Origin of the sequence: Chryseobacterium sp. MP_3.2 (assembly GCF_035984805.1) — a bacterium.
Taxonomy (GTDB): domain Bacteria; phylum Bacteroidota; class Bacteroidia; order Flavobacteriales; family Weeksellaceae; genus Kaistella.
The window spans coordinates 807,402-855,076 of record NZ_JAXCHW010000001.1; the positions used below are offsets into that span (position 1 = coordinate 807,402).

General features: G+C 36.1%; 45 protein-coding genes (1 of these 45 only partly in view). 28 read left to right on the plus strand and 17 right to left on the minus strand.

Annotation, left to right across the window (positions count from 1 at the left end):
• The 8 genes from RCH13_RS03940 to RCH13_RS03975 all read left to right on the plus strand — a co-directional run.
• Positions 1-105, plus strand: the 3' end of a protein-coding gene (locus RCH13_RS03940) for a TolC family protein (RefSeq protein ID WP_326985906.1). It extends 1,143 nt beyond the left edge of the window; 105 of the gene's 1,248 nt are visible here — the last part of the coding sequence; its start codon lies off the left edge, out of view; its stop codon occupies positions 103-105.
• 84 nt (positions 106-189) lie between these two features.
• The gene (locus RCH13_RS03945) at positions 190-1,161 is read left to right on the plus strand and encodes an HlyD family secretion protein (RefSeq protein ID WP_326985907.1); all 972 of its coding nucleotides are present in this window, start codon (positions 190-192) and stop codon (positions 1,159-1,161) included.
• Between the two features lie 171 nt (positions 1,162-1,332).
• The gene (locus RCH13_RS03950) at positions 1,333-2,256 is read left to right on the plus strand and encodes an ABC transporter ATP-binding protein (RefSeq protein ID WP_326985908.1); all 924 of its coding nucleotides are present in this window, start codon (positions 1,333-1,335) and stop codon (positions 2,254-2,256) included.
• 2 nt (positions 2,257-2,258) lie between these two features.
• Positions 2,259-3,011 (plus strand): ABC transporter ATP-binding protein, encoded by a 753-nt coding sequence (locus RCH13_RS03955; RefSeq protein WP_326985909.1) that lies wholly within the window; start codon positions 2,259-2,261, stop codon positions 3,009-3,011.
• Between the two features lie 188 nt (positions 3,012-3,199).
• Positions 3,200-4,300 carry an ABC transporter permease gene (locus RCH13_RS03960; RefSeq protein ID WP_326985910.1) on the plus strand — a complete coding sequence of 367 codons (1,101 nt, stop codon included), beginning with the start codon at positions 3,200-3,202 and terminating at the stop codon, positions 4,298-4,300.
• A 274-nt stretch (positions 4,301-4,574) separates the two neighbouring features.
• Complete coding sequence (locus RCH13_RS03965; RefSeq protein ID WP_326985911.1) at positions 4,575-5,699, plus strand: ABC transporter permease; 1,125 nt, start codon at positions 4,575-4,577, stop codon at positions 5,697-5,699.
• A gap of 176 nt (positions 5,700-5,875) precedes the next feature.
• Complete coding sequence (locus RCH13_RS03970) at positions 5,876-6,247, plus strand: hypothetical protein (protein WP_326985912.1); 372 nt, start codon at positions 5,876-5,878, stop codon at positions 6,245-6,247.
• The gene (locus RCH13_RS03975) at positions 6,244-6,735 is read left to right on the plus strand and encodes a hypothetical protein (RefSeq protein WP_326985913.1); all 492 of its coding nucleotides are present in this window, start codon (positions 6,244-6,246) and stop codon (positions 6,733-6,735) included. Before RCH13_RS03970 ends, RCH13_RS03975 begins: the two co-directional genes overlap by 4 nt.
• Before the next feature lie 36 nt (positions 6,736-6,771).
• Here the strand turns inward: RCH13_RS03975 and mazG are convergent, their stop codons facing one another.
• The 4 genes from mazG to ruvX form a co-directional block, all read right to left on the minus strand.
• Positions 6,772-7,539: a nucleoside triphosphate pyrophosphohydrolase gene (gene mazG, locus RCH13_RS03980; protein WP_326985914.1), complete on the minus strand. Its 768-nt coding sequence runs from the start codon at positions 7,537-7,539 to the stop codon at positions 6,772-6,774.
• 182 nt (positions 7,540-7,721) lie between these two features.
• Positions 7,722-8,282, minus strand: coding sequence for a DUF5606 family protein (locus tag RCH13_RS03985; protein ID WP_326985915.1), 561 nt, complete (start codon positions 8,280-8,282; stop codon positions 7,722-7,724).
• 74 nt (positions 8,283-8,356) lie between these two features.
• Positions 8,357-8,929, minus strand: a complete 573-nt coding sequence (gene def / locus RCH13_RS03990; RefSeq protein ID WP_326985916.1) for a peptide deformylase — start codon at positions 8,927-8,929, stop codon at positions 8,357-8,359.
• Entirely contained in the window at positions 8,926-9,342 is a 417-nt protein-coding gene (ruvX, locus tag RCH13_RS03995) for a Holliday junction resolvase RuvX (protein WP_326985917.1), read from the minus strand. Before ruvX ends, def begins: the two co-directional genes overlap by 4 nt.
• A gap of 110 nt (positions 9,343-9,452) precedes the next feature.
• Here ruvX and RCH13_RS04000 point away from each other — a divergent pair, with 110 nt between their 5' ends.
• Positions 9,453-9,929, plus strand: coding sequence for a SixA phosphatase family protein (locus tag RCH13_RS04000; protein WP_326985918.1), 477 nt, complete (start codon positions 9,453-9,455; stop codon positions 9,927-9,929).
• Positions 9,930-9,982: 53 nt separating this feature from the next.
• Here the strand turns inward: RCH13_RS04000 and RCH13_RS04005 are convergent, their stop codons facing one another.
• Positions 9,983-11,533 (minus strand): serine hydrolase, encoded by a 1,551-nt coding sequence (locus tag RCH13_RS04005; RefSeq protein WP_326985919.1) that lies wholly within the window; start codon positions 11,531-11,533, stop codon positions 9,983-9,985.
• A gap of 177 nt (positions 11,534-11,710) precedes the next feature.
• Between RCH13_RS04005 and RCH13_RS04010 the strand changes: the two genes are divergently transcribed.
• The 13 genes from RCH13_RS04010 to RCH13_RS04070 all read left to right on the plus strand — a co-directional run bounded on the left by RCH13_RS04010 (position 11,711) and on the right by RCH13_RS04070 (position 24,927).
• A complete protein-coding gene (locus RCH13_RS04010) occupies positions 11,711-12,064 on the plus strand; it encodes a VOC family protein (protein ID WP_326985920.1) in 354 nt (117 codons plus the stop codon).
• Positions 12,065-12,198: 134 nt separating this feature from the next.
• Positions 12,199-13,329 carry a hybrid sensor histidine kinase/response regulator gene (locus RCH13_RS04015; RefSeq protein ID WP_326985921.1) on the plus strand — a complete coding sequence of 377 codons (1,131 nt, stop codon included), beginning with the start codon at positions 12,199-12,201 and terminating at the stop codon, positions 13,327-13,329.
• A gap of 115 nt (positions 13,330-13,444) precedes the next feature.
• The gene (locus tag RCH13_RS04020; RefSeq protein ID WP_326985922.1) at positions 13,445-16,912 is read left to right on the plus strand and encodes a response regulator; all 3,468 of its coding nucleotides are present in this window, start codon (positions 13,445-13,447) and stop codon (positions 16,910-16,912) included.
• Positions 16,913-16,916: 4 nt separating this feature from the next.
• Positions 16,917-17,291 carry a response regulator gene (locus RCH13_RS04025; protein WP_326985923.1) on the plus strand — a complete coding sequence of 125 codons (375 nt, stop codon included), beginning with the start codon at positions 16,917-16,919 and terminating at the stop codon, positions 17,289-17,291.
• Between the two features lie 3 nt (positions 17,292-17,294).
• On the plus strand, positions 17,295-18,116 hold the full coding sequence (locus tag RCH13_RS04030) for a CheR family methyltransferase (RefSeq protein WP_326985924.1): 822 nt from the start codon (positions 17,295-17,297) through the stop codon (positions 18,114-18,116).
• Positions 18,117-18,683 carry a chemotaxis protein CheB gene (locus RCH13_RS04035; protein ID WP_326985925.1) on the plus strand — a complete coding sequence of 189 codons (567 nt, stop codon included), beginning with the start codon at positions 18,117-18,119 and terminating at the stop codon, positions 18,681-18,683.
• A complete protein-coding gene (locus RCH13_RS04040; protein ID WP_326985926.1) occupies positions 18,680-19,066 on the plus strand; it encodes a response regulator in 387 nt (128 codons plus the stop codon). The genes RCH13_RS04035 and RCH13_RS04040 overlap by 4 nt, the downstream gene beginning before the upstream one ends.
• Before the next feature lie 9 nt (positions 19,067-19,075).
• On the plus strand, positions 19,076-19,528 hold the full coding sequence (locus RCH13_RS04045; RefSeq protein WP_326985927.1) for a DoxX family protein: 453 nt from the start codon (positions 19,076-19,078) through the stop codon (positions 19,526-19,528).
• Entirely contained in the window at positions 19,512-20,765 is a 1,254-nt protein-coding gene (locus RCH13_RS04050; protein ID WP_326985928.1) for an APC family permease, read from the plus strand. The genes RCH13_RS04045 and RCH13_RS04050 overlap by 17 nt, the downstream gene beginning before the upstream one ends.
• 306 nt (positions 20,766-21,071) lie before the next feature.
• Positions 21,072-22,430, plus strand: coding sequence for an orotidine-5'-phosphate decarboxylase (gene pyrF, locus RCH13_RS04055; RefSeq protein ID WP_326985929.1), 1,359 nt, complete (start codon positions 21,072-21,074; stop codon positions 22,428-22,430).
• 152 nt (positions 22,431-22,582) lie between these two features.
• Complete coding sequence (locus tag RCH13_RS04060; RefSeq protein ID WP_326985930.1) at positions 22,583-23,509, plus strand: AEC family transporter; 927 nt, start codon at positions 22,583-22,585, stop codon at positions 23,507-23,509.
• 96 nt (positions 23,510-23,605) lie between these two features.
• Positions 23,606-24,310, plus strand: a complete 705-nt coding sequence (locus tag RCH13_RS04065; RefSeq protein WP_326985931.1) for a DsbA family oxidoreductase — start codon at positions 23,606-23,608, stop codon at positions 24,308-24,310.
• 116 nt (positions 24,311-24,426) lie between these two features.
• A complete protein-coding gene (locus tag RCH13_RS04070) occupies positions 24,427-24,927 on the plus strand; it encodes a GreA/GreB family elongation factor (protein WP_326985932.1) in 501 nt (166 codons plus the stop codon).
• Between the two features lie 100 nt (positions 24,928-25,027).
• Here the strand turns inward: RCH13_RS04070 and RCH13_RS04075 are convergent, their stop codons facing one another.
• From RCH13_RS04075 to RCH13_RS04090, 4 genes are all read right to left on the minus strand, one after another.
• Entirely contained in the window at positions 25,028-25,195 is a 168-nt protein-coding gene (locus RCH13_RS04075; RefSeq protein WP_326985933.1) for a hypothetical protein, read from the minus strand.
• Positions 25,192-25,422, minus strand: coding sequence for a hypothetical protein (locus RCH13_RS04080; RefSeq protein WP_326985934.1), 231 nt, complete (start codon positions 25,420-25,422; stop codon positions 25,192-25,194). Before RCH13_RS04080 ends, RCH13_RS04075 begins: the two co-directional genes overlap by 4 nt.
• Positions 25,423-25,550: 128 nt before the next feature.
• Positions 25,551-26,189: an MFS transporter gene (locus tag RCH13_RS04085; protein WP_326985935.1), complete on the minus strand. Its 639-nt coding sequence runs from the start codon at positions 26,187-26,189 to the stop codon at positions 25,551-25,553.
• A 109-nt stretch (positions 26,190-26,298) separates the two neighbouring features.
• Positions 26,299-27,171, minus strand: coding sequence for a DUF4846 domain-containing protein (locus RCH13_RS04090; RefSeq protein WP_326985936.1), 873 nt, complete (start codon positions 27,169-27,171; stop codon positions 26,299-26,301).
• 75 nt (positions 27,172-27,246) lie between these two features.
• Here RCH13_RS04090 and RCH13_RS04095 point away from each other — a divergent pair, with 75 nt between their 5' ends.
• Positions 27,247-30,066: an aminopeptidase gene (locus RCH13_RS04095; protein WP_326985937.1), complete on the plus strand. Its 2,820-nt coding sequence runs from the start codon at positions 27,247-27,249 to the stop codon at positions 30,064-30,066.
• A 185-nt stretch (positions 30,067-30,251) separates the two neighbouring features.
• On the opposite strand, the gene RCH13_RS04100 is transcribed toward RCH13_RS04095, so the two are convergent.
• Both RCH13_RS04100 and RCH13_RS04105 read right to left on the minus strand, forming a co-directional pair.
• Positions 30,252-31,097 (minus strand): lamin tail domain-containing protein, encoded by an 846-nt coding sequence (locus RCH13_RS04100; protein WP_326985938.1) that lies wholly within the window; start codon positions 31,095-31,097, stop codon positions 30,252-30,254.
• A gap of 88 nt (positions 31,098-31,185) precedes the next feature.
• The gene (locus RCH13_RS04105) at positions 31,186-32,130 is read right to left on the minus strand and encodes a T9SS type A sorting domain-containing protein (RefSeq protein ID WP_326985939.1); all 945 of its coding nucleotides are present in this window, start codon (positions 32,128-32,130) and stop codon (positions 31,186-31,188) included.
• Positions 32,131-32,286: 156 nt separating this feature from the next.
• On the opposite strand from RCH13_RS04105, the gene RCH13_RS04110 reads away from it, so the two are divergent.
• The 3 genes from RCH13_RS04110 to RCH13_RS04120 are packed head-to-tail and all read left to right on the plus strand — an operon-like array spanning position 32,287 to position 37,655.
• Positions 32,287-35,517 (plus strand): hypothetical protein, encoded by a 3,231-nt coding sequence (locus tag RCH13_RS04110; protein WP_442784616.1) that lies wholly within the window; start codon positions 32,287-32,289, stop codon positions 35,515-35,517.
• Between the two features lie 60 nt (positions 35,518-35,577).
• Positions 35,578-36,609 carry a T9SS type A sorting domain-containing protein gene (locus RCH13_RS04115; protein WP_326985941.1) on the plus strand — a complete coding sequence of 344 codons (1,032 nt, stop codon included), beginning with the start codon at positions 35,578-35,580 and terminating at the stop codon, positions 36,607-36,609.
• Positions 36,610-36,620: 11 nt separating this feature from the next.
• On the plus strand, positions 36,621-37,655 hold the full coding sequence (locus tag RCH13_RS04120) for a T9SS type A sorting domain-containing protein (RefSeq protein ID WP_326985942.1): 1,035 nt from the start codon (positions 36,621-36,623) through the stop codon (positions 37,653-37,655).
• A gap of 80 nt (positions 37,656-37,735) precedes the next feature.
• Here the strand turns inward: RCH13_RS04120 and RCH13_RS04125 are convergent, their stop codons facing one another.
• Entirely contained in the window at positions 37,736-38,932 is a 1,197-nt protein-coding gene (locus RCH13_RS04125; RefSeq protein WP_326985943.1) for an exo-beta-N-acetylmuramidase NamZ family protein, read from the minus strand.
• A gap of 4 nt (positions 38,933-38,936) precedes the next feature.
• On the opposite strand from RCH13_RS04125, the gene RCH13_RS04130 reads away from it, so the two are divergent.
• Entirely contained in the window at positions 38,937-40,166 is a 1,230-nt protein-coding gene (locus RCH13_RS04130) for an ABC transporter permease (RefSeq protein ID WP_326985944.1), read from the plus strand.
• 116 nt (positions 40,167-40,282) lie between these two features.
• Positions 40,283-41,263, plus strand: coding sequence for a PLP-dependent cysteine synthase family protein (locus tag RCH13_RS04135; RefSeq protein ID WP_326985945.1), 981 nt, complete (start codon positions 40,283-40,285; stop codon positions 41,261-41,263).
• Positions 41,264-41,433: 170 nt separating this feature from the next.
• Here the strand turns inward: RCH13_RS04135 and RCH13_RS04140 are convergent, their stop codons facing one another.
• The 5 genes from RCH13_RS04140 to RCH13_RS04160 form a co-directional block, all read right to left on the minus strand.
• Positions 41,434-42,726: a glycosyl transferase family 1 gene (locus RCH13_RS04140; protein WP_326985972.1), complete on the minus strand. Its 1,293-nt coding sequence runs from the start codon at positions 42,724-42,726 to the stop codon at positions 41,434-41,436.
• 324 nt (positions 42,727-43,050) lie between these two features.
• Entirely contained in the window at positions 43,051-45,618 is a 2,568-nt protein-coding gene (locus RCH13_RS04145) for a YfhO family protein (RefSeq protein ID WP_326985946.1), read from the minus strand.
• A 57-nt stretch (positions 45,619-45,675) separates the two neighbouring features.
• Positions 45,676-45,903 carry a hypothetical protein gene (locus tag RCH13_RS04150; RefSeq protein WP_326985947.1) on the minus strand — a complete coding sequence of 76 codons (228 nt, stop codon included), beginning with the start codon at positions 45,901-45,903 and terminating at the stop codon, positions 45,676-45,678.
• Positions 45,904-45,980: 77 nt separating this feature from the next.
• Positions 45,981-47,048, minus strand: coding sequence for a DUF6263 family protein (locus RCH13_RS04155; protein ID WP_326985948.1), 1,068 nt, complete (start codon positions 47,046-47,048; stop codon positions 45,981-45,983).
• A 176-nt stretch (positions 47,049-47,224) separates the two neighbouring features.
• A complete protein-coding gene (locus RCH13_RS04160; protein WP_326985949.1) occupies positions 47,225-47,425 on the minus strand; it encodes a hypothetical protein in 201 nt (66 codons plus the stop codon).
• Positions 47,426-47,675: the final 250 nt, after the last annotated feature.

Sequence of the window (47,675 nt, forward strand, 5' to 3'; positions counted from 1 at the left end):
TTAAGAGAAGTGAATGAACTGGATCGTGCAAAAAACCAGAAAATCACCCACGAAATTCAATATTTGTTGACGCAGTATAATCTGAAGGCGCAACTCAATCAATGAAAGATAAGTAATGAGTATTGAATAATGAATAATGAATAATGAATAGTGAATAATGAATTTTAGAAAAATAAAAAATCCCATCCGATGAAAAAATATATCCTGTTTGCAACTGCACTTCTCCTTTTTTCCTGCAATAATTCGGGAGATTCTTACGATGCTTCCGGAACTTTCGAAGCCGATGAAATCTTAGTAACGGCGAAAGCAAATGGAACGATTCTGCAACTCAATGTGGAAGAAGGTCAAGAATTGAAGCTGAATGAAAAAGTTGGCGAAATAGATCCGAAAAATGTAGAATTACAAAAAGAACAGGTCATTGCAAGTATGGATGCAATCGACCAAAAAACCAATTCTGCACTTCCGCAAATTCAGGTTTTACAAACCCAAATTTCAGGTCAATCTGCGAATGTTTCCATTCTACAGGAACAACTACAAAACGCAGTTCGCGAAAGAAACCGAACTGCAAATTTAGTCGCAAAAGATGCCGCGACAAAAAAACAACTCGATGATGCAAACGGACAAATAAAAGTCATTCAGAAACAAATTTCTGCGGCTCAAAGTCAGTTAAGTGTTCTGCAACAACAGATTTCCACCACCAAAGAAAATGTCTCCATTCAAAATCGGGCGATTTTAAGTGAAAGAAAACCAACCCAGAAAAAAGTAGAACAAATCGAGGAACAGTTGAAAAATAACACGATCGAAAGTCCGATTTCCGGGATGGTTCTTACAAAATATTTGAATCAGGGAGAATTTGCTTTGGTGGGAAAACCAATATTCAAAATGGCAAATTTAGATTTGATGACTTTAAAAACATTCATCACCGGAGATCAATTGCCTTTAATAAAAAACGGACAAAAAGTAAAAGTTCTCCTCGATGCAGGTGAGGGAAAAACAAAAGAACTTCCCGGAACTATTTACTGGATCAGTTCAAAAGCTGAATTTACTCCAAAAACCATTCAAACCAAAAACGAAAGAGCAAATCTTGTATATGCCGTGAAAATTCATGTAAAAAATGATGGCTACCTAAAAATCGGAATGTACGGCGACGTAAAATTTTAATTCTTCAACCACAAAAGTCACAAAAGGTTTATGTAAAAAACTATAATAAAAGTTCACAAAAAAAATACGTTAAAACTAATCGGTCATCATTTATGCTCTTCTGATTGACTAAATTATACAGTCAACTTTTGTGACTTCTGTGGTAAAAAAACTTTTAAGTAAAACAAAAAAATGAAATCAATCATCGTTCAAAATCTCACCAAAACTTACGGCAAGAAAGAAGAAAAAGTTCTTGCGGTAGATCACGTGAGTTTTGAAGTGAATCATGGCGAAATTTTTGGCTTGATTGGTCCAGATGGAGCTGGAAAAACTTCTATTTTTAGAATGTTAACCACGGTTTTGCTCCCCGATTCTGGTTCTGCGTCCATCGAAGATTTGGATATGGTGAAAGATTATAAAAAAATTCGCACGATTTTAGGTTACATGCCTGGAAGATTTTCCCTCTATCAAGACTTAACGATTGAAGAAAATTTAGAATTTTTTGCCAGCGTTTTTAATACCACCATTGCAGAAAATTATGATCTGATCAAAGATATATATATTCAGATCGAACCTTTTAAAGATCGTCGAGCTGGGAAATTATCGGGCGGAATGAAACAGAAACTCGCGTTGTGTTGCGCTTTAATCCACAAACCGAAAGTTTTATTTCTGGATGAACCAACAACCGGAGTTGATCCCGTTTCCCGAAAAGAATTCTGGGAAATGCTGCAAAGATTAAAAAAACAAGGAATCACAATGGTAGTCGCAACTCCGTATATGGACGAAGCCGCTTTGTGCGACCGGATCGCTTTAATGCAAGAAGGAAAAATCCTTTCCATTGATACGCCAGAAAACATCAGCAATTCTTATCCAGATTTCCTTTTCGAGGTAAAAGCTGGAAAAACGTCAGCGGTTTTACGTGCTTTAGAAAATTTTGAACAAAAGAAAAATGTGTATGCCTACGGCGAATATGTGCATTTAACTATCGATAAAAATGAAAATTTTTCAGAATTAAAAGTGGTAGAATATTTAGAAAAAGAAGGTTTTGAAAATGTTGAGATCAATCCTATAAAAGCCAATATTGAAGACAGTTTCATCCGTTTATTATCTCATTAAAAATGAATATTAAAAATCAAAATATCGCCATCAAAGCAGAAAATATCACCAAAGTTTTTGGAGATTTCACCGCGGTTGATCACATCAGTTTTGAGGTGAAAAAAGGAGAAATTTTTGGTTTTCTCGGTGCAAATGGCGCCGGAAAAACTACAGCGATGCGAATGTTCAGTGGACTTTCAATTCCAAGTTCGGGAACTGCGACTGTTGCTGGTTTTGATGTATATAAGGAAACCGAAAAGATCAAGAAAAACATCGGTTATATGAGTCAGAAATTTTCTTTGTACAATAATTTAACGGTGAAAGAAAACCTCAATTTCTTCGGTGGCATTTACGGAATCCCAAGAAAAAACTTAAAAATAAAACGCGACGACCTTCTGAAAAAACTAGGATTAGAAGAGGAAAAAAACAAACTGGTTTCCCAACTTCCTTTGGGTTGGAAACAGAAATTGGCATTTTCAGTCGCTATTTTTCACGAACCTGAAATTGTTTTTCTTGATGAGCCAACCGGTGGAGTTGATCCTGTCACGCGCCGACAATTTTGGAATATGATCTATGAAGCTTCGGATCGTGGAATTACGATTTTCGTAACCACGCATTATATGGATGAAGCCGAATATTGTGACCGCGTTTCCATAATGGTCGATGGAAAAATTGCCGCTTTAGACACGCCAACAAATTTGAAAAAATATTTCAATGCCCAAAATATGGACGATGTTTTTTATGAATTGGCGAGAGGCGCGAAAAGAAGTGAATGAGTAGTTGAGAATTTGAGAATTTGAGACATTGAGAATTTGAGAATTTGAGAATTTGAGAATTTGAGACATTGAGACTTTGAGACTTTGAGACTTTGAGACTTTGAGAATTTAAATATTGAAAATCATAATAAATCTATAAACGGCAATTATAAATCAATGATAATTTATCATTCATCAGTAATAATTATATGAAACAGTTGATCACTTTTGTAAAAAAAGAATTCTGGCACGTTTTGCGTGACAAAAGAACGCTTTTCGTGCTTTTCGGAATGCCAATCGTGCAGGTTCTGCTTTTCGGTTTTGCTTTGAGTACAGAAGTGAAAAATACAAAAATCGGTGTTTTGGATCAGGATCAATCTCAAAATTCCATCGAACTTATTTCAAAAATTAGTGCTAATCAGTATTTTGATATTGATCAAAATTTAAAATCCATTGATGAAGCAGAAAACGCTTTCAAAGGCGGAAAAATAAAAATGATTGTGGTCATTCCCGCACAATTTGCTCAAAACTTAAACAGCGGCAAAATAGCCCAACTACAATTAATTACCGACGGAACAGATCTTAACATGGCAAACCAGATCTATAATTTCATGTCGAATATCATCCAGGATTTTTATGGTCAAAAAACCTTTCAACAAACTTTTGGCGTTCAACCAGAAATCAGAATGTTGTACAATCCACAACTAAAAGGCGCGCCAAATTTCGTTCCCGGCGTCATGGCATTTATTCTTTTAATTATTTGTGTTTTGATGACGGCCATCGCAATTGTTCGGGAAAAAGAAACCGGAACCATGGAAATATTACTCGTTTCGCCCATGAAACCCTATATTATTATTTTAGCAAAAGCAATTCCCTACTTCATTTTGTCCATGATCATTTTGGTTTCCATCTTAATTTTAAGTGTCACCGTTCTCGATTTACCCATCAAAGGAAGTCTCTTTTTACTTTTTGGAATCAGCATCATTTTCATCATTACCAATCTTTTAATTGGAATTGTAATTTCCATCGTCACCGCTTCCCAACAAACCGCCATGCTCATCGCGCTCGTTGGAACCATGCTTCCAACCCTTATGTTGAGCGGTTTTATGTTTCCTGTAGAAAATATGCCGCTTCCTTTACAAATGGTCGGAAATCTCATTCCCGCCAAATGGTATTACGAAATTGTAAAAAATATTATGATCAAAGGAACCGGTTTAGCGGTTATTTGGAAACACGTTTTAGTCCTTTTCGGAATGATGATTTTCCTCTTCGTGATCGCCGTGAAAAAATTTAAAATAAGGTTAGAATAAAAAAGAGATTGAAGACCGCTTCGCTGATAGATAAAAGATAATAGACAAAATTAGTAAATGTAAAATAAAAATTAGATTGATTTTTTGGGCAGATCTTGTCCTTAAAGACGAGACCTTCCACTCCCTCCCGATTTTACATCGGGATCCGTTCAAGTCGGGCTGCAGATTTTAGATAAAATAAAAAGTTAGATTAAAATAAAACCTCACTCTATGGACTTTTTTACGACACAATAAAATAAATGCTTTGTGACTTTGTGGTTAAATAAATAAAAAAATGTTTAGAACATTACTCATATTAATTAAAAAAGAATTCCTGCAAATATTCCGGAACAAATCCATTCTGGCCATTATTTTCGTGATGCCCGTTATTCAGTTGGTCATTCTTCCTTTGGCAGCAAACTATGAAATAAAAGACATCAAAATAGCCGTTGTAGATCACGAAAAATCTACGGAATCCCGTGAACTCATTAGGAAAATCACCGCTTCAGGATATTTTAAGATCATTGAATATGGCGAAAATTACAACACCGCTTATGAAGAAATTGAAAAAGACAAAGTCGATTTGATCCTGGAAATCCCCAATAATTTCGAAAAAGATTTAGTTCGGGAAAACAAAGAAAAAGTTTTACTCGCCATCAATGCCATCAACGGAACAAAAGCCGGACTTTCTGCAAGTTATCTCGCCCAGATTTTGCAGGATTACAACCAACAGGTTCAATTAAAAATGACGCCCGAATTAGAAAGCGCGAAGAAAATTTCCGGTGTGGAAATCGTGCCCAAATTTTGGTTTAATGAAAATTACAATTACCGACTTTCCTTAGTTCCCGGAATTTTGGCCTTCTTAGTAACCTTAATTGGAGGCTATTTAACCGCCTTAAATATCGTAGAAGAAAAAGAAATCGGAACCATCGAACAGATCAACGTTTCTCCGATAAAGAAAAGAGATTTCATTTTGGGAAAACTCATTCCTTTTTGGATCTTGTCAATGGTCGCTTTCAGCATCGGACTTTTGGTGACGATTTTCGTCTATGGAATCCAAATGCAGGGAAGTTTTTTGCTGCTCTATGGATTTATTTCTGTCTATTTAGTGGCCATTTTAGGAATGGGACTTTTGGCTTCAGTTTATAGTGAAACCCAACAACAATCAATGTTTATGGTTTTTTTCTTCATGATGATCTTCATTTTGATGAGCGGCCTTTTTACCCCAACAGAAAGCATGACCGACTGGGCAAAATATGTGGCTTATGTGAATCCCGTAACTTACGGAGTTGACGGTGTTCGTTTAATTATGTTGAAAAACAGCGGATTCATGGATTTATTACCGCACTTTGGATTTATCACAGGATTGGCAATTGTGGTGATTTCATGGGCTGTTTTGCGGTATCATAAAACGAGTTAGAAATCTTAAAAATTAGCCATTAAGATTAATGAAGGAATTAAGAAAATTAAGATTGAACAAAGATGAATTTAGCACGCACAAAAAATATCTCAAGATGTTTTTCTTAATGCGCTTAATCACTTAATAGAAACTTAATGGTAAGGAAATTAATTTATTAAATATAAATATCTATAATTATGAAAAAAATAATACTTCTAATTTTCCTCGTCCTCTTCGGAGCAGTTACGCTTTTTATGAGCAGTTCCGTCCTCTTCGATTGGTTTGGAATAAGGGCAAAAGAAGGCAATTACGTTCCGCTCGTTGTATGGGCAAACCTGATTTGTGGAATCCACTATTTGGTTGCTGCTTATGGAATTTTAAAAAATCAAACTTGGGCAAAAGTGCCTTTAGTTATCTCTTTAATTATTTTAGTTCTCGCCTATATGGGATTATTTATTAACATCAATAACGGTGGATTGTATGAAACAAAAACCATTGGAGCCATGGCTTTCCGAATCTTAGTAACTGGAATATTTCTTTTTACAACCATAAAAATTTTAAAAAAATGAAAAAAGCAATTTTATCAGCCCTTTTGGGTTTAGCGATCGTAATTTCTTGCGAAAAAAAACAGGAAGAAAACCTTACCAATGAAAGCACGAAAACCGAACAAAATACTTCGGAAGAAAAAGCTTCAGAAGCGCAGGAAAAATCAGATGAGCATAAAGAAGGTGCAAAACTGGAGTTAAATAATGGTGCAAAATGGACCATGAATGTAGAAATGAAACCCTTCCTGAACGATATGGAAACTCAGCTAAATGCCTACAATGCGCAAAGTGGAGATTACAATAAGTTAGGAAACAACCTAAGTGCGACCAATGATAATTTAATAAAAAGCTGCACCATCAAAGGAACGCCACATGATGTTTTGCACTCTTGGTTAGCGCCTCACATGAAAGAAATTGAAAAATTGAAAAAAGCAGATAACAGAGAAAAAGCGAATAAAATCGTGGACGAGCTCAAAGAATCGATGGTGAAATATCACGAATATTTCAACTAATCATTTTAAAATAAACCTTCGGAAAATTCTGGAGGTTTATTCGTTTTTCTTGGCTTCTTCCCAAAGTTCATCCATTTTTTCTAATGATAAATCTGCCAAATTTAGATTTTTATCCAAAGCCAAATTTTCCATTTTTTGAAATCTGGTAATAAATTTATTATTCGTTCTTTCTAAAGCTGAATCAGGATTGATGCCGATAATTCGCGCATAATTAACCAGCGAAAAGAAAACATCGCCCAACTCCTGCTCTTTTTTATCCAGGTCGGTTTCGGCGTGAAATTCTGCCAATTCTTCATCTACTTTTTTCCAGGCATCTTCTGCGTTCGCAAATTCAAAACCGATTCCCTTCACTTTGTCCTGGATTCTGTACGCTTTGATCAAACTTGGCGTTCCTTTCGTAACGCCAGAAAGTACAGATTTGTTGCCTTCTTTCAGTTTCAGTTTTTCCCAGTTCTGCTTAACCTCATCCTCGTCCATTACGGTAACATCGCCATAAATATGTGGATGACGGAAAATCAATTTTTCATTTAAAGAATTGATGACATCTGCAATATCAAAACTTTTTTTCTCTGATCCTATTTTTGCGTAAAAAACTAAATGCAATAAAACATCACCTAATTCTTTTTTAATTTCCGGCAAATCTTCCTTGAGCAACGCATCAGAAAGTTCATAAACTTCTTCCAAAGTCAAATGCCGCAAAGTTTGCAAAGTCTGCTTTTGATCCCAGGGACATTTTTCCCGCAGATCATCCATAATATCGAGTAATCTCCCGAAAGCTTCGAGTTGTTCTTGTCTGGAATTCATAATTTTTGGAGATTTTATTTAAAGAAAAAAGATAATAGAGATGATAGACTTACAAACTTCCTCTAATAATGGGAAATAATATTTCCTTTTTTAGAATTGCGTGCAATGATTTGGTTGCTTTAAACAAAAAACTTTGTCAAAGGTCTAAACTTTGACAAAGTAATAATTATAAAAAGGGGAATTTATCCCATTTTCCGATGTGTACTTTTCGGCGCAGATTTTGCGGAAGAAGTGGCAGCTTTCACTTTCGAAGTGGCTACTTTTTCTTTTTTCGGCGCTGCTTTTTTCGTTTCAATTTTGTCTGTGATCACATCTGTTTCTGCAGAAGTTTCTGCCTCTGTTTCAGTTTTTACAAAACTTTCTGGAGTGATGTAACCTGCTTTGTGCAAGACATTATACCATTGCGCCAATTTTTTAATATCCGAAACATAAACTCTGTCATGATCGTAATCTGCTAAAGACTGCGTCATAAATTCTCTCAGTTCTGCATCCGTTGATTTATGGGAAATGGTCTCTTTGTACTCATTGTTTTTCGCTACTTTTTCAAAAACGTCGAATAAAGGAACTTCTTTATCAAACGTAAACATGGCGATATTATCCAACAAACTTACCTGTGAAGTATTACCAATACTCACTTTCTTTTTTGTTAAAACATCTTCGATAATGAATCCATTCTTCAACTGTGAAATTAATTTAAAAAGTCCCGGTTTTCCGGAAATCGAAATTATTTTTTCTAACTGCATCTGCTTATTTTTTATTTAATTTTAATACTAAAGTTCTATTTTTTGGGAATTTTAACCCGCACAAAGATGAGAAATTACTTTGGAAACCTCATCTTATAATTTACGCCGACTTCTCCCTGAGAAATCTTAATCAATTTGCCTTTCACTAGTTTTTTCTTCAGTGAGCTTAAATGATCCGTAAACAATATTCCTTCTATGTGATCATATTCATGCTGCACCACTCGCGCGCGCATATCTGACAAGGTTTCTGTATGTTTTACAAAGTTTTCATCCAGGTATTCTATCACGATGGTTTCCTTTCTTTTTACATCTTCTCGAACATCTGGGATAGAGAGACAACCTTCATTAAACTTCCACTCTTCGCCAGATTCTTCTAAAATTTGGGCATTGATGAATACTTTTCGGAAATCTATCAATTCTGCTGCAATATCTTCATAATCCTCATCTTCTGCAAGCGGAGAAAGATCAACAATAAACAACCGAATATCCAAACCAATTTGTGGCGCTGCCAAACCAATACCGTTCGCAGAGTTCATGGTATCAAACATATTGTCTATCAGAATTTTTAAATCTGGATAGTCTGATTTAATTTCATGGCAATGTTTTCTTAACACAGCATCTCCAAATGCTCTTATGGGTAATATCATTTCTGTTTCTGTTCTAAAAAATTCTGCAATATAATGGTGGCACTTATTTTATCAATCAGTCCTTTCTCTTCCCTTTTCTTTTTGCTTTTACCACTTTGAGAAATCGCAAAGGAGGCCATTTTGGAAGTAAAGCGCTCATCAAACCGATGAACAGAAATCTCTGGAAACTGAAGTCGAAACTTTTCTATAAATTTTAAAATATGGATTTCTATTTCATTAAGATTTCCTTTTAAATCTGTAGGAAGCCCAACCACCATGGATTCTACTTCATTTTCTGTAAAATATTTAGATAAAAAATCAAAAATATTTTTAGTTTCTACCGTTTGCAAACCGCTTGCAATAATTTGAAAGTCATCTGTTACTGCAAGTCCGCAACGTGCCTTTCCGTAATCAACTGCAAGAATTTGTGCCATATTCTGCAAATTTAAGAAATTTAAAACAACTGATTTTTATCATCAACCTCTTTTTACACATTTATTGAAAAATAATTTCTAATTTTATGTTCAGAAAAAAAACTTGAGCCATGAAAAAACTAATTCTAGTCCGACACGCGAAGAGTGATTGGCCCGAAGATACCGAAGATTTTGACCGTCCACTTGGCGAAAAGGGCTATCGAGATGCAGAAAAAATGTCTAAATTCTTAATTTCCCAGAACATTGAAATTGACCATTTTCTATCCAGTCCGGCATTACGGGCTTTAACGACTTGCAAAATTTTTAATGAGGAGTATTACGTAGAAATACAAAAAGTTGATAAATTATACAACGCGTCCGAAAGTTTTTTTGAGACTTTGGTTTTGACTATAGACAATCAATTTACTGATGTAGCAGTATTTTCTCATAATAATGGAATTTCCAATTTCGCAAATGGCATGTCTGAAGATGTTTTCATGTTGCCTACCTGCGGTGTTGCAGGCTTTGAAATTGACTGCGATTCTTGGGCAGATTTTCATGATGCGAAGAAGAAGCTTATCTTTTTCTATGAACCAAAAACAATTTAAATAAAAAAACTCCGAAAAAAAACCTCATCCAATACGGTGAGGTTTCTCTGTTTCTAATTTTTTCGCTGTAAATCCAAATCTTCAAAATCAAAACTGAAATCGGTAATATCCGAAATAGGTTTCATTTTAATGCTTTGCGCTTTCCCATTTTCATCTAAATTAAAATTCACGAAAGCATCTGCATCATAACTTCGGTCGTCCCATTTTGCAATCATCACATTAGTGGTATAAGGCAATAACTCCCCTTGTAATCGCGGTGAATTTTTACAGAAAATCCGGAAATTTTTTCCCTCCTTAGAAATCATCACCTCGCCAAACCACGGATCAATATAAGTTCCAACAATTTGCTCGCTCTTAATTTGACTACTTTTCTCTTTTTTAAATTCCTCGGATGTGGCAAAAATTTCCTTCTTATCTTTCGCATAATCTGCGTTTACTTTGGCCATTCTATCCCCATACGTTTTCAACCAATCTTTTTGAGGCATTCCCAAATAAGAATCTTTTACCGTATTGGTGATGGCGCTAAAAGCAGCGCCACTTTGCTGATTGGTTAAGACAATAATACCCAGTTTCATATCTGGAATTAAGGTAAACTGCGTTACAGTTCCGATTAAACCACCGGTATGATAAACTTGTTTGTGACCTTTAACATCCGTCAAAAACCACCCTAATCCATAGCCGCCGAAGTTAGAATCGTAGGCATTTTTTAAGGGAACTGGAGTAGAAATCTGCAAATTCCACAGTTGCTGAATTTGTTTATCAGACACTAATTTTTTGCCATCTTTCGTGGTGAAACCGTTTATCAGAAATTCTGCCCAAATCGACATATCCTTAATATTACTGATTATACCGCCGGCCGCATTGGCAGTTTCATTCCAGTCATGCGGAACTTGTACGGCTTTTCCGTCCACGGGTGCGTGAGCATCGATAATATTAGAAACATTGGCGGCTTTTGCGCGGCTATAACTTCCATAGCTCGAGTTCATTCCCACGGGTTTTAGAATTTTCTGTTCTATAAATTCTGCCCAAGTCAATTTCGAAACACGGTGAATAACTTCTCCTGCAACAATAAACATAATGTTATTGTAATCTAAAGTAGTTCTGAACGGATTTTCTGGCTTCAGATATCTAACATTATGAATGATGTCATTCACGGATAAATTTCCTCCTTCTGGAAAAAACATGAGATCACCTTGTCCCAAACCTAAACCTGCTCTATGTGTAATTAAATCTTTAATAGTAATTTCTTGCGTCACATACGCATCATGCATTTTGAATTCTGGAATGTATTTGGAAACTTTATCATCAAAATTTAATTTCCCTTCATCTGCTAAAATTGCAAGTGCAGTTCCGGTGAAACCTTTTGAATTAGAGGCGATCCCAACCAAAGTCTCATCGGTCATTTTTTGTTTGGTACTTAAAGAACTTACCCCAAAACCTTTAGAATAAATCACTTTTCCGTCTTTAACTATTCCCACGGATATTCCTGGAACATCAAAAGTTTTTAAAGTACTTTGGATGAGTTCATCCAGTTTTTTTTCTTCTACTTGGGAAAAACCAAAAACGAAAACGAGGATAAAGAGGAATGATAATTTTAATTTCATGGGAATTATTTTAGGTGGTGATGCGAAATATTTATTCTAAAGTTTCAACGTGGGTTCCAAAGATAAAAATTTTTTATAAGTATTCTAAGTTCTCAGCGCAGCTAGGCAGAAATCAAATTTTGTAGACAGAAATAAGTATATTTATGTTTAAAACTTTCCAAAAAAAAACATCTTGCAATGCTTACCTCAATTCATCCCAAATTACCGATGCGGAACAAACAGGTAACTCACGATTATTTTGTAAATGTTCTGAAAATTAAAGTGGTTTCGGATTACATAGATTATTTACTCCTTGAAAAAGACAAGGTAGAAATTCATTTTTTTCTCTTCGAAGACCTTAAGCCTGAAGATAATTACGTTATGATTTACATCAGAACAAATGCGATTGAAGAGTTGTATAAAAGTTTTTTGGATAACAATGTTACAATACATCCGAATGGACCTTTAGAAATAAAATCTTGGGGGCAGAAAGAATTTTCCCTGCTTGATCCGGACTTTAATTTATTAACCTTTGGGAAAAGCAAATTTTAGAAACTATCATCAAGTTGTAAAAACTGACCTATTTCTACAAAGTTGTTTCTCTTACTTCGAAGCGATCAATTTTAAAGTTTTCAAAAATAGTATATTTGCTATCTTTTCACCGTACTTAAATCTAGTTTTAAATAATGATTCTAATTGTAGATGACTCTCCCCAAAATATAATATCCTTGAAAAAGGTTTTGGAGAAAAATGATTTCGTAGTTGATACGGCATCTTCTGGGGAAGAAGCTTTGAAGAAAATACTTAAGAGATCTTACGTCCTTATTATTCTGGATGTTCAAATGCCGGGAATGGATGGTTTTGAAGTGGCAGAAACAATTTCTGGCTTTAGTAAAGCCAAAGAAACTGCCATCATCTTTTTATCTGCCGCAAGTGCTAATTTAAATCTTATCACTAGAGGATATTCTTCAGGAGGTTTAGATTATATCAGCAAACCCGTTGATATGAATATTCTTTTGCTGAAAGTGAAAACATTTTACCGTATTTACGAACAAAGTCGTGCGCTCACAGAAATGCAGGTAAAACTGCGTGCAGAAATTGAATTCCGAAAAGAAGCCGAAAGAAAAAAGGACGAATTTATCAGTATTGCAAGTCACGAACTGAAAACGCCCATGACGAGCATTAAAGGGTACATTCAATTATTAGAAAGAAGTCTGGACAAAAATGACATTATAACAGTAAAAAAACGTCTTCACAAGGTCCAGAACCAAATCGAAAAATTAAATTTGCTCATCGCAGATTTATTAGATATTTCTAAAATAGAAAGTGGCAAACTTAAGCTCAATAAAAAATATTTCTCCTTAGAAGTTTTGGTGGATCACATTGTAGAAGTGATGCATAACTCCACACCGCACGTGAAAATATTGAAGAAAAACTTTACAGATTTTGAAGTCTTAGGTGATGAAATACGTATTGAACAAGTCATTGTAAATTTTATCACCAATGCCTTGAAATACGCTCCAGATCAAGAAGAGATTCATCTCACATCTGAATTAAGGGGAGATCAACTTTATTTCTCCGTGCGCGATTTTGGAATTGGTATGTCGAAGGAGCATCAACAAAAAGTATTCGAGAAATTTTACAGAATAGAAGAAACTTCGGAACGTTTCCAAGGTTTAGGAATTGGTCTTTATATTTGTCAAGAAATCATTGATCGGCACAATGGAACCATTGGCGCAACCAGCAGTCCTGACGAAGGTTCCGAATTTTATTTCCAAATCCCTTTACTACCAGAAGTGCCCGCAACCAATAATTAATAACATGACTTTTAAAAAAAATCTACTTTTCGGACTGGGAATATCGCTTATCATATTGTTCATAAGTTCGCTGGCTTCTTACATTAGTATTAATAACCTTATTAATTCATCGCAGATGGTAAGATCCAGCAACACGACCATCAGAGATTTCGATAATTTACTGTCTTACGTGAAAGATGCAGAAACGGATCAGAGAGGATTTTTGCTTACGGGAAATAAAGAGTTTTTAGACCCTTATTTAGATGCAAAGCAGAACATTAAAAGGGAAACTGAAGATTTATATTTAAGAATGACCGGAACAGCGGTTCAGAATAAAAATTTCGAAAAATTAAAATCCAATATAGAAAATCGTTTAAGGATTTTGGATCAAAATCTCGTTCAGAAACAATCGAATATTGAGGTTACTACGGAACAATTACTCTTAGGAAAAAAACACATGGATGAGATTCGTCTGTCTGTTGCGAAAATGCAATTTGAAGAGGAGGGAATTCTGAAAAGCAAAAGAGAAGATCTGGATAAATTTGCTTCTTACACGCCTTATTTGATTATTCTATCTGCTCTTCTAGCCATTAGTATAACCTTGGTTTTTTTTAGAAAAGTTTCTCGGGATTACAGTAAAAAAAACAGTTTAACCGAAGAACTAAAGTTAAAAAATAAAGAATCAGAAAATAGAATTGCAGCGATAGAAATAGTTTCAGAACTAATTTCTGCAGGCGATTACAATATTTTAACCGATGAAAAAGCAAGAGAAAACTTAGGAACAGTTGCAGAATCACTCAACCAAATGGCGCAGTCACTTCAAAATTCCTTTAAATTAATCGAAGAAAAAGAGTGGCTAAGTTCCTCCGTTGCACAACTCAATGATAAAATGCTGGGTGAAAAAAGCATGGAAACTTTGGCAACAGATATTTTAGGCAGCATCACGGAACATACCGGCAGCCGTGTTGCAGCGATTTACGTGCAGCAAGAAGACAGCAAACTTCATTTGGTGAGGAGCTATGCCGCAGAACCAGGCTTAAGGAATACGATTCAAATTGGAGATGGAATTTCGGGAGAAGCTTTCCGTTCTTCTCAAATGATTTTAGTAGAAGATGTTCCAGATCATTCCACAACCATTACCTATGCAACAGGTGAAACTAAACCGAAAAATATTCTAGCACTACCGATTACAAGATACGGCAGAGCGATAGGCGTAATCGAATTGGGTTCTATGCAGGAATTTTCACCCTTACATCTAAAGTTTTTGCAGAATGTAGCCGGTAACATTGGAATGGCTTTCTACGCGATGCAAAGTCGGGTGAAAATGCAAGAGCTATTAGAAGAAACTCAAGCACAGTCCGAGGAACTGCAAACTCAACATTCAGAACTGGAAAATATTAATTCTGAATTAGAAGCGCAATCCCAAAAACTACTCGCTTCCGAAGAAGAATTACGTGTGCAGCAAGAGGAATTGATGCAAATCAACCAAGAGCTGGAAGAACGAACTGGCCTGTTGGAAGAAAAAAATGCTTTAATTGAAGAAAGAAATATCAAAATTCAGCAAAAATCTCAAGAGCTTGAACAAAGTACTAAATACAAATCTGAGTTTTTGGCGAATATGTCTCATGAACTGAGAACTCCCCTAAATTCTATTCTCCTTCTTTCCAAATTAATGACGGAAAGTGATGACCTGGACGAGCAATATGTGGAATATGCCGAAGTAATGCAAAGTTCTGGCTTAGGATTACTCACCCTTATCGATGAAATTCTGGACCTTTCTAAAATTGAATCGGGGAAAATGACCTTGGAAATCAATGAGGTTCCGCTAACAGAAATTACGGGTGATCTGAAAATGTTATTTAGTCCAATGGCAAATGCAAAAAACCTGCATTTAAATATTGAAATTAAACCCGAAACAAGCGCCATTTTAACCACGGATAAACTGCGATTAGAACAAGTTTTAAAAAATCTTTTATCCAATGCTATTAAATTTACTTCAATAGGAAGTATCACTTTAAATATCTCTAATGATGCCGCACAGGAAAAAATAAACTTTAAAGTCACGGATACAGGAATTGGAATTGCGCAGAATAAACTCAGAATGGTTTTTGAAGCCTTTCAACAAGCCGATGGATCTACGCAAAGAAAATATGGCGGAACAGGTTTAGGACTTTCTATCAGTAGAGAACTAGCCCGTTTGTTAGGTGGCGAAATTAATCTGGAAAGTGAAGAAGGCGTTGGAAGTGTGTTTACTTTATCCCTCCCTATTTCAGCTTTGGATGCAACCATAGAACCAAAACAACCCACACTGGAACTTCCGGTTTATACGCCTGTAGAGATTGAAAAACAACCGAAGAGATTTATCTCAGATATCATTCCTGCAGCGGTAGAAGATGACCGAGAAAACATTGTAGAAGGAGATAGAATCATTTTAATCATTGAAGATGACACGCCGTTTGCGAAAATCCTCCTCAATTTCGCGCGTTCCAAAAATTACAAAGTAATTTCCGCTGTTCGTGGTGATGAAGGTATTGAGTTGGCGCAGAAATACAAACCTCTCGCAATTTTATTGGATATCCAACTCCCAATCATGGACGGTTGGCAAGTGATGGAAGCTTTAAAATCTAATCCAGAGACCAAACCCATCCCAGTTCACATTATGTCTAGCATGAAATTTAAACAAGAAAGCTTATTGCGGGGCGCTGTAGATTTCATCAATAAACCTTTCGCGCTGGAACAAATGCAAGAGGTGTTTAAAAAATTAGAAAAAGCTTTGGATCGTTCCCCGAAAAAAGTTTTAATTATTGAAGAAAATGAGCAACATGCAAAAGCCTTAAGCTATTATCTTGGCGCAAACAGCATCAATACAGACATCGTCAATAATGTACAAGAAAGCATAGACGCACTGCAAAAGCAAGAAGTAGATTGTGTCATTCTGGATATGGGAATGCCTGGTAAAAACGCCTATGAAACCTTAGAAACCATCAAACAAAAAGAAGGATTGGAGCATTTGCCAATCATTGTTTTCACAGGAAAAAGTCTCTCTCAAGGTGAAGAAAATCGGATTAAAAAATATGCGGATTCTATCGTGGTTAAAACTGCTTTTTCTTACCAAAGAATTTTAGATGAAGCTGGTTTATTTCTCCATTTGGTAGAAGAAAAAAATAAAAAAGACAAGGATCAATTCGGCAGCTTTCAAAATCTAACCGAGCTTAGAAACATTTTGGAAGACAAAACCGTCTTAATTGCAGATGATGATGTTCGAAACATATTTTCATTAACCAAAGCTTTAGAAATTCAAGGTATGAAAGTAATTTCTGCCATGGACGGAAAAGAAGCACTGAAAATTTTGAAGGACAATAACTCCATTGATGTGGTTTTAATGGACATGATGATGCCAGAAATGGACGGCTACGAAACGATTAGAGAAATCAGAATTTTACCACAATTTAGAAATCTGCCTGTATTGGCAGTAACCTCAAAAGCAATGATGGGTGACCGCGAAAAATGTATTGCAGTAGGCGCTTCAGACTATATTTCAAAACCAGTAGATATCGATCAAATGGTTTCCTTATTACGAGTTTGGTTGTATGATAAAATCTAAAATCATGAAAAAAGATAAAAAAGTACTCATCATTGATGATGACAGCAGAAATATTTTTGCACTCAGTGCAGTTTTAAAATCCAAAAAATTTCAGTGTGTTTCTGCTTTGAATGCAGGTGCAGGTTTAAAAATCCTCTCCAATAATAATGATATTGGGATTGTTTTAATGGATATGATGATGCCTGAAATGGATGGTTATGAAGCCATTGAACGAATGAAGAAAGACGAACAAACTAAGAAAATACCGGTGATCGCGATTACTGCACAAGCGATGACGGGAGATCGAGAAAAATGCATGGAAGCAGGCGCAGATGGCTACATCAGCAAACCTGTAGATGTAGATGAACTGATGAATTTGCTCAATCAATTAATTGACTAAACCGTGAATTCCACTGAAGACAGAGACCGCCACGTAGAAACATTACTTTCAGATGTTTTAGAAGTGTACGGCTATGATTTTACCGGATATTCCAAAGCATCCCTGAAACGTAGGGTGGTTCGCTTGTATGAGCTGGATCGGTTTGTAAGCTTCGCAGAATTCCGTTATAAAATCAGAACGGAACCCGCCTATTTTAAGCGCTTCATGGAGCAAATTACCATCAACGTGACAGAAATGTTCCGCGATCCAGAATTTTACACCACTTTACGAAATGAAATTTTGCCCCATCTTGGAACCTACCCTTTTATAAGGATTTGGATTGCCGGTTGCAGCACTGGCGAAGAAGCGTATTCTGTTGCCATATTCTTGAAAGAATTGAATCTTTTACACAAATCCTTAATTTATGCCACAGACATTAACGCTACGGTTTTAGAAACAGCTGCTCAAGCCTTAATTCCCATGAGCAAAATGAAACTATATACCGAAAATTATATTGCAGCAGGTGGCACTGAACAATTTTCTGATTATTATTCTGCTAATTATTCATTAGGGAAATTGAATGATGAATTAAAAAGAAATATTATTTTTTCCACGCACAATTTAGTGTCGGATCATTCTTTTAATGAGTTTCAATTAATACTTTGCCGCAATGTATTGATTTATTTTGACCGACCTTTACAAAGCAAAGTATTTGAACTCTTTGATAACAGTTTAGAAAAATTTGGTTACTTAGCTTTAGGAACCAAAGAATCACTTGAATTCTCAACTATTTCTAAAAATTTCGAGCGAAATACAACCAGAAAAATCTGGCGCAAAACACAATAAATGAGAAAATGCGAAGCATTAATTATCGGTGGATCTGCAGGAAGCTTAGATATTATTTTAAAGCTTCTACCTGATTTGCGCACTGATTTAAATTTTCCAATTATCATTGTGCTACACAGAAAATCTGGCAGAAGCAGCATGCTCACCGATTTATTAAGCGCACGCACGAAATTAAAAGTAAAAGAAATTGAGGAAAAAGAAGAAATAAAATCCGCAACTATTTACCTTGCGCCACCAAGCTATCATTTACTCTTAGAAAACGACCGTACTTTTTCATTGGATGCCTCAGAAAAAATTAATTTCTCTCGCCCCTCCATTGATGTTACCTTCGAAAGTGCAGCAGAAATTTTTAAAGAAAATTTAGTTTGTTTACTTTTGTCGGGTGCCAATAGTGACGGAACTTTAGGCTTAGATGCGGTCACTAAAACTGGGGGCAAAACAGCAATCCAAGATTTGAAATCAGCAACCTCGCCTTTTATGCCGCAAAATGCTTTAGAAAACGTGACCATCGATGAAATTCTGGAGCCGAAAAATATGGCAAACTTTATAAATAACTTAGGAAGATGAATGAAAACAGTGCAATAAAAACTTCAAAAAAAGTATTTATTTTTGATGACAACTTGGAAATTCTGGAATTGTGTACTGAAATTTTAGAAGATCTTGGATGCCAAGTCAATACCTCTGCTACCACCAATAACGTGGAAAAACAGGTTCAAGATATTTTACCAGATTTAATTTTCATGGACAATTGGGTGCCGGATATTAGTGGCATCGAAGCTACAAGACTTCTAAAATCAAATGAAAATTTAAAACACATTCCAGTGGTTTATTTTTCTGCGAATATTAATATCAATCAATTGGCGGAACAAGCTGGAGCAGATGATTTTATTGCCAAACCTTTTGACATTAATAAGTTCGAGGAAATGGTGGAGAAATATATTGGAGGTTAAAATCATCAGATGACTGATCTCAAAAATAGAATTTTAAAAACTGATGCTTCTAAAGCAACAATTTTAATAAGATTAATAGTCGGAACTGTATTTCTCTCGGAGGGAATTCAGAAGTTTCTGTTTACTGAAATGCGAGGTGCAGGACGGTTTCAAAAGATTGGGCTGCCTTCCCCCGAATTTTTAGGAAACTTGGTCGGAATTTTTGAGATTATTTGTGGCATTCTCGTACTTCTAGGACTGACTACTAGATTAGCCAGTGTCCCCTTAATATTTATAATGATCATAGCCCTTGCAACTACAAAATCTGAAGTTTTTGCTGAGAAAGGTTTTTGGGAAATGATGCATGCAAGCCGTACAGATTGGGCAATGTTACTCGGTAGTTTATTCTTGCTCCTCAAAGGTGGCGGCTCCTTTTCCCTGGATTATTTTTTGTTAAAAAGGAATAATGCAAAAATTAAATGACAAAGATTTATTAAGATCGCTTACTTTAAAAGATGCTGTAGGCATAGGTTTGGGAGCGATCATCGGAGCCGGTATTTTTGTGGTGACGGGAATTGCGGCTGGCGTTTCTGGACCAGCTTTTCTGATAGGACTGTTAATTGCGGGAATTATTGCCACCTTTAATGCGTTGAGTTCTGCCCAATTGGCGGCTATTTATCCAAATTCTGGAGGAACTTATGAATACGGCTATATCTTACTCAATCCCATTTTAGGATTTTCTGCAGGATGGATGTTTCTGATCAGTAAACTTGCGGCAGCAGGAGTTGTCGCTATGGGATTTGGAAGCTATTTTTACCAACTCTTCCCCATTGGCTCCCCAATTATTTTTTCTGTGCTGGCTGTGCTTTTTCTGACCTTTGCTAACATTTTTGGGATTAAAAAAGCGGGGAGCTTAAATTTGGTAATCGTCGCTGTAACAATATTTTCCCTTTTATATCTTGCCGCAAGTGGAATTCCCGAAATAAAAATCGAAAACTTTAAACCCTTCGCACCGTTTGGAATAGCAGGAATTGCAGAAGCGGCCGCACTTTTATTCTTTGCGTTCACTGGATATGCAAGAATCGCGACCCTCGCCGAAGAAGTAGTAGAGCCCAAGAAAACGATTCCAAAAGCGATCATTATAACCATTGTTTCCTCCATTATTTTGTACAGTTTAATTTCTGTAGTTGCCATTGGCGTAATCGGTGCTGAAAATATGGCAAAAAGCACTTCCCCACTTCAGGAAGTGGCAAATGCGCTCTCAACGCCAGGAATTAAAAGTGTGATTACCATTGGAGCATCTACAGCAATGCTTGGAGTTTTGCTGAGTCAGATTCTGGGAATCAGTAGAATGATGTTGGCAATGGCTCGTAGGAGAGATCTTCCACCAGTTTTTGAGCGCATACATTCTCGCTTCAGAGTTCCGCACGTCGGGATCATTTTTACAGGTTTTATCATTTTAATTCTTACACTCGTGGGATTTTTTGAATTTATTGTGAGAGCTGCTACTTTTACTATTTTACTGTATTACAGCATTACCAATATTGCGGCAATTAGGCAACCAGAAAAAGATAGAATGTATAGCAAAATTATTCCCATTTTGGGTTTGATCGGATGTCTCGTAATGTCCATTTCTTTGCCCCTGAATGTCATTACTTCTGGCTGCAGTTTGCTCGTTGGTGGTTTTTTATTAAAATTTATTATTTATAAAATTTACTAATGACGTTTATAAAATTTAATCAGTGAATTTTTGAACAGAGATAATAGAATTATAAAATCCTAAATAATCCAGGTGATGGAGATCCTGATCATTATAATTAATTACCCCTATTGTGCCATGCAACAATCTGCACCCCGACTTAAACGGAGTTCTTTTTTGTAAATCCCGAGCCGAGCAATCGGATTGGGATTTGCAAAAAAAACGGGAGTGGAAGGCGGAAAAGGGCCCCAAAAAATTTAAAAAGGCAGGCGTACAACAATGATTTATATCCTAAAAATATTAGCTTTGTAATAAAGTAAAAAGTACATGGAAACTAAGAAGGAATTTTTTCTGGAGTGTTATAAACTCGGCATCATTAAGTTTGGCAGGTTTACCCTGAAATCGGGAATAGAAAGTCCCTTTTACGTAGATTTACGACCGCTCTCTTCGGACCCAAAAATTTTGAAAAAACTTGCAAATTATTTATTGGATATGCTTCCACTTGATAATTTCGATTTAATTTGTGGCGTTCCATATGCTGCACTTCCTATGGCAACTGCAATGTCTCTAGAAAGCTACATTCCTTTAATTATTAAACGTAAAGAGGCCAAACAATACGGCACTAAAAAAATGCTGGAAGGAATTTTCTCCAAAGGTCAAAATTGTTTATTGGTAGAAGATGTAATTACTTCTGGAACTTCTTTGCTAGAAACAATTCCCGAAATAGAAAATGAAGAAATTACGGTTTCAGATATTGTGGTGGTTTTGGACCGTCAACAAGGTGGTAGAGAAATATTAGAGCACAAAGGTTTCCGTGTTCATACGCTTTTTACTATTTCTGAGGTATGTTCCATGTTAAAAGAAGAAGGTCATTTAAGCGATGAGGAGGTAGGCAGAATTAATGATTTTCTGGCTGGAAATGCGGTAAGATTCGAGGAGGAAAAAAGACTTTCTTATGAGGAAAAATTAAAAATCTGTGATCATTCTGTGGCGCAAAAATTATTGAAGATTGCCCTGGATAAAAGATCAAATCTTATTGTTTCTGCAGATGTAACTTCTACACAAGAATTATTGGAACTTGCCGAAAAAGTAGGCCCACATATCGTCGCTTTAAAAACGCATATTGATATTTTACTGGATTTTGATCCAGATGAAACGATTTTGAAACTGAAAGATATTGCCACAAAATACAACTTCCTTTTAATGGAAGATCGGAAATTTGCAGACATCGGAAATACCCAAGAATTGCAGTTTGCTTACGGGACCTATAAAATTTCTCAATGGGCAGATTTAGTTACAGCACAAGTTATTGCAGGTTATGATTCCCTAGATTGTTTCCGAAATGTAGGCGTTGTAGCCATCTTGGGAATGTCCTCCAAAGGAACTTTAACAGATGCTAATTATAGAGAAGAAGCCACGAAAATTGCCATGTCTCATCCTAATGTTTTCGGTGGTGTGGCTCAAAATAAAATTCCAAATGAATTGCTTCTCTTTACCCCGGGAATTAATTTAGCGGATTCTGGGGACGGAAAAGGACAGCAGTACAATACGCCGGAACATGCTTTCTCACAATTAGAAACAGATTTCATCATCGTAGGTCGCGGTGTTTATAAAGCTGCAGACGCAGAAAAAGCAGTTTTAAAATACAAGTTTGCAGGTTGGGAAGCGTACGAAGCAAGTCTATAGAATATCTTTATTTACATTAAAGAAAATACTCCCGCAAATTATTCAGAAGAATCAGGTTAACGCAAAACCATCTACTTAATCTGAATAAGTTGCGGGAGTTTTATATTTTATTCAAACTGAAGTCAAAAAAAATCCCTACATAAAATCGAAATTTGTCTAATTTAATTTTACTTTTTCTCTGTTTATTTCTCGGAATTTTTCTGCGAAAAACGAAACTTTTCCCCGCAGATGGTCATTTGGCTTTAAACTCTTTCGTCATCACCATTTCCCTCTCGGCTCTTTCCCTCTATTATATTCCAAAAATTATTTTAGATGTTCAGCTTATTTTTCCCGTTTTAGTGCCTTGGTTAAATATTATTCTGGCTTTTTTCTTTTTCACCATCCTCGGCAAAAAATTAAAATGGTCTAAAACTACTATTGGCGCTTTGGTTTTATGTGCTGGATTTGGAAATACTTCTTTTGTAGGTATTCCTATTATTCAAACTTTGTATGGCGAAAACGGTTTAAAAACGGTAATGCTCGTAGATCAACCTGGCTCTTTTGTCGCTTTATCCACATTGGGCATTTTCTTCGCCAATTTTTATTCGGGAGAAAAAAGTTACGACTCAGAAATTTTTATAAAGATTCTAAAATTTCCGCCGTTCATTGCTTTTGTAGTGGCTTTACTCCTTAATATATTTAATATTTCAGTTCCTCTTGCTTTAGATGAAGTTTTCCTGGCTTTAGGCGCCACTACGGTTCCACTAGCTTTGGTCTCTGTGGGAACTCAATTAAAGTGGCAAAAATTAGAGGAGGAAAGTCGGCCTTTATTTTGGGGACTTGCTTTCAAATTGGTATTATTTCCGGCACTTATTTTTGTACTCTATTTTTTACTTCTAGATCAAAGAGGTGAAATTATTATAATCTCATTTTTAGAGTCAGCAATGGCACCCATGATTACAGCCGCAATAATTGCTTCCACGCACAAATTAGAACCAAAACTTTGCAACTTAATGGTCGGCATTGGAATTCCCCTCTCGCTACTGACCGTAGCATTATGGTATTTAATTTTACACTCTTCTGGATTAATGGTACGCTGAGATTTTAAGAGTTTTCCAGAAATAGACGCTTCTTATCTTATATCAAGAGAAAAATATTTTGAGATTTGTACCTTTGATTTTACTAAAATTACAATTATGAAAGTAGATATTTGGAGTGACATTAGATGTCCGTTCTGTTATGTTGGCAAGAAAAATTTTGAAAAAGCGCTGGAACAATTTCCAGAAGGGAGCAAGATTGATGTAAGGTGGCACAGTTTCCAACTGGATCCAGAGATGAAAACGCACCCAGAAAAAAATTCCATGGAGTATTTCTCCGAAAGAAAAGGAGTTTCTCCTGAAAAAGCAAAAGAAATGTATGCACACGTTTACAAAGCGGGAAAAGATGCGGGAATTGACTTTAATTTCGACCATCAAAAAGTTGCAAATTCTTACAGAGCGCATTTGCTTTTACAATTAGCTGCTGAAAAAAACGTAGCTAATGAAGCAGAAGAAGCCTTATTTATTGCCCAATTAATCGAGGGAAAAAACATTGATGATGAAGCAACTTTGGTTGAAATTGGTCAGTCTATTTCTTTAGATGAAAAAGATATTAAGGCTGCATTACAATCCGAAAAATATGGTGCTGCCATAGAGAAAGATATGATGTTAGCGCGGCAAATGGGTGTAAGTGGCGTTCCTTTTTTCGTTATTAATGATAAGTATGGGGTTTCGGGAGCGCAGCCAGCTTCTACATTCTCTGAAGTTTTGGAAAAATCTTGGGAAGAATTTTCGGCGGGAGATGCTGGTTTAAAGATTATTCATAGCGGAGAAAGTTGTGATATTGAGGGCAACTGCGATTAATATCCGAAGATCAATGAACTGAAAGCTTCCGAAATATTGTATTTCGGAAGTTTTTTTTGAATACCAATTGAATTTCTTTGGAATTGAAATTGCACTATTTCTTGAAATTAAACGAGATGAGTAGAGGATTTGTAAAAGAAGATGATCAAGAAGATATTCCCTTCGTTGCACCACGCGCAGATTTACCCGCCGGAACTGAAAATTTTGTAACACAAGCTGGATTGGATTTGCTGCTAGAAGAGAAAGAAATTATGCTGAAGGAACAAGATGTATTGGATTCTTCTCAAGAAAAAGAATATCGAATTTCTATAAATCACAGCAACGCCAAATTGCAGCTTTTACAGGAAAGAATTTCCTCCGCGAAAATCATTGACCCCAAAAAATTACCACAGAACGAAGTCCATTTTGGTGCAAAAGTCACCTTCAAAAATATCAGCAGTAATGCAGCACAAACTTTTCAAATCGTGGGTGTAGATGAAGCCAATATTGCACAGAAAAAAATGGCTTTCACAACTCCCTTAGCAAAATCATTAATGCACAAGAAAGTGGGTGAAGAATCAATCTTACACTTAGGAGAAAAGAAGAATACGTTCGAAATTTTAAAGATTGAATATTAATATTCTAGGAAAAATGATAAGATTTTGCAGATTGAGCTGATAAAAATTCTTCTTATCAAAAATCTGCTTGATATTCGGGATAATTTTTAATTAGTTAATCCTAAATCGTCTTCTTACTCGTCAGCAATTGTACGATTAAAATTAATCCAGAAAAGCCAAGTCCTACCACAGAAACTCTCGTCCAACCGAAGTAATTCCACGCAAGCGATCCAAAGCTTGTTCCAGCCGCGCCGCCGATAAAAAAACCAACCATGTAAATGGTATTCACGCGGTTTCTCGCTTCTGTATTCTTTGAAAAAACAATATTTTGATTGGCAATATGTACACACTTTGAACGCCTAAATCAATAAGCACAACTCCGATAATTAAACCAATAATGGAGTGTGGAGACAGGAGAAAAATGATCCAAGAAATAATGATGAGAACGCCTCCCAAAATAATAAGTTTGTGTTTCTTCACGCGGTTATTCAACTTTCCAACTACCGTTGCGCCCAATGCTCCAGCAATTCCAAACAATCCAAACCTCCAGCAACCGCACTTCCATATCCAAAAAATCTTCCATCAAGAATACAAAAGTCGTCCAGAAAGCACTTAAACTTCCGAAAGCCAAGGCACCAGCCAAATCAGCCAGTCGATGAAGATTCTGTGCGGAAATAAAACCAAAGAGATTTCATGAGTTTGCTGTAACTCTCCCCAAACTTGGGCTGAATAACGGGTAATTTCACATTGAGCAAAAAGAAAAGCAAAATCATCAGTCCGGCAGCACCGTAAAAAACCGTTCGCCATCCGAGATATTCGCCGACTAATCCACTTAAGACACGACTTCCCAAAATACCGATGAGCAAACCGCTCATGACAATTCCTATCGCTCTTCCACGACCATCATCATTGCTTAAATGTGCAGCCATTGGCACAAATAATTGGGGTAAAGTCGAAGTGAATCCAATTAAAAAGCTACTCATTATAAGTAAAACTAATGACTGGGATAGTGCAGCCCCCAAAAGTGAGAGGATCAAAATCAGAAAATTGAGTTTCATGATTTTGATGTTGTTAATTTTGTCACCCAGAGGAATGATAAACAACAATCCGAAGGCATACCCAATCTGCGTAGAGAGCGCAACATTGCTCACTTCGGAATCAGAAACTCCTAAACTTGTGGCCATATCATGCAGCAGAGGTTGGTTATAATATAAATTGGCCACCTCTAAACCAGCAGAAATACTGAGAAGATAAAGGATGGAATTCGGTAATTTATTTGGCATGACACAGAAATTCTAAAGACCCGCAAAATTAAATATTTTTTGACCATTTTTAGGGAATCATTTATTGTTTTACCTGATGATTGGCGGTTTTAAAAGCTATAAAGTGGATCTATTTCAAAGTATGAAATCTTTTAATGGAGGTAGGTTCGAACGTATATTTAGCCGTTACTGTTTTTGGCGAATTAATATCTAATTCATACCAAGGCGAAATTTTTGGATATTGACGATTCACCAAGACATGAATATCTTGAGCCGGCATAAAACTTTCTGCGAGCAAGAATAATCTTTTACCAGCATTATTTCTTGCCGCGCCCACAATAATCACCGAATGTCCTGGACTTCCCGGTTTGATGATAAAGTCACCCGCTTGAATTTGAGAATTGTCTGTGAGGGAATAGGATTCTTTGTTGAGGGAAATAGTTCCCGCATAACGAAAAATAAGGTTGAGATAGGTGCGAAAATTTTGATAAGAATCATCAACAATTTTCGTCTTATAAAAGGAGACTTTTCTGCGAACTTCTCTGGTTCTCACTCCATTTTTGTAATCATTCCAAGAAAAGAACTGTCCACTGGTAAATTCAAAACAAATCTCTTCAAAACGTTTATTTCCCCATAAATATTCCGCGTAAAATCGAATCCAGGCATCTGCACATTGCTGCAAATCTTTATCGCCCACATCAATTTTAAGCACTGCGATGTGATTGGTCTGTTTTTCAATCGGAACGGCATTAAAATCGCGCACCGGAAAACCGCGTGGATGAAGCGGAAAACTACTCATAAACTCACTAAAACTTCCTGGCAAATCTTTTTCCCAAACATATCCTTTCGGCGGTGTAAATCTGGTGCGGATAGTGGATTTGCTGTGGTCAATGAGCAAAAGCTGCGTAGTTTCTACCACTTGACTGCTGAACAATTGCAAATTGAGCAGGAGTACTAAAAATGGAAAGAGGCAAATTTTCTGCAAGGCATGATATTTACTCAAAATTAATTATAATTTCTAAATTACCTTAAATAAACTTCTTTTAAAAAAAACATCATTATATTTGGCCTTCTTACTATGAAAAAAGTTTTTTGGGGGATTATTTTAGGTTTTAATTTTGTTGCAGTTTCGGCGCAACAAGACAGTATTTACATTGAGGCTAAAATTTCTGAAAACAGCAGAGAAGTCCTTGTAAAGCAAGAAATCATCTACACCAACACCACAAATTCTCCGCAAGAAAAAATTAAATTACTGAACTGGATCAGTTCATATAAAAATCAAAACACGCCACTGGCGCTTCGAAAATTAGAAGATCGGAAAAGTGATTTGCATTTTGCCAGTGCAGAAGAATTAGGGGGCCTAAAAATCAATTCTATTTTCGTAAATGATTCTTTGATCACCATTGTGGATTCTAATCGGGAAAATATTTTCTTACCACTGGCAAAAAAATTAGGCGTTGGCGAAAAGGCGACGCTTACTTTAGACTATGCTCTACTATTGCCGCACTCCAAATTTACAAGTTATGGAAAAGAGGAGAAAAAATTCGCGCTCAAATATTTCTTCCTCGTTCCAGACGGCTTCAAAAATGAAAATCAAGATGAACGCTTTTACATCGACATAGAAGAAAATCAAAGTCCCGGGAATTATTGGCGCGTCAATCTGGATATTCCTACCCATTATTATTCTCAGAGCAATCTGCAGGAAGTACAGCCAAATTATTTTGAAGGAAATCTGAAAATTGACCCGGAATTTTACATCTCCGAAAATCAATTCCCGTCCATAAATACAAACGTGGAAGGAAAGAAAGTGGAGGTTAGCTTTGAATACTTTTTGACCCCAGAAGATGTAAGGAACTTAGAATTTTATCTGCCGCTTCATCTTAACTTTATTAAAAATAAAATTGGATTCCTGCCAGAAAAAATATTCATCAGCGAGAAATTTCGCAAGAGTGAAGATTTTGTGGGCATTAGTGATTTAAAATTTTGGAAATTTAAATATCAACTTTTCAGTGATGCAGAAAAAAATGATCTGAATTATTTCAGTATCATTTCTCAATGCATTATGGAGCAGTCCACCATTTTCAAAACCAATCAAGATCATTGGGTTCAAAATGGCTTAAAAACATATCTAGAAATTCAATATTTGGACAGGTACTACCCAGATGCAAAACTCCTTGGCGATTTACCTGAGGAGGCAAAAATATTTGGCTTAAAACCTTTGAAGTTTTTCTATGCCTCCAAATTAAAGTTGAGTGAACGGTATGGATTGGCTTACCAATACATCATGACGCAAAATTTGGATCAAAAAATTAATGAGAATTTTGAAAATCTTAGTAATTTTAATGCGAATGCAATCAGCCACTTCGAAGCGGGAAGTCTTTTCGATTTTGTAGCAGAGAAAATGGGAACGGAAAATTTTGACGAATTTTTAAAAAATTATCTGACAAAAAATAATTCTGAGCGCATTGATAAGCAAGACTTTTTAGATCAACTCACCCTAAGTTCTGGGTATTCTGCGGAATTTTTAGAAGATTTTATCCAAAGAAAAAACCGCGTTAATTTTAATTTAAAAAAATACAAGAAAGTCGGAGATAACTTTGAAGTTAAAATTTCTAAGAACACTGCTCAAAAAATACCTTTCAAAGTTGAAACTGAGACTGAAAGTGGGGATAAACAAACGTTTTGGTTTGATACCACGGATTCTACAGAACCCAAACTGTTCGTGATTCCACAGTCCGATGCAGAAAAAATAGTTCTGAACCGAGATTATATTTTCCCCGAGAAAAACTTTCGAGATAATTATTTGTATACGAAAGGCATTTTCGCAAATGCGAAAAAAATTAAATTGAAACTTTTCCGAGACATACCAAATCCAGAGTACAATGAGATTTATTTAAATCCGCGCTTTAATTTTAATGTTTATGATGAAGTTTTGGCTGGGCTCAATTTTAAGAATTCATCCCTTTTCGAGCGTAAATTTCTATATTCCATTACGCCTTATTACAGTTCTGGAACTGGTAAATTAACAGGATCTGGGTCTGTCTCCTACTCTTTTCAACCCGCAGAAAGTTTTTACCGGAAATTAGATGTTGGCGTTTCTGGTTCTTACTTTCATTATGATTACGATTTAACATATCAAAAAATTACGGCCTTCGCGAACATTAGTTTTAATAAAGATCCCCGAAGTGACATTGGAAGAAATTTAGGTTTTTCTTACAATTTCTTTGAGAAAGACTTAAATCCAGAACTTTTGCTGAACAATGAATATTCTAAGTACAATCTTTGGTATCTGGGTTATGGTTATTCTGATCGCAGTTTAATCCATGAAAAATATATTAGCGCAAATATGCAGTGGATGGAAGATTTCCAAAAATTATCTGGGGAAGCTTTTTACCGTTGGGAATTCGGCCAAGATAAAAAAGTAAGTTTTCGGTTTTTCGGCGGGTATTTTTTCAACAATGACACGAAGAATAATTTATTTGATTACGGAATTTCCCGCGTTTCTAATTATTCCTTTTCTTATGGATTACTGGGTCAAAGCGCCACTTCGGGTGTTCTCTCTCAGCAATTAATTGTGGCAGACGCAGGCTTTAAATCATATATTGGGACTACTGCAAACCAATGGATTACTGCTTTCAACGTAGATTCTCATGTTTGGCGTTGGTTTAATGTTTATGCAGATGCGGGCTTGTATAAAAATAAGAATCAAAATGCAGATTTCATTTGGGATTCTGGCGTAAAATTAAAGGTCATTCCAGATTTTCTGGAGGTTTATTTTCCCATTCAAAGTTCCTTAGGTTTTGAGCCTTCCTTTAAAGATTATGGTAAAAGAATTCGTTTTACTTTGTCTCTTAACTTTTCTGCAATTACAAGTTATTTAAGAAGAGGTTGGTTTTAAATTCAAACCTCACCTTTAGCTATTAAAATCGCTAGTTCATTTTCTTTAAGGAAATACTTTTATCCTTTATATTGAACCCCCCAAAACTGCTTGATATAAGTTCATTACTAAACAATTACAGCTTCGATAATCACAAAAAAAGCGAGTCCCAAAGGAATCGCTTTCTGTAATTTAAGGGAAGAATTTTAGTTCTTCATTACTTTCTGAGAAACTTTTTGTCCATTAATTTCCGCAGAGATGATGTACATTCCTTTTGGTAAAGAAGAAACATCTAATCTAGCGTTATCTGTAACTGAAGCGCTTTTTACAATTTGTCCGTTTGCACTGATAATTTGTACGTTCGCTTTAGCACCAAATACCAACGTATTTGTGAAATTAGAATTTTTTACCAAGGTAATTTTAATACCACTTACATCTGAAACTGCAAGCTGCGTAGAATTTTGCGGAGTTGGTGTTCCATTAATGAAATCTGCCGCATTGTTGTTTGTATCAATGCCATTTGTTCTGGAATCAGAAGTAGTATTGGTCATTACGGGAGCTGCACCTGCACCTTCAAAAAGATTAGCAGAACCTATACCTACAAAATCTAAAACATTAGCATCTGTAGGACCTGTAACTTGAACAAGATCACTCGCAAGAACAATTTTTAAATTAGTTCCAGACATTGCAAATCCAGGAGAGGTATTGGTTCCTGAAATAAAATTTGTTGGGATTGGAGCTACAAAATCTGGTGTTAAAGCAACGGTACCACCTGCACCTGCACCTTCTTGGATCAGATAAGTCTGACCTGGAGCCAAAGTAATGTTTGGAAGTGGGTGATATTGATTAAATGCTCCTGAAGCAGATGCGTATTGTAATGACGCGCCAGAAATAGTGGCCGATGCGGTCCCTCTATTGATTAATTCTACAAAATCATTGGTAAGTGTAGCTCCGGAGTTTCCACCACCACCATACACTTCATTGATTACAATTTGCGCACTACCCATAGTAGCAATCGCCGTTAAACTTAAGATTGTAAAGATTTTTTTCATTTTGAAAATATTTAAATGTTATCCCACAAATTTACAAAAAAAATGCTCCCTAAAGAAGGAAGCATTCATAATTAACAGTATCGTAAAATTACTTTTTAATAATTTTTTGAGAAACTGTTTTCCCATTTACAATACCTGTAACGATATAAGTTCCTTTTGGTAAAGTGGCAACTTCTAATGAAGTATTCTCATTAACAGAAGCAGTTTTTACAATCTGTCCATTCATATTTACCAATTGTACGTCTGCTTTTGCAGCGAACATAATTGTGTTTCCAACAATTGTGTTTTTTACTAAATTACTTTTCGTTGCGTTTACAACTGAAGCAGCTAACGTAGTAGCAGAGATTGTATTAGCAGATAAATTATCAATAGAGATATTTCCTGTTCCAATTGTAGCATTCCCCGCTTCTCTGATTGCAACGGAAGCCAATGTAGTTGGAGCTGCTGAAGTTCCAGAAGAATTTGTTAATAATGATTGTGCGTTAACTTGCAAAGTTGCAACATTTGTTGGAGTAGCCAAAGTATTATCAATTGTGTAATTTACCACAATATTTGCTGCTGTTCCATAAGGTAGTTCAGTTCCATAAGTTGGAAGAGCACCAGCACTAGAATTATTTAAAATTCCCAATGTATAACCAGTCGCACTACCTTTTACATATAATCTTGCAAAGAAAGATGTTACTGATGATCCTGCAGTAGATCCAAACATTAAAAAATAATCTCCAGCTGTAGTAAGTCCTGTAGCATTTGCAATATTTATTGTTGCAGAATAATTTGCCTCATTTTTCTTACCAGCTTCTACCGAATAACTGGTTGTAAATGCTTTGTTTACATCTTCAGAATTACCTGCTACCAACTTAGCAGCGTTTCCATCAGACAATAATTGTCCCGCAGTACCACTGTGTGTAGCCCAACCATTTGCATTTAAGGCACCAGTGAAACTAAAATTTTCATTTACAACTTGCGTTGCAGTTTGAGCATTAACAGTAGCAGCTACAATTACTGCTGCGAATAAAGAATAGATTTTTTTCATTTCTTGAAAATTTAAATAATTAATAATTAATCCCGCAAAAATACGCCCTTTTTTATAAATTTCAAACTAATAATATTAATAAAGTGTTAAGAATGCAAAAACAATTTTAAATCATCTTTTTCGTTATTTTTACAAATCGTTTCCACCAAAATCTTGATTAGAAAAATACGCTTCCTTTTCCTTTTCATCACAGCATTAACTCATTTTGATGCTCAAATTTTCTCGTGGAAAAATCCAAATTTCCCTGCAGATTCTACTAAGAAAGATTCCATCCTTTCTGCTAAACTCAATAAGGACGTTTTCACCAAAGACACTTTGGATTTTATTAACACCCCCGATAAAGTTGTCATTGACGAAGGCATATTGGTTAAAAACACGCGCTCACAGATTTTGGGAGACCTTAATTCTAAAGGATCCATCATTCGCGGGATTACTTTCGGAAATAATCAGGGTCAAAGTGTTCAAAGTTCAATGGACCTGCAGATTTCTGGTAAATTATCTAAGGATGTTACAGTTTTAGCCTCAATTTCTGATCATAATTTACCGATTCAAGCAGACGGTTACACGCAGACTTTAGAGGAATTTGACAAAATTTACATGCAAGTCAACATTAAAGATCGCTCAATTTTGCGTGCTGGTCATTTAGATTTACTGGATGACACTACATACTTCGGGCGATACCAAAGGAGAAGCATGGGACTGCAGTTTCAGACAAATTTTGGGACCGAAAACAAAACTTTTGTAGACGTTTCTGCAGGAGTGGCGAGAAGTGAATTTCACCGCATCCGTTTTCAGGGTGTTGAAGGTAATCAAGGTCCTTATCGATTAACAGGTAAAAATGGCGAACAATTTATTACCATCCTTTCTGGGTCCGAACAAGTTTTTATCGATGGTATTTTGATGAAACGTGGAGAAAGCTTGGACTATGTTATCAACTACAACACAGGCGAAATCACGTTCACGAGTTTCCGGCCAATTTTTAAGCAAAATTTTATTACCATTTCCTACAATTACACGAATCGCAATTATACCCGATTCTTAGTCACAGGGGCCCTGCAGCATCAAAGAGAAAGGCTGAAAGTTGGATTAAATTGGTTTCTAGAAAATGACAATAAAAATGCTCCACTTGCTTTAAACTTAAGCAAAGAGGATGAACAAATTTTAGCAAATGCCGGAAATAACCCCGACTTAATGTTTGCTCCATCTGGAACGGTTTCAGAATATGATGTTAATAAAATTCTCTACCAACTTATACTAAATCCCAGTGAAAATTACTACGAGTTTTCTACGGATCAATCCCAAACGCTTTATCAGGTTGCATTTACCTATTTTGGTCCGAATTCCGGAAATTATGTACTGAAACAAACCACCAATAATGGCCGTGTTTTCGAATATGTAGGAACAAGTCAAGGTGAATATAGAGCAGTGCGAAAATTACCCGCACCGCAAAAATCTCAGGTTTTTTCTGCCAATGCAGAATACCTTTTGAAGGAGGGTAAAATTGGAGCCGATTTCTCCTTAAGTAATTTTGATGTTAATCTATTTTCTTCCCGAGACAGCAATGAAAATATTGGGTATGCAGGCCGGATTTTTGGGTATAAAACTTTTACGAAAAACAATTGGAAGGGCACACCTCGCTTTGAATTTCAGCATATAGATTCGCGTTTTCGTATTTTGGACAGAATCAATGATGTTGAATTTTCCCGCGATTTCAATTTGATTTCCGAGTTTAACCAGATTTCTCAGAATCGCCTTATTTTCAGCTTTCTTAACCAATGGGGAACTTCTGCTTTCCTGAATTACAGATTGAATTATCTGGATGAAAAAAATTCCTACGAAGGAATTAAAAATGACCTCGATTTCGGATGGAAAACAGGAAAAATTAACACCAAAGGAAACCTCTCTTATTTGGACACCAAAGCGACTTTTCAAAACACAAAATTTGTGCGGGGCGGTGTGATTTCCGAATATACCACAGAGAAAGGAAGTTGGGCAATAGGTGGAAATATAGAGCACAATGTGAAAAACTTTAACGAGACAGATCAGCTTGATGTTTCCAGTTTTAGTTGGAAAGAAGCCTTCTTGCAGAAAAAAATTGGGGATTCTGCGCGGACCAAACTATTAACACGCGTCTATTTTCGGGACAATGATTCTGTGCGCAACAATTCCTTGGAAAACATGAATCATATTCTGGGGATTATGGCAGAAAGTCAACTCATTAAAACCGAAAAGACCACGCTTAATGCTTTGCTCCACTATCGAAAATTCTATTATCAAAACCAAGATTTAACCAATAATTTCAGTCAGGATTTTGTGGTCGGAAACATTCTTTATAATCAGCAATTGTTTCGAAATGGAATGCGTTTGCAGGGTTTTTATGAATTAGGAAATGGGCAAGAAGCACAGCGCGAATTTCAATATATAAAAGTGACAGACGGTCAAGGAGTTTATAAATGGACTGATTATAACGGGGATGGAATACAGCAAATTGATGAATTTGAAATTGCAGAATATGTTGATTTAGCACAGTATATTAGGATTTACACCAACACCGTAAATTATATTCCATCTAACAAAAATAAATTACAGGTCGCCCTATTTGTGAATCCATCTGTGGTTTTTAACTCCGAAAATAAATTTTTGAAAAGGTGGAATTTCAACATTTCCCTTAACTCTCAGAATTCATTCATTAAAAGAGATCAGGTTTTGGTTTTAAATCCTTTCGAAAAAAATGAAGATCAAATTCTTAAAAATCAAAATATCTTAGCATCAGCTCAATTTAATCCAACAGAAAAATCTGGATGGAATGGAAATTACCGCTTTATCACGAATGAAAATTTAGTCAATGCGAACTTCAGCAATGAGGAACGTAGCCAAACTTCCAATTTTTTAAATGTGGGTTATTGGTTCTCGAAGGATTTCCGTTTAGACTGGGAAAATTCTTTGCACCATATTGAAAATGCCTCTCAGCTTTTCCAATCTCGCGATTATGTCTTGAATAATTTTGAAACCAAACCAAAGGTCACTTATAAATTTACAGAGGCGATTCAGGCAGAACTATCTTCAGCTTTGAGACAGAAAAAAAGAGCAGATGGCGAGGAATTTTTGAAGACCTTCGATTTAACGGGAAGTCTACAATGGGACCGCAAAAAAACCTCCATTCGTGGGAATTTTTCTTTCATCAATAATGATTTCACGGGTAATAATTTCTCCCTGGTGGGCAATCAAATGCTTGATGGTTTAAAGCCTGGAAAAAACCAGGTTTGGTCTGTATTCTTACAGCAATCCATCAATTCTTTTATTCAATTGAATGTGAATTATGAAGGCCGAAACTCTGGGGAACGTACCATTCACATTGGATCGATGCAAGTGAAAGCGAGTTTTTAAGGCGCAATTAAAAATGCGTTGCATATAATAAAATTTATTCTATTTTTACAGAAATTTTATATGCTTAAACAACTACTTACTTTACTTATTTTACCTTTTGCGGTGTACTCTAATGCACAAATCATCTTACGTCAGGATTTTTCTACTTTAAATGTAGGAAAACTAGATGGGCAGAACGGATGGACCAATAACAGTTCCGCGGGTGGAACAGGTGGTGCTATATCAGGCGCTGAATTTGTTTCCGTTTCTGCAGATGCTTTATCTTATCCAAATTATGGCAATGCGACAAAATCAATCACAATGAAAGGGGTTGATCAAGATGGACCGGGACATTTATTAGCCACCCCAATAACGGCGGGAACTTATTATTTTTCTTTTTTAGGAAACTTCAGCGCTTATCCTACAGGAACAAATTATTTCGATGTTTTACGAATGCTGAATGGAGGAGCCTTCACAACTTCTGCCAGAATATGGGTACAGCCAGGAAGCACTGCCGCCGGATTTAAAGTAGGAATTAAAATTGGAGATTCTACTAATCCAGCGGGAGTTACAAGTTCTGATTACGCATTTAACCAGACTCATTTATTTGTAGTGAAATATGTAATTGGACCAGGAAGTTCTGATGACATAATGAATCTTTTTATCGATCCCGTATTTGCCTCAGGTGAACCGGCAACTTCAACTTTAAGTGCACCACTTGGTACTTTTGAATATTCGAATAACATTGACCGCGTTGCTTTTCCATACAATACGCCAAAAGCAGGAAAAGCTACAGGAAAAATAGGATTGGTAAGTATCGCAAGAACTTGGGATGAATTAGATTTTCCAGAAACTTTGGATACGGGAGAATTTAATACTCATCAAAATGCAGCGTTCAACTATGCAAATGGAAATATCACGATTCAGCAAACAGGATATAGCAACGCAGATTTGAATATCACCGCCGTAGACGGAAAACTGGTTTACAGCACAAAATTAAACAGCAAGAAAATCCAGCAATTCTCTGTAGGAAAGCTTCAAAAAGGAATCTATTTTTACACCTTAGAAAACGGATCGAAAACCATTAACAAGAAATTTATTATCAACAATTAATATTTAAAACAATGACAAAAATTTACTCTTTAGCTTTAGTAGCAATCTTTGGATTATCTCAGGCTCAAACTTTATTTTCTGATAATTTAGGAAGTTATACTGCAGGAGCATTACTTTCTGGTCAGGGAACCTGGACCAATAATTCTGGCACTTTCGGTGGCGGAACTTGCGCTGGATCTGGTTGCACCAATACACAGGTTGCAAATGTAGCTTTGAGCTACACTAATTATATTGCAGGTGCTACCACAAATGTTGCAGCTATTAAACCAAATCAAGATGCAGTAGGAACTCCACTCACTACTTCTCTTGCAATGCCAGCAAACGGCACTACCATCTATTATTCCTTCTTGGTAAATGTTGCAGCAGCTCCTGCAGGAACTCCAGCGGATGTCTTTCGTGCGCTTGCGGGCGGAAATTTCAATACAGCAATTCGCATGCAGGTTAAAACTGCAGCAGGTGGATTTACAATTGGTGGATCTAAAAATGGGGGAACCAACGTCTACACCACTACGGTTTATCCTTTGAACACTACTCATTTGGTGGTTGTTAAATACACAATGAATAGTGGAACTACTTCAGATGATGTCATTAAATTTTATGTAAATCCAACTGCAGCTTCTGAGCCTGTAACAGCAGATGCTACCATGTCTGCAGGGGCTGATTATGCGGCATCTTTCACGATGGATCGCTTTTTATTAAGAACCAATACTGCAGCAGTTCCAACCATGTCTATGGGTGCATTTAAAGTTGCGCAACAATATTCTGATTTGTTTGTATCAGGTACCTTGGCAACAGACAATTCAAGTGTTGGAGCGAAGGCAATTTCGATCAAAGAAAATCCGGTAAATGACGAATTAAAAATTAATGTAGATAATAATTTTGATTCAAAAAATGCTACAATTAGTATCTTAGATGCTTCTGGAAGAATTTTAAAATCTGAAAAATTCTCAGAAAATTTGAATGTAAAATCTTTAAAATCTGGCGTATACTACGTACAGATCAATAACGGAGCGAGCAAAACCGCACTTCGATTTATTAAGAAATAGCACTTAAAAATTATGATAAAAAAATCGGGCAGAAATTAATTCTGTCCGATTTTTTGTTTTAAAAGAGTATTGATGCTGTATTAATCCACGTATAAAATATATTTCGTTCTGATTTTCTGGAAAGCCTCCAGATCTTTTTTCCAGGAACTTTTGATTTCAGCTGCAGATTTTCCAGCCACTATTTGTTTTCTCAATTCATCGCTCCCCGCTAATTTATCAAAAAACAAATTCTTCAGGAAAAAATCCTGCGCGGGATTTTTATAATTTTGGTAAGCTTTTAAAAGCCAGTCGATATTTAATTCCCTTAGATCTGGCTTCTCTTTAGAAAGATTTTCTCCGAAGCATAATTTACCGTTCAGGAACGGATCTTTTGCGCCGTAATTAGGTTTAGGCGTAAATTGATAAGGAAGACTTTTACTCCACGGACTGCCATAAATTTGAAAGGGCAAATCAGTTCCTCGCCCCACCGAAACTTGAGTTCCTTCAAAAAAGCAAAGGCTTGGATAAAGATTGATGGCCGTATCATTCGGCAAATTTGGCGAAGGTGAAGCGGAAACGCCGTACCGTTGTTTTTTATGGTAGTTCTGCATTGGAATAACAGTATATTTTGCTTGAATACCTTTAGACAGCCATTTCTCGCCGTTCACCATGGTTCCGTACTCTCCGATTGTTAATCCGTAAACAACAGGAATCGGATGCATCCCCACAAAACTTTTCCACTGCTCATTCAATAGAGGGCCATCAACATAACCATCATGAGGATTCGGACGATCGAGGACGATTACTTCCACCTTATTTTCTGCACCAGCTTCCATTACGTACGTTAAAGTAGAAATGTAGGTGTAGAATCTCACACCCACATCTTGAATATCAAAAAGAACAATATCAATTCCTTTCAATTGCTCTGGTTTCGGTTTTTTGTTGGAACCATAAAGTGAAAAAATCGGAATTCCCGTTTTGGTGTCTACTCCATTCTTTACATGCTCTCCCGCGTCTGCATCACCACGAAAACCGTGTTCTGGCGCAAAAATAGTTTTGATTTTCACTTTATTTTTCACCAAGTAATCTACCAGAAAGCTGCCATCTTTAAGCAATCCGGTTTGATTGGTTACAATGGCAATCGATTTATTTTGCAGCAGGGGCAGATAAAGCTCTGGTCGGTCTGCACCGCTTTTAAAACAGTTTTTTCCAATGTCTTGGGCGAAACTTGCTTGGTTAAAACTAAAAAAGATTAGCACAGTCAGAACTAAATCTTTAATTTTGAGGCCTAAATTCATCTGCTTGAAGTTTCCGTTATATTTTTCCAAAAAAATAGCTTTTTCCAAAGATAACAAAAATAATCTCTCACGAATTATCGTGTTCATTGGGAGATTGTCTGTGGCATTGGGCGTCATCGTCTCCTTAATCACGGTTTCTACGGGATTAGGTTCCAAAAAAGCCATTAAAGAGAGAATGGCAGATTTCTCTGGCCATATTTCCATTAAATCTAAACAGTCGAATAATTCTTACAATTCATCTGTGCTGAGTTCTGAAGGTTTTCAACTTGAAAAAATCAAAGCTTTGCCCGATGTGGCGACTACTCAAAAATACGTGGCGTCTAGCGGCATTTTAAGAAATGAACATAATTTTGCGGGCATCATCTTTAAAGGGGTGGGGAAAGATTTTGATCGGGAACGTTTTCAGAAATTCATGATTTCTGGGGCTTTGCCAAAATTTTCTGAAGATGGATTTGATAGTGGAATATTAATCTCGCAAAAGATTGCGGGTGATCTTCAACTCAAAGTAAAAGACAGCATCGTCGCCATTTTTTCAAAACAAAGTCAAAGTCCCATCTACCGAAAATTTGAAGTTACAGGAATTTACAAAACAGATATCAAGCTCATCGATGATTTATTTATTCTAGGCGGAATTAACCATGCAAGACGAATTCAGGACATGGAAAAGACGGAGATTGGCGGAATAGATGTCTTTTTGAAAAATATAAATAACATTGATGATGATGCTCCGATTATTGACAAATTAGTGGGTTATAAAAATTATACCATAAAAGCAACGGATGAATACCCCCAAATTATGGATTTCATTGCGATTTTTGATACCAATATTGCGCTGATTATAACCATCATGCTGTTTGTAGTGATTATAAATATTGTCATGGTCTTGCTCATTTTAATAATCGAGCGAACCAATTCTATTGGAATGCTGAAAACTTTGGGCGCCACCAATGGACAGATTCAGACCATATTTATTAATTATACGTTACTCATTATGGTTCCTGGTTTATTGATTGGGAATTTCATTGGACTCGCATTTTTACTGCTCCAAAAGTATTTTGGGATTATAAAACTCAATCCAGAGAATTACTATTTAAGTGTGGTTCCGGTGGATTTAAATATCTTTTACATCCTCGGAATATCTTTTGGAATTCTGTTGGTTTCCGCTGTTGCATTAGTTTTACCAAGTTATTTGATAAGTAAAATTTCGCCGGTAAAAGCTTTAAAGTATAATTAAATCAAAAAATTATACCTTTGCACATTCGTAATTATAAGGTAAGATATTGCGAAAAATTCAAAAGCAAAGTTACTAACAACATTTACTTTTGATTCCAACAAAAAAAGAAAAAATATATGAAATACGCAGAAAATATTCTGGAAACCATAGGAAATACGCCACTTGTAAAAATCAATAAAGTTTTAGGAGAAGATTTCCCCGCTTTAGTTTTAGCGAAGGTAGAAACCTTTAATCCCGGAAATTCCACCAAAGACAGAATGGCTTTGAAAATGGTAGAAGACGCAGAGAAAGACGGTCGTTTAAAACCAGGCGGAACAATCATTGAAGGAACTTCTGGAAACACGGGAATGGGTTTAGCTTTGGCAGCCATTATCAAAGGTTACAAATGTATTTTCGTCACCAACGCAAAACAATCCAAAGAAAAATGCGATATTTTACGCGCCGTGGGTGCTGAAGTAATCGTATGTCCTACCGACGTGAAACCGACGGATCCTAGATCTTATTATTCTGTTTCGAAAAGATTGGCGGCAGAAACTGAAGACGGTTGGTACGTGAATCAATATGATAATTTATCCAATAGAACTGCACATTACGAGCAAACTGCGCCAGAAATTTGGGAGCAAACAGAAGGTAAATTAACGCATTTTGTGGCGGGCGCTGGAACTGGTGGAACGATTTGCGGTGTTGGCAAATTTTTGAAAGAGAGAAATCCAGCCATCAAGAATATTGCGATTGACACTTTTGGATCTATTTTAAAAGAGTACCACGAAACGGGAATTTTAAATCCAGAAAACGCTTATTCCTACATTACAGAAGGCATTGGGGAAGATATTATTCCAGAAAATTATGACATGTCTGTAATTGATCATTTCGAAAAAGTAACGGATAAAGACGGGGCCATTTACGCGAGAAAACTGGCGAAAGAGGAAGGGATTTTTTGCGGTTATTCTGCTGGAAGTGCCATGGCGGCTTTGGTACAGATGAAAGACCAATTTACAAAAGATGATATTATTGTGGTTTTGCTGCATGATCACGGTTCCAGATACGTGGGAAAAATCTACAATGATGAGTGGATGGCGCAACAAGGTTGGTTGTAAAAATTTTTTGGGCGTGTCCCATTATAAAAAAAGAGCAAATTTTCATTTTGCTCTTTTTTTATAAAGGGTCGGTCTTCGGTTCCCAATCTTTTTTATGAATTCGGTTTAGTGTTCAGACGAGTCTGCGCTCATAAAAAAGGATTTCCACCTCCAACCTCACGCAAGATTTGTTATAATAATTCAGCTAGTTTTTTCGTAAGATTCTTTCGGGAGAATTGCTCAATATTTTGCGTCTGAATAATTTCCTCACCATTATTCCACTCCTCAAATTTCTGCAAGATGAATTGTTTTACAGAATCAGCATCATCATAAGAAAAATGTTTTCCCGCTTTCGTTTCTTCTAAAATTTTCTTCACATCACTTTTCTCTGGCCCGAAAGAAATGATTGTTTTTCCCGTGGCTAAATATTCAAATATTTTTCCCGGTATAATTCCTTTGGAAGAATCTTCAGGGAAATTGGTCATTAAAAGTAAATCAGAATAATTCATCTCTGCATTCGCGTCTGAATGCGATAAATAGCCAACATTTTTTATAGAATCCTTCAAGGCAGAGCTTTCTAGCTGATTCAAAATTTTATCGTCGATTCGTCCGACAAACTTCATTTCGAAATCATTTTTAAACGTTTCGTTTTCTACAATCAGGTCATTCAAAATATTCCACAAAACGGTTGGATTTCTCAACTGTTCCAAAACGCCAATGTAACTCAGCGTAAATTTTGAATTTCTCGTTTTTTCCTTGATCTCAAATTTAGATTCCACCCCATCAAAACCATTGGTAATGCAAAAAGCATTGGCTCCTTTTTTTCGAAAATTTTCCGCATCGCTATAACTTGTTGCCAAAGTTATATCCGCATTTTCAAAGACTTGCCTTTCTAGACTTCTGTGTTTTTCATCGGAAGATTTACTAAGTTTTAAATGTTTGTAGTAAGAAATCTCCGTCCACGGATCTCGAAAATCAGCGATCCATTTCATATTGGGAAATTCTTTCTTCAATTCTAGACCAATTAAATGCATGGAATGAGGTGGTCCAGTAGTGACAATTGCCTCGAACTCATTTTCTTTTAAATACTTTTTCAAATATTTCACAGAAGGTTTTACCCAAAAAACGCGTGCATCGGGAACGAAAAAATTTCCGCGGACCCAAATGGAAAGTTTGGATTTAAAAGATTGATTGGTCCCAACATCAAATTGTCCGGCTTTAAATTTCTTATTGTCTTTTCCGAAAAGTTCTGCAAGCTGATAAGGTTCCCAAATTTTGGTTTTAATAACTTCTAAATCCTTAGAAATATCTTTTTTTAAGGTTTCATCTATAATGGGATAACTAGGGTTTTCTGGAATAAAAACCGTGGGTTTCCATCCAAACTCTGGTAAATATTTTACAAATTTTAACCAACGCTGCACTCCTGGACCTCCCGCTGGAGGCCAATAATAGGTAATGATTAATATTTTTTTTGGATTGTTAATGATAATTTTTTTGTTGTCATTCTGAATGAGCAAAGCGAAATGAAGAATCTCAAATATCATCATTTAAGAATTTCCAAGTCGGAGTAACTACATTAATTAAATCTTCTTTCTTCTTTTTTACCCATCCTAAATGTGCTTTCCTATTCTATGCTAATATAATCTCTCCGCAAGACTTGTAACTCCGGTATACAAAACCATCTTTAACGTATTTTTTAAAATACCAATAAAGTAGTAATGCGTTTCTGAAATTTTCATAAAAAATATTTAGATTCTTCACTTCGCTTTACTCCGTTCAGAATGACAATAATGGCCGAAAACATTTATTTATAGTTCTTCAGGTATCAAATCTCTTCTGTCTCTTTTTCGGTAAAGAAAATAAATTCCGCCAAGGCTTAACAACACAAACAACCCAACAGCAAGCATCGAGATAAGCTTCCCCGTTTCTATAACCTGCGGTGCGAAAATCATTTTTATGGTGTGATTTCCGACGGGAACGTGGACGGCTCTCAACAAATAATTGGCTTTGATGTAAGGAACTTCTTTTTCGTCAACAAACATTTTCCAGCCTTTCGGATAGTATATTTCTGAAAAAACTGCAAGTTGAGGCGTTTTAGATTGGGTCCTAAATTCCAACTCATCTGCTTGGTATTTTTCTAATTTTATAAAGGCTGCGGAATCTTGAGCCAAAGATTTTCCCGTTAAATAGGATTGATCTTCTTTCGCCACCACGGCGATTTTTTTGGTGTCAATTTCGCCAATTAATTGTATTTCTTCATTGGGTGAGTTGGCTATTTTCACTTCAGAAACAAACCAGGCATTTCCATTGCTTTGCGGATTAATCACCGCATCTGGTTTTTCTAAATCACCAAAAATCATGTATTTGGCATTCAGCATATTTAAGATTTGCGGAACTCTCACCGTATCCATTTTGCTGAAATACTCATTGATTAAATCATCATACCTTCTCAATTTTACCGCGTGATAGCCGCCAATGGAGGGGTTAAAATAGGAGGTATTGGTTTCGCCAAAGGTTCCCAAAATCTGATTATACACTCTATAATGGGTTTGATCTTTTTCTGCAATGGTTTCTAAAACTTTGTTCACATTCGCATTTTCCAATAATGCTTTCAAATTATTATTATCACCCACTTTCTGCTGGAGAAGGTCTGAGTTTTCAGTTTGAAAAGGATTTTCTGTAAAGTTTTTGTCAATGAAGTTGTCATTGTTCAAATATCTCTTATTCACACTCCACAAATCCACTAAGCTAACAAGTCCAATTACAATCAACACCACGTTCTGACTGATTTTCTTTTTCAAGCCGAACCATAAAGCTGCGGCCGTAATTCCGACATAGAAAATCGCTTTCAAAGCATCTATTTGAAACATTTTTGCACGGGCATCAATAAGGAAGTCTAATAAGTAAGGTGGTAAATATGTTTTCTCTGAACTGGTGTAAAATCCTAAAATTCCTTTTCCAAAAACCATCAAAATAATCGTAATTCCCAGAACCGAACCACTTACAGCAAGCAGTATTTTCTTTTTATACTCTTCTGTCAATATATTTTCTGAAGTCGTTTCAATGCTTTCATTCGAATTAAAAAATCGGTAAAGACCTACGATAGCAATCAACGGAAATAATAATTCTACCACCACCAAAATGGAGCTTGGTGCCCGGAATTTATTGTAGAAAGGAACAAACTCAATGAAAAAATCAGAAAGCGGCAAGAAATTACTTCCCCACGCTAAAAGAATGGTCAAAATGGACGCGCCTAAAATCCAGAAGCGGTACTTCTTCCACGCAAAGAAAAAACCTAACAAAGCCAAGAAACACACGACTGCTCCCTGATAAGCGGGACCGGAAGTTCCGGGTTGATCGCCCCAATACGTTAATGATCCAAATCCCCGCGAGATCTGATCCATTTCTGCTTGAGACGTGACGTTAGTTTGTACCATTTCTTGCATGCTGCTCATCAATTCTTCTGAGCCTTCCTCAGTGCTGGATCCGCCCATTAATCGCGGAATAAAAAGGTTTAAAGTTTCTAACTTGCCATAACTCCAGGCCAACATGCTTTCTTTATCCATGCCTGATTTTCCAGACGAATGAATATCATTATCCAAAATTTGTTTCCCACGAACCGTTTCTGTGACGTATTCAGAATTCGCCATTAATCGCTGAGAATTCATCCCGATTCCCAATATGAAAGCGAGCGCCAAAATTCCCGTAGAAATGCCGAAATGCTTCCAGGGTGTTTTATTCTGTACGGCGCGAATTAATTCTGATATGAATAGAAACGCCAATCCAAGAAACAAATAGTAGGTCATTTGAGGATGATTCGCAGCAATTTGTAATCCCATGAAAAGTGCCGTCACAATAAATCCAAGAATGTATTTTTTGCGAATATAGACCAATAAAATCCCAGCTAAAAGCGGAGCAAAATACGCTACCGTATGAATTTTCCCATTGTGTCCTGCCGCCAAAGCGATATAAAAATAGGTTGAGAGTCCAAAAAATGTAGCTCCTAAGAGCGCATATTTCCAATTTCGGACGGCAACCAGACCCAGAAAAAAGAAGCCAGCAAAAAGAAGAAAAATATAATTGGCTGGTTTGGGTAGAAATAAGAAAATATCATCTATTTTTTTGATGATATCGCCTCGAAACTGAGCTCCCATTTGATAAGTGGGCATTCCACCAAACATAGAATCACTCCAATATGTTTCTTTGCCATTTGCCGCTCTGTAATCTAATAATTCTTTTGCGCCACCTTTGTACTGCACGATGTCATGCTGAAAAAGCTGTTTCCCGGTAATTACAGGATTGGCATAAATTAAAGCCAAAACCAAAAACGCTAGGAGGCTGCCAAAGATGTAAATTAACTTTTTATTTTTTCCCATAGTAGAATATCTTTCTGTAAAAACCCTTTCTGCATAATCATACAGAAAGGGTTTTCTTTAGTTGTTTTTTGTGTCCTTATTTTCCTTTATTTCTTCGTAATCCACGGTTTCGGCATCCCAATTAATCTTAGCATCAAGATTTTTTTTAGATTTCTGGGTTTGGGTAGAATCGCCATTCGTGGATTTTGGATATTTATAAAAAGAAGCGAAAAAGAGTCTTTTCAGGATATTCCAAAGAAAAAATATAACAATAGTGGCAAGAATTAATTCAAAAATAAATTTCATTGTTTAAAAGAGGAGAAATTTAGCAGATCATTTTGATGATTGCGGATTTTCTAATTTTTAGGGGTTAAATCGCTTTACTATTTTCCTGCAGGGTTCACCATTACGGAAGAGTTAGATACACTTTTCATCGTTTGGGTTTCCTTACCATCAGAAAGGGTTTCTGCTTGTACAGTTTTCACAGAGATGTTTTGATTTTTAATCCAACCTGTATTTTGATCTAATGTAATGGTTCCGTTCTGGGTCAGTTGAGAATTTAAGGTTCTGGTAATTCCTTCTTGTGTTTTTTTATCTGTCTTCGCTGGAATTCCACCTGCAACCGCTACTACTACCACTCCATTTCCTACACTTTTTAAAGTATAGTTGGTTGTAATTTTCACTTTGCCATCTGGGGTCGCATTTTCAGTTTGTGTCCATTTATCTCCCACTTTTACCCCTTTGGCCGGAAGCAAAATTAGATTTTTAGAAAACTGTTCTCTTAAAACTTTTTCATTAAAACTGGATTTTACACTATTTAAAAATTGAGTTCTTGTGGCAGCATCTTTTACAGAACTTGTTAATGCAGCATTTACTTTAGTATAAATAGGTTCGAACCCTGAAATGGAAATCACTTTCCCATTTTCATCCATTTTTAAGTTCAGCTTGTTCCCAGCTAAAGCTTTGTTCATTTTCCACATCATTTTCAGTTGCTCATCTTTTGGTTCTGCAGCTTTGGAATCAATCGCAACTGATTTTCCATTAGCAGATTGCGAATTCTTTTTGCCCACTAGATTAATGCTGATATCATAAACTCCGTTTACAAAATCATTCACTGTAAAACTCATTTCATCCGTTGTTTCATTCGTACCACTCTGTGATTTACCGTCTGGAGAGGTTACAGTTTGTACATCTTTTTGGTACGTAATTAAAGGATAAGTTTTGCCTTTTTCTAATTTGAAAGTCTGTACATAAACGCCATTATTATTACTTATTGCGGGAGCAACTGCAACTTCATTTACTACATTTTCGGTAGAATCCGATTCTGTAACTGGAACTTCTACAGTAATCGTTTTGCCTGTTACTGGATCAACTTTAGTTATGGTTTGCGTTTCTTTTTTGCAAGATAAAAGTGCGGCTGAAATAAGCACAAGGCTTGTATATTTTCTCATTAATATATTTTGGTTCAATGTTCTAATTACTTAAAAATTCTTTCTAAAAAATTTTTGACAAATTTAAGGTAATTATTTAAAGTGCCTTTCAACATTGAAAATAATTTTGGCCGATAAATTTAAAATTAATGCAAACTCTTACCACAAACTGAATCCCACAAATAGCAAAAGAAAAACTATTTTTCATTTAAGGCTTTTAATTTTGCTAAACCTTTGCTGTAGGAACCATTCATCTGACCATCCATAAACAACTTCATCAACTTCATTGGATAATCTAATTCACAATCCATGCTCCAAGTTATTTTTGCAGCATTTCCTTCTGGTTTTAAAATGATATCTGCAGTAGCTTCACTTTGAAAAGGCTTTTCAAAAATCATCAAGGAAGAGACTTTTTCATTGGGAACAATTGCTGTAATTTTATGACAGCCTTTACGGCATCATCATTTCCGTCCCAGCAATATTAATCGCCAACTTGTCCAGAATTTCCTGAATAAGCAATTTTCATATTAAGATCTAATTCCACCCAGGGATTTGTCCCGTCCTAAAAAAGCGATACAGATTATTAAACAAAATTAAATAATTAAACACTAGCGATAACGTTATCGCTAGTGTTTTTTCTTTTGTAGG

What these genes read in the sequence shown, in the direction of transcription:
- RCH13_RS03945 (WP_326985907.1), top strand. Translation starts at nt 190, where the DNA reads ATGAAAAAATATATCCTGTTTGCAACTGCACTTCTCCTTTTTTCCTGC.
- RCH13_RS03950 (WP_326985908.1), top strand. Translation starts at nt 1,333, where the DNA reads ATGAAATCAATCATCGTTCAAAATCTCACCAAAACTTACGGCAAGAAA.
- RCH13_RS03955 (WP_326985909.1), top strand. Translation starts at nt 2,259, where the DNA reads ATGAATATTAAAAATCAAAATATCGCCATCAAAGCAGAAAATATCACC.
- RCH13_RS03960 (WP_326985910.1), top strand. Translation starts at nt 3,200, where the DNA reads ATGAAACAGTTGATCACTTTTGTAAAAAAAGAATTCTGGCACGTTTTG.
- RCH13_RS03965 (WP_326985911.1), top strand. Translation starts at nt 4,575, where the DNA reads ATGTTTAGAACATTACTCATATTAATTAAAAAAGAATTCCTGCAAATA.
- RCH13_RS03970 (WP_326985912.1), top strand. Translation starts at nt 5,876, where the DNA reads ATGAAAAAAATAATACTTCTAATTTTCCTCGTCCTCTTCGGAGCAGTT.
- RCH13_RS03975 (WP_326985913.1), top strand. Translation starts at nt 6,244, where the DNA reads ATGAAAAAAGCAATTTTATCAGCCCTTTTGGGTTTAGCGATCGTAATT.
- mazG (WP_326985914.1), bottom strand. Translation starts at nt 7,539, where the DNA reads ATGAATTCCAGACAAGAACAACTCGAAGCTTTCGGGAGATTACTCGAT.
- RCH13_RS03985 (WP_326985915.1), bottom strand. Translation starts at nt 8,282, where the DNA reads ATGCAGTTAGAAAAAATAATTTCGATTTCCGGAAAACCGGGACTTTTT.
- def (WP_326985916.1), bottom strand. Translation starts at nt 8,929, where the DNA reads ATGATATTACCCATAAGAGCATTTGGAGATGCTGTGTTAAGAAAACAT.
- ruvX (WP_326985917.1), bottom strand. Translation starts at nt 9,342, where the DNA reads ATGGCACAAATTCTTGCAGTTGATTACGGAAAGGCACGTTGCGGACTT.
- RCH13_RS04000 (WP_326985918.1), top strand. Translation starts at nt 9,453, where the DNA reads ATGAAAAAACTAATTCTAGTCCGACACGCGAAGAGTGATTGGCCCGAA.
- RCH13_RS04005 (WP_326985919.1), bottom strand. Translation starts at nt 11,533, where the DNA reads ATGAAATTAAAATTATCATTCCTCTTTATCCTCGTTTTCGTTTTTGGT.
- RCH13_RS04010 (WP_326985920.1), top strand. Translation starts at nt 11,711, where the DNA reads ATGCTTACCTCAATTCATCCCAAATTACCGATGCGGAACAAACAGGTA.
- RCH13_RS04015 (WP_326985921.1), top strand. Translation starts at nt 12,199, where the DNA reads ATGATTCTAATTGTAGATGACTCTCCCCAAAATATAATATCCTTGAAA.
- RCH13_RS04020 (WP_326985922.1), top strand. Translation starts at nt 13,445, where the DNA reads ATGGTAAGATCCAGCAACACGACCATCAGAGATTTCGATAATTTACTG.
- RCH13_RS04025 (WP_326985923.1), top strand. Translation starts at nt 16,917, where the DNA reads ATGAAAAAAGATAAAAAAGTACTCATCATTGATGATGACAGCAGAAAT.
- RCH13_RS04035 (WP_326985925.1), top strand. Translation starts at nt 18,117, where the DNA reads ATGAGAAAATGCGAAGCATTAATTATCGGTGGATCTGCAGGAAGCTTA.
- RCH13_RS04040 (WP_326985926.1), top strand. Translation starts at nt 18,680, where the DNA reads ATGAATGAAAACAGTGCAATAAAAACTTCAAAAAAAGTATTTATTTTT.
- RCH13_RS04045 (WP_326985927.1), top strand. Translation starts at nt 19,076, where the DNA reads ATGACTGATCTCAAAAATAGAATTTTAAAAACTGATGCTTCTAAAGCA.
- RCH13_RS04050 (WP_326985928.1), top strand. Translation starts at nt 19,512, where the DNA reads ATGCAAAAATTAAATGACAAAGATTTATTAAGATCGCTTACTTTAAAA.
- pyrF (WP_326985929.1), top strand. Translation starts at nt 21,072, where the DNA reads ATGGAAACTAAGAAGGAATTTTTTCTGGAGTGTTATAAACTCGGCATC.
- RCH13_RS04065 (WP_326985931.1), top strand. Translation starts at nt 23,606, where the DNA reads ATGAAAGTAGATATTTGGAGTGACATTAGATGTCCGTTCTGTTATGTT.
- RCH13_RS04070 (WP_326985932.1), top strand. Translation starts at nt 24,427, where the DNA reads ATGAGTAGAGGATTTGTAAAAGAAGATGATCAAGAAGATATTCCCTTC.
- RCH13_RS04085 (WP_326985935.1), bottom strand. Translation starts at nt 26,189, where the DNA reads ATGCCAAATAAATTACCGAATTCCATCCTTTATCTTCTCAGTATTTCT.
- RCH13_RS04095 (WP_326985937.1), top strand. Translation starts at nt 27,247, where the DNA reads ATGAAAAAAGTTTTTTGGGGGATTATTTTAGGTTTTAATTTTGTTGCA.
- RCH13_RS04100 (WP_326985938.1), bottom strand. Translation starts at nt 31,097, where the DNA reads ATGAAAAAAATCTTTACAATCTTAAGTTTAACGGCGATTGCTACTATG.
- RCH13_RS04105 (WP_326985939.1), bottom strand. Translation starts at nt 32,130, where the DNA reads ATGAAAAAAATCTATTCTTTATTCGCAGCAGTAATTGTAGCTGCTACT.
- RCH13_RS04115 (WP_326985941.1), top strand. Translation starts at nt 35,578, where the DNA reads ATGCTTAAACAACTACTTACTTTACTTATTTTACCTTTTGCGGTGTAC.
- RCH13_RS04120 (WP_326985942.1), top strand. Translation starts at nt 36,621, where the DNA reads ATGACAAAAATTTACTCTTTAGCTTTAGTAGCAATCTTTGGATTATCT.
- RCH13_RS04125 (WP_326985943.1), bottom strand. Translation starts at nt 38,932, where the DNA reads ATGAATTTAGGCCTCAAAATTAAAGATTTAGTTCTGACTGTGCTAATC.
- RCH13_RS04135 (WP_326985945.1), top strand. Translation starts at nt 40,283, where the DNA reads ATGAAATACGCAGAAAATATTCTGGAAACCATAGGAAATACGCCACTT.
- RCH13_RS04145 (WP_326985946.1), bottom strand. Translation starts at nt 45,618, where the DNA reads ATGGGAAAAAATAAAAAGTTAATTTACATCTTTGGCAGCCTCCTAGCG.
- RCH13_RS04150 (WP_326985947.1), bottom strand. Translation starts at nt 45,903, where the DNA reads ATGAAATTTATTTTTGAATTAATTCTTGCCACTATTGTTATATTTTTT.
- RCH13_RS04155 (WP_326985948.1), bottom strand. Translation starts at nt 47,048, where the DNA reads ATGAGAAAATATACAAGCCTTGTGCTTATTTCAGCCGCACTTTTATCT.
- RCH13_RS04160 (WP_326985949.1), bottom strand. Translation starts at nt 47,425, where the DNA reads ATGATTTTTGAAAAGCCTTTTCAAAGTGAAGCTACTGCAGATATCATT.